37 protein-coding genes, 1 tRNA gene, 2 rRNA genes and 1 pseudogene (1 of these 41 cut by a window edge) are annotated in these 41,391 nt (G+C 59.0%); 27 read left to right on the top strand and 14 right to left on the bottom strand.

All coding sequences use genetic code 11. The annotated features are described in order from the left end of the window. Nucleotides 1–441 precede the first annotated feature (441 nt). The 3 genes from BSF79_RS04795 (at nucleotide 442) to BSF79_RS04785 (ending at nucleotide 4,221) form a co-directional block, all read left to right on the top strand. Nucleotides 442–3,867 (top strand): 23S ribosomal RNA (locus BSF79_RS04795). Nucleotides 3,868–3,959: 92 nt separating this feature from the next. Then, nucleotides 3,960–4,074 (top strand): 5S ribosomal RNA (gene rrf, locus BSF79_RS04790). A gap of 70 nt (nucleotides 4,075–4,144) precedes the next feature. Then, nucleotides 4,145–4,221: transfer RNA gene (locus BSF79_RS04785), tRNA-Met, on the top strand. Here BSF79_RS04785 and BSF79_RS04780 read toward each other — a convergent pair. The 4 genes from BSF79_RS04780 to BSF79_RS04765 form a co-directional block, all read right to left on the bottom strand. Further along, a complete protein-coding gene (locus tag BSF79_RS04780; RefSeq protein WP_245776318.1) occupies nucleotides 4,178–5,827 on the bottom strand; it encodes a recombinase family protein in 1,650 nt (549 codons plus the stop codon). The two genes, BSF79_RS04785 and BSF79_RS04780, sit on opposite strands and share 44 nt — an antisense overlap. A 48-nt stretch (nucleotides 5,828–5,875) precedes the next feature. After that, nucleotides 5,876–6,088: a hypothetical protein gene (locus BSF79_RS04775; RefSeq protein ID WP_090268684.1), complete on the bottom strand. Its 213-nt coding sequence runs from the start codon at nucleotides 6,086–6,088 to the stop codon at nucleotides 5,876–5,878. A gap of 198 nt (nucleotides 6,089–6,286) precedes the next feature. Next, nucleotides 6,287–6,733 carry a hypothetical protein gene (locus BSF79_RS04770; protein WP_090268683.1) on the bottom strand — a complete coding sequence of 149 codons (447 nt, stop codon included), beginning with the start codon at nucleotides 6,731–6,733 and terminating at the stop codon, nucleotides 6,287–6,289. After that, complete coding sequence (locus tag BSF79_RS04765; RefSeq protein WP_090268682.1) at nucleotides 6,730–7,296, bottom strand: type II toxin-antitoxin system PemK/MazF family toxin; 567 nt, start codon at nucleotides 7,294–7,296, stop codon at nucleotides 6,730–6,732. Before BSF79_RS04765 ends, BSF79_RS04770 begins: the two co-directional genes overlap by 4 nt. Nucleotides 7,297–7,776: 480 nt before the next feature. On the opposite strand from BSF79_RS04765, the gene BSF79_RS04760 reads away from it, so the two are divergent. The 7 genes from BSF79_RS04760 (at nucleotide 7,777) to BSF79_RS04730 (ending at nucleotide 15,722) form a co-directional block, all read left to right on the top strand. After that, nucleotides 7,777–8,109: a hypothetical protein gene (locus BSF79_RS04760; protein WP_139246379.1), complete on the top strand. Its 333-nt coding sequence runs from the start codon at nucleotides 7,777–7,779 to the stop codon at nucleotides 8,107–8,109. A 282-nt stretch (nucleotides 8,110–8,391) separates the two neighbouring features. Continuing rightward, complete coding sequence (locus BSF79_RS04755; RefSeq protein ID WP_245776317.1) at nucleotides 8,392–10,410, top strand: efflux RND transporter periplasmic adaptor subunit; 2,019 nt, start codon at nucleotides 8,392–8,394, stop codon at nucleotides 10,408–10,410. Continuing rightward, nucleotides 10,407–13,586 carry an efflux RND transporter permease subunit gene (locus BSF79_RS04750; protein WP_090268679.1) on the top strand — a complete coding sequence of 1,060 codons (3,180 nt, stop codon included), beginning with the start codon at nucleotides 10,407–10,409 and terminating at the stop codon, nucleotides 13,584–13,586. Before BSF79_RS04755 ends, BSF79_RS04750 begins: the two co-directional genes overlap by 4 nt. Before the next feature lie 76 nt (nucleotides 13,587–13,662). Beyond that, a complete protein-coding gene (locus tag BSF79_RS04745) occupies nucleotides 13,663–13,950 on the top strand; it encodes a copper-binding protein (RefSeq protein ID WP_245776314.1) in 288 nt (95 codons plus the stop codon). A gap of 65 nt (nucleotides 13,951–14,015) precedes the next feature. Then, entirely contained in the window at nucleotides 14,016–14,441 is a 426-nt protein-coding gene (locus tag BSF79_RS04740) for a c-type cytochrome (protein WP_090268677.1), read from the top strand. 21 nt (nucleotides 14,442–14,462) lie between these two features. Next, complete coding sequence (locus BSF79_RS04735; protein WP_245776313.1) at nucleotides 14,463–14,822, top strand: copper resistance CopC family protein; 360 nt, start codon at nucleotides 14,463–14,465, stop codon at nucleotides 14,820–14,822. A gap of 6 nt (nucleotides 14,823–14,828) precedes the next feature. Continuing rightward, entirely contained in the window at nucleotides 14,829–15,722 is an 894-nt protein-coding gene (locus tag BSF79_RS04730) for a CopD family protein (RefSeq protein ID WP_090268675.1), read from the top strand. A 42-nt stretch (nucleotides 15,723–15,764) separates the two neighbouring features. On the opposite strand, the pseudogene BSF79_RS19430 reads toward BSF79_RS04730, so the two are convergent. From BSF79_RS19430 to BSF79_RS04720, 3 genes and pseudogenes are all read right to left on the bottom strand, one after another. After that, nucleotides 15,765–15,887 (bottom strand): annotated as a pseudogene (locus BSF79_RS19430) (glutaredoxin); the annotation flags it as partial. A gap of 250 nt (nucleotides 15,888–16,137) precedes the next feature. Further along, nucleotides 16,138–16,317: a hypothetical protein gene (locus BSF79_RS04725; protein WP_090268674.1), complete on the bottom strand. Its 180-nt coding sequence runs from the start codon at nucleotides 16,315–16,317 to the stop codon at nucleotides 16,138–16,140. Continuing rightward, nucleotides 16,314–17,918: an FAD-dependent monooxygenase gene (locus tag BSF79_RS04720; protein WP_090268673.1), complete on the bottom strand. Its 1,605-nt coding sequence runs from the start codon at nucleotides 17,916–17,918 to the stop codon at nucleotides 16,314–16,316. Before BSF79_RS04720 ends, BSF79_RS04725 begins: the two co-directional genes overlap by 4 nt. A 91-nt stretch (nucleotides 17,919–18,009) precedes the next feature. On the opposite strand from BSF79_RS04720, the gene BSF79_RS04715 reads away from it, so the two are divergent. The 8 genes from BSF79_RS04715 to BSF79_RS04675 all read left to right on the top strand — a co-directional run bounded on the left by BSF79_RS04715 (nucleotide 18,010) and on the right by BSF79_RS04675 (nucleotide 24,957). Then, nucleotides 18,010–18,699, top strand: a complete 690-nt coding sequence (locus tag BSF79_RS04715; protein ID WP_090268672.1) for a helix-turn-helix transcriptional regulator — start codon at nucleotides 18,010–18,012, stop codon at nucleotides 18,697–18,699. A gap of 359 nt (nucleotides 18,700–19,058) precedes the next feature. Beyond that, nucleotides 19,059–19,985: a 23S rRNA (adenine(1618)-N(6))-methyltransferase RlmF gene (gene rlmF, locus BSF79_RS04710; RefSeq protein ID WP_090268671.1), complete on the top strand. Its 927-nt coding sequence runs from the start codon at nucleotides 19,059–19,061 to the stop codon at nucleotides 19,983–19,985. A gap of 665 nt (nucleotides 19,986–20,650) precedes the next feature. Next, nucleotides 20,651–20,869 (top strand): plasmid recombination protein, encoded by a 219-nt coding sequence (locus tag BSF79_RS04700; protein WP_090268669.1) that lies wholly within the window; start codon nucleotides 20,651–20,653, stop codon nucleotides 20,867–20,869. Nucleotides 20,870–21,094: 225 nt separating this feature from the next. After that, nucleotides 21,095–21,595, top strand: a complete 501-nt coding sequence (locus BSF79_RS04695) for a type III secretion system chaperone family protein (RefSeq protein ID WP_090268668.1) — start codon at nucleotides 21,095–21,097, stop codon at nucleotides 21,593–21,595. A gap of 44 nt (nucleotides 21,596–21,639) precedes the next feature. Further along, nucleotides 21,640–22,455 carry a pyrroline-5-carboxylate reductase gene (proC, locus tag BSF79_RS04690; RefSeq protein WP_090268667.1) on the top strand — a complete coding sequence of 272 codons (816 nt, stop codon included), beginning with the start codon at nucleotides 21,640–21,642 and terminating at the stop codon, nucleotides 22,453–22,455. Further along, the gene (locus tag BSF79_RS04685; protein WP_090268666.1) at nucleotides 22,448–22,786 is read left to right on the top strand and encodes a tRNA-binding protein; all 339 of its coding nucleotides are present in this window, start codon (nucleotides 22,448–22,450) and stop codon (nucleotides 22,784–22,786) included. The genes proC and BSF79_RS04685 overlap by 8 nt, the downstream gene beginning before the upstream one ends. Then, the gene (locus tag BSF79_RS04680) at nucleotides 22,786–23,751 is read left to right on the top strand and encodes a 2-hydroxyacid dehydrogenase (RefSeq protein ID WP_090268665.1); all 966 of its coding nucleotides are present in this window, start codon (nucleotides 22,786–22,788) and stop codon (nucleotides 23,749–23,751) included. Before BSF79_RS04685 ends, BSF79_RS04680 begins: the two co-directional genes overlap by 1 nt. 84 nt (nucleotides 23,752–23,835) lie before the next feature. Further along, complete coding sequence (locus tag BSF79_RS04675; RefSeq protein ID WP_090268664.1) at nucleotides 23,836–24,957, top strand: beta-ketoacyl-ACP synthase III; 1,122 nt, start codon at nucleotides 23,836–23,838, stop codon at nucleotides 24,955–24,957. A 108-nt stretch (nucleotides 24,958–25,065) separates the two neighbouring features. Here BSF79_RS04675 and BSF79_RS04670 read toward each other — a convergent pair whose 3' ends face one another. After that, nucleotides 25,066–25,656 carry a thymidine kinase gene (locus BSF79_RS04670; RefSeq protein WP_090268663.1) on the bottom strand — a complete coding sequence of 197 codons (591 nt, stop codon included), beginning with the start codon at nucleotides 25,654–25,656 and terminating at the stop codon, nucleotides 25,066–25,068. A 228-nt stretch (nucleotides 25,657–25,884) separates the two neighbouring features. Between BSF79_RS04670 and BSF79_RS04665 the strand changes: the two genes are divergently transcribed. Both BSF79_RS04665 and BSF79_RS04660 read left to right on the top strand, forming a co-directional pair. Further along, complete coding sequence (locus tag BSF79_RS04665; protein WP_090268662.1) at nucleotides 25,885–26,340, top strand: hypothetical protein; 456 nt, start codon at nucleotides 25,885–25,887, stop codon at nucleotides 26,338–26,340. A gap of 4 nt (nucleotides 26,341–26,344) precedes the next feature. After that, on the top strand, nucleotides 26,345–27,238 hold the full coding sequence (locus BSF79_RS04660) for a helix-turn-helix transcriptional regulator (protein ID WP_139246378.1): 894 nt from the start codon (nucleotides 26,345–26,347) through the stop codon (nucleotides 27,236–27,238). A 393-nt stretch (nucleotides 27,239–27,631) separates the two neighbouring features. On the opposite strand, the gene carB is transcribed toward BSF79_RS04660, so the two are convergent. Next, nucleotides 27,632–30,961 (bottom strand): carbamoyl-phosphate synthase large subunit, encoded by a 3,330-nt coding sequence (carB, locus tag BSF79_RS04655; protein ID WP_090268660.1) that lies wholly within the window; start codon nucleotides 30,959–30,961, stop codon nucleotides 27,632–27,634. A 442-nt stretch (nucleotides 30,962–31,403) separates the two neighbouring features. Here carB and aspS point away from each other — a divergent pair, with 442 nt between their 5' ends. The 4 genes from aspS to BSF79_RS04635 all read left to right on the top strand — a co-directional run bounded on the left by aspS (nucleotide 31,404) and on the right by BSF79_RS04635 (nucleotide 36,857). Then, nucleotides 31,404–33,254, top strand: coding sequence for an aspartate--tRNA ligase (gene aspS, locus BSF79_RS04650; RefSeq protein ID WP_090268659.1), 1,851 nt, complete (start codon nucleotides 31,404–31,406; stop codon nucleotides 33,252–33,254). Nucleotides 33,255–33,436: 182 nt separating this feature from the next. Next, entirely contained in the window at nucleotides 33,437–34,837 is a 1,401-nt protein-coding gene (locus BSF79_RS04645) for a DUF1800 domain-containing protein (protein WP_090268658.1), read from the top strand. Nucleotides 34,838–34,849: 12 nt separating this feature from the next. After that, entirely contained in the window at nucleotides 34,850–36,046 is a 1,197-nt protein-coding gene (locus tag BSF79_RS04640) for a DUF1501 domain-containing protein (RefSeq protein WP_090268657.1), read from the top strand. A 91-nt stretch (nucleotides 36,047–36,137) separates the two neighbouring features. Then, nucleotides 36,138–36,857 (top strand): GNAT family N-acetyltransferase, encoded by a 720-nt coding sequence (locus BSF79_RS04635; protein ID WP_090268656.1) that lies wholly within the window; start codon nucleotides 36,138–36,140, stop codon nucleotides 36,855–36,857. Here BSF79_RS04635 and BSF79_RS04630 read toward each other — a convergent pair. After that, a complete protein-coding gene (locus BSF79_RS04630) occupies nucleotides 36,834–37,574 on the bottom strand; it encodes a response regulator (RefSeq protein WP_090268655.1) in 741 nt (246 codons plus the stop codon). The two genes, BSF79_RS04635 and BSF79_RS04630, sit on opposite strands and share 24 nt — an antisense overlap. 156 nt (nucleotides 37,575–37,730) lie before the next feature. Here BSF79_RS04630 and mce point away from each other — a divergent pair, with 156 nt between their 5' ends. Both mce and BSF79_RS04620 read left to right on the top strand, forming a co-directional pair. Further along, nucleotides 37,731–38,135, top strand: a complete 405-nt coding sequence (gene mce / locus BSF79_RS04625; RefSeq protein WP_090268654.1) for a methylmalonyl-CoA epimerase — start codon at nucleotides 37,731–37,733, stop codon at nucleotides 38,133–38,135. Further along, nucleotides 38,135–38,410, top strand: a complete 276-nt coding sequence (locus BSF79_RS04620; protein ID WP_090268653.1) for a DUF1467 family protein — start codon at nucleotides 38,135–38,137, stop codon at nucleotides 38,408–38,410. The genes mce and BSF79_RS04620 overlap by 1 nt, the downstream gene beginning before the upstream one ends. On the opposite strand, the gene BSF79_RS04615 is transcribed toward BSF79_RS04620, so the two are convergent. From BSF79_RS04615 to BSF79_RS04605, 3 genes are read right to left on the bottom strand one after another with little or no spacing between them, the layout of a single operon-like run. Continuing rightward, nucleotides 38,361–39,098 carry an EI24 domain-containing protein gene (locus BSF79_RS04615; protein WP_245776312.1) on the bottom strand — a complete coding sequence of 246 codons (738 nt, stop codon included), beginning with the start codon at nucleotides 39,096–39,098 and terminating at the stop codon, nucleotides 38,361–38,363. The genes BSF79_RS04620 and BSF79_RS04615 overlap by 50 nt on opposite strands. Continuing rightward, nucleotides 39,083–39,661, bottom strand: coding sequence for a nitroreductase family protein (locus tag BSF79_RS04610; protein WP_090268652.1), 579 nt, complete (start codon nucleotides 39,659–39,661; stop codon nucleotides 39,083–39,085). The genes BSF79_RS04615 and BSF79_RS04610 overlap by 16 nt, the downstream gene beginning before the upstream one ends. 52 nt (nucleotides 39,662–39,713) lie before the next feature. Continuing rightward, nucleotides 39,714–40,829 carry a class II histone deacetylase gene (locus BSF79_RS04605; RefSeq protein WP_090268733.1) on the bottom strand — a complete coding sequence of 372 codons (1,116 nt, stop codon included), beginning with the start codon at nucleotides 40,827–40,829 and terminating at the stop codon, nucleotides 39,714–39,716. A gap of 120 nt (nucleotides 40,830–40,949) precedes the next feature. On the opposite strand from BSF79_RS04605, the gene BSF79_RS04600 reads away from it, so the two are divergent. Then, entirely contained in the window at nucleotides 40,950–41,210 is a 261-nt protein-coding gene (locus BSF79_RS04600; RefSeq protein ID WP_090268651.1) for a DUF167 domain-containing protein, read from the top strand. A 24-nt stretch (nucleotides 41,211–41,234) separates the two neighbouring features. On the opposite strand, the gene BSF79_RS04595 is transcribed toward BSF79_RS04600, so the two are convergent. Next, on the bottom strand, nucleotides 41,235–41,391 hold the 3' portion of the coding sequence (locus BSF79_RS04595; RefSeq protein WP_090268650.1) for a hypothetical protein. The gene runs 101 nt beyond the window's last position; 157 of the gene's 258 nt are visible here — the last part of the coding sequence; its start codon lies beyond the right edge, outside the window — the gene reads right to left on this strand; it ends in the stop codon at nucleotides 41,235–41,237.

Here is a 41,391-nt window from a genome sequence, read left to right as displayed (position 1 = left end):
AGGAGTTCGATCCTCCTAGGCTCCACCAAACTTCCGCATAAGAACACATCTTCAAGCAGTCATGTGACTGTTTGAACGTCTGTTCTGCAGACGTGGTCGATACTTTCCTTGAAAGTTCGACTTATTGACATCGTATAGAGAGATACAATCAACACTGTTTGGTGTTCCCGAGTAAGGGAAACACCTCAGTTTGGTGCCGAGCCTTCGGGTGAGGCAAGCTTGTGACCGCGTCTGTTTCCTCGGACGCCCATGAGTATGCCGGACTGAAACGAACAGAGTTGTCCAAGTCAAGTACACTAACCAGGTTCAATTCGCACGGATTGAACCAAGAAGTTCGATCGCTAGACGATCGAGCGGGATAGTATGCTTTTGATCCGGGATAGAGTGCCGACCTTACCAGAGCGGCACGCGCTTGGCGCAAGCCTTGCTCTTTCTGGATCAAATCAAGCGCGAGAAGGGCGTTTGGTGGATGCCTTGGCAGTAAGAGGCGATGAAAGACGTGATACTCTGCGATAAGCCATGGGGAGCTGAGAATAAGCTTTGATCCATGGATTTCTGAATGGGGCAACCCACCTGATATTCTGTTATTGTTACCCGCAAGGGTGATCAATAATGGGGTAAAACAGGTACTTATAGACTGAATACATAGGTTTATAAGAGCAAACCCGGGGAACTGAAACATCTAAGTACCCGGAGGAAAGGAAATCAATTGATACTCCCCTAGTAGCGGCGAGCGAACGGGGACCAGCCGAGCCTTGAGAGTGACCAGAATGCGTTGGAAAACGCGACCATAGTGGGTGACAGTCCCGTATGGGTAGCTCGATAGGACGTATTAAGTAGGGCGGAACACGTGAAATTCTGTCTGAAGATCGGAGGACCACCTTCGAAGGCTAAGTACTCCTTACTGACCGATAGCGAACCAGTACCGTGAGGGAAAGGTGAAAAGCACCCCGACGAGGGGAGTGAAACAGTACCTGAAACCGAACGCCTACAATCAGTCGGAGCTTGACTGGACTCTAATGACAATCGTGATTGTCTGTTGTACGCCCCCTAGGGAAACCTAGGAGAGTGGAATGGACGGAACATTTGCAGTGCTATTTCTGTTGGCTGGTCTGACAGATATGAGCGTGAACTATTGTGGAGATGGATGCCTTGCTGAGCGTGATGTTCAGAAGAGGTTCTCGATCTCTGCTGGCGATGTTCAGTTCCAGGACAACAGTATCGCAAGTGAGGTTTACGCCCGCTACGAGCTTGCTCGCAGCTATGGGCCGTTCCAACCCACTTTCGGTGTGTCCGTAACCGACGAAGGCTCTGCCTGGGTCGGGTTCGGAGCAACATACACGGGTAAATTTGCGCGGGATCGCGGCTATGTACAGCTGCACCTGATGCCGGGGCTTTATGCCCGTGGCAGTGGCCCTGATCTGGGCTTTCCGATCGAGTTTCGATCGGGGGCAGAGATCGGCTATGAAGCGCGAAACGGGATACGTGTCGGGATATCCTACGACCATCGGTCGAATGCGGATATCAAGAGCGTGAACCCCGGTCTTGAAACCATTCAACTGCGCGTCAGCGTGCCGTTGAATTAGGTTGTCATTAGTGTCCAGTCTTGTGACGGCGTACCTTTTGTATAATGGGTCATCGACTTGGTCTCACGAGCAAGCTTAAGCCGATAGGTGTAGGCGTAGCGAAAGCGAGTCTTAATAGGGCGAATGAGTTCGTGGGATCAGACCCGAAACCGAGTGATCTAGGCATGGCCAGGTTGAAGGTTAGGTAACACTAACTGGAGGACCGAACCCACATCCGTTGAAAAGGATCGGGATGAGCTGTGCCTAGGGGTGAAAGGCCAATCAAACTCGGAGATAGCTGGTTCTCTGCGAAATCTATTTAGGTAGAGCGTCATCCGAATACCCCGGGGGGTAGAGCACTGGATGGGTAATGGGGCCTTACCGGCTTACTGATCCTAACCAAACTCCGAATACCCGGGAGTACTAGATGGCAGACACACGGCGAATGCTAACGTCCGTCGTGAAGAGGGAAACAACCCTGACCTACAGCTAAGGCCCCCAATTCATGGCTAAGTGGGAAAGCAGGTGGGACGACCAAAACAACCAGGAGGTTGGCTTAGAAGCAGCCATCCTTTAAAGATAGCGTAACAGCTCACTGGTCTAAATAAGTTGTCCTGCGGCGAAGATGTAACGGGGCTCAAGCCATGAGCCGAAGCTTAGGATGCCGTAAGGCATGGTAGCAGAGCGTAGTGTGACATAGTATCTATCCTCTTTAGCCTTCTTCGGAAGGTCATGGAGGACATGATGCTTTCTGTGAAGCCGGCCTGTGAGGGATCCGGTGGAGAGATCACTAGTGAGAATGATGACATGAGTAGCGACAAACAGGGTGAGAGACCCTGTCGCCGAAAGTCCAAGGGTTCCTGCTTAAAGCTAATCTGAGCAGGGTAAGCCGACCCCTAAGGCGAGGCCGAAAGGCGTAGTCGATGGGAACCAGGTTAATATTCCTGGGCCAGTAAGAAGTGACGGATCTCGAAGGTAGTTCATCCTTATCGGATTGAATGGGCTGCTTAGAGGTTCCTGGAAATAGCTCTTACATAAGATCGTACCCTAAACCGACACAGGTGGACTGGTAGAGAATACCAAGGCGCTTGAGAGAACTATGTTGAAGGAACTCGGCAAAATACCTCCGTAAGTTCGCGAGAAGGAGGCCCGGTTTCTAGGCAACTAGAGGCTGGGGGCACAAACCAGGGGGTGGCGACTGTTTACTAAAAACACAGGGCTCTGCGAAGTCGCAAGACGACGTATAGGGTCTGACGCCTGCCCGGTGCCGGAAGGTTAAAAGGAGAGGTGAGAGCTTTGAATTGAAGCCCCGGTAAACGGCGGCCGTAACTATAACGGTCCTAAGGTAGCGAAATTCCTTGTCGGGTAAGTTCCGACCTGCACGAATGGCGTAACGACTTCCCCGCTGTCTCCAACATAGACTCAGCGAAATTGAATTGCCTGTCAAGATGCAGGCTTCCCGCGGTTAGACGGAAAGACCCCGTGCACCTTTACTACAGCTTCACACTGGCATCAGGCCAAGCATGTGCAGGATAGGTGGTAGACTTTGAAGCAGGGACGCTAGTCCTTGTGGAGTCATCCTTGAGATACCACCCTTGCTTTGCTTGATGTCTAACCGCGGTCCGTTATCCGGATCCGGGACCCTGTGTGGCGGGTAGTTTGACTGGGGCGGTCGCCTCCTAAAGAGTAACGGAGGCGCGCGAAGGTTGGCTCAGACCGGTCGGAAATCGGTCGTTGAGTGCAATGGCAGAAGCCAGCCTGACTGCGAGACTGACAAGTCGAGCAGAGACGAAAGTCGGTCATAGTGATCCGGTGGTCCCAAGTGGGAGGGCCATCGCTCAACGGATAAAAGGTACGCCGGGGATAACAGGCTGATACTGCCCAAGAGTCCATATCGACGGCAGTGTTTGGCACCTCGATGTCGGCTCATCTCATCCTGGGGCTGGAGCAGGTCCCAAGGGTACGGCTGTTCGCCGTTTAAAGAGGTACGTGAGCTGGGTTTAGAACGTCGTGAGACAGTTCGGTCCCTATCTGCCGTGGGTGTAGGATACTTGAGAGGAGTTGCCCCTAGTACGAGAGGACCGGGGTGAACGATCCACTGGTGTACCAGTTGTTCCGCCAGGAGCAGTGCTGGGTAGCTATGATCGGACAGGATAACCGCTGAAGGCATCTAAGCGGGAAGCCCCCCTCAAAACAAGGTATCCCTGAGGGCCGAGGTAGACCACCTCGTCGATAGGCCGGAGATGTAAGTGCAGTAATGCATTCAGTTGACCGGTACTAATTGCCCGATAGGCTTGATTTGATCCAGTAACAGCAAGACTGATACTGAATTGATCAGAAGCATACATCACATAAATAAATGTACACGACTTGGACAACGTGGTTCTTTCTCGGTTTGGTGGTCATAGCGCGAGCAAAACACCCGATCCCATCCCGAACTCGGCCGTTAAGTGCCGTCGCGCCAATGGTACTGCGTCTTAAGACGTGGGAGAGTAGGTCACCGCCAAACCTAGTAAGAACCACAAAACGTATCTCTCTACGATGCGCCCCATACCAAAAAATAAGGGGCACCAAATTGGCGCGGGATGGAGCAGCCCGGTAGCTCGTCAGGCTCATAACCTGAAGGTCGTAGGTTCAAATCCTACTCCCGCAACCAACTTCAGCGAACTTTCGCTAATATCCAAGCCCGCCTCTCCGGCGGACTTTTTTGTGTTCAGCATCTCCAATAGCTTACCCCGCAACTCAAGCGCGTGATGCTTCGCCTCCGCGTCCCAGGTCACCACAACAGTATCAATGATTTGGTGGAGTTCTTCGCAGGCACGTCCAGAGACGCCCTCGTCCGATAGGGTGCCCACCAGATCATCAATATGCGCGCGGTAAAGGGCAGGGAGGTCCTGAGGCAAGAAGATGGGCTCGGGGGCTGCGGCGTCTCGTTTGGCCCGTGCTTGGGTCAGTTCAGCATCCACCTTGTTGAGCTGCGCGATGATAGGGGCAGAATAGTCCCCATCCTCAACCGCCTTCATCAGGTTTGCGTGCCGGGTCTCCAGCTGACGCACAGCCTGGCTATGGAGCCGGAGCAAATCATCGCGTTCTTTCTCTTCACCTTTCTTGCGCGCCAGAAACTTCTCCCGAAACTCTGCATAGGCCTGATCCTGCATCAAACCGACCTTTAGCCCAGACAGGATCGAGAGCGCGGCGTCTTCTTCTTTCAATCCGCGCATCCCGGTGCAGATGGCGTCGCCTTTCTCTTTGGCGTTGGCGCAGTAGTATCGCCGCGTCTTGCCGCTGCCTGCCACGGTGAGGTTGCCGCCACACTGACCGCAGGACAACAGGCCTGACAGCAGGTACTTACGCCGACGCATCCCTTGAGCCACGGAGAGGCCGTTGGGGTCGCTTGCGTTTTGTTTGGTGCGTAGCCGTTGTTGGGCTGTCTGGCGCGCCTTTGCCGCCTCCCAGACGGATTGCTCGACAATCCGGAGATCCGGGGCCTCGAACGTGATCCAATCTTCGGGCGGGTTCAGCCGCGAGACACGTTTGCCGGTCTCGGGGTGTTTGGAATAGCGCAGCCGATTCCACACGCGCCGTCCAATGTAGAGTTCGTTGTTCAGGATGCCGGTACCGCGTTCACGATTGCCGTTGATGGTGGTCTGACGCCAGTGGCCGGAACTGTTGCCCTTGCCGCGCGGGGCAGGGATCCCGTCGGCATTGAGATCGGTCGCGATCTGGATCGGCGATTTCCCGGTGGCGTATTCCGTGAATATCCGTTCCACCACCAGCGCTTCATCGGCGTTGATGTCCTGCTCGCCCTTGATAACATCTCCCGCCGTCGTGCGGCGCGCGCAATAGCCATAGGACAGGCCGCCTGCGCTTTTGCCGGCCTCGATTTTACCGATCAGGCCCCGCCGGGTTCTGTAGGAGAGTTCTTCGAGAAAGATCTGGGCGAATGTGCCCAGGATACCAATGTCAAAAATGCCCAGTTTGCCACGATGCAACTGGTGCAGCTCACAGTCAGCGTGGCGGGCTTCTTTGTAAAACGCCATCAAAAACTCAAGGTCCCGCGCCAAGCGGTCGAGATGTTCAAACAGGACGATATCGAACTGCCCGGCTTTTACGGCGGCGAGTAGTGCTTCATAGCCTGGCCGACCCTTGGTGGCCCCGCTGAGGGCGGTATCTTGAAACACCTGGGTTACGGTCCATCCCTCACGCTCTGCGTGCTTGCGGCATTCGCGTTCCTGATCCTCGGCAGACTTTGGGTTCTGCATATCTGTGGAGAAGCGGGCGTAAATCGCAACGCGGGGCGTATCGGTCATTTATGGTCTCCTTGTGCCGTGAGGCTGCCGCATGATCTCGTGAAAGACAAATCCAATTTGACCGAAACGGAAACTGCGCTGCCATAATCCGGACAAAATCACCGCTATCATAAAGATCACTGCGTTCGGTGTTTCTTCCTTCGTTCCGCCCTCCAGGGTGGCCCGCTTGGCGGCGACTTCGGCAATCAGGTCGATCAGATTTGTGAGGGTCATTCGCTTCTCCTTCGGTTGTGGACACACAAGAACCAACAACACGACGAGAACGGTGGCCTGCTACGGTTGGTCGTTTACGCCCGCACAGAGAGGATCTGTGCGGGCATCTCTGTTTGGACGGCGCGCCGACATCTGTAGCAGCAGAAGGTTCGCCAGCGCGCCTGACGCGGGGTGTCTAAGCCCGCGTGTCTCTGTAAATCAAAGGCTCTGACGCAACGCGCCCAGAGCCTCCTGCGCGTGCATCAGGTCATGCACGGCTTGCAAGGTCTCGTAGAGCTCGAAGAACATGATCATCGCGCGGCCCAGCTCATCCGCGCGCTCGGTCGTTTGCGTCTCTTGCCAGCAGGCAGGCGCTGAAACGTTGCACTCATCATAGTCGCGGTGCTGGTGCACGGTCGTGCCCTTGTCGATCTCCCGGGTGAGGAAATCCATCTGCACGTCCAGTTCCTCCAGGATCTCTGGTTTGAAGATCTGGCGGGCCTCAATCAGCTTGATCAGCCGCTCAAAGCCGACCCGCTCCAGCGGTTGAATGTTGTGCAACACGTCCATCCGGATCGCAGTGATGCAGTCGCGGGATTTGGCGAAGGCTGCCGCGGCGATGGCTTCGATATTGTCATATGTGATGGGCAGAAGTTGATGGGTCATACGAGACCTCCTTTGCGTTTGGGGGTGTTGGCTGCGCGAGATGCGCGGTTCCGCTCCAGGAAACCGCGCTCTTCGCGTTGCCAGCGCGCCTGTTCCTCCCGACGCTCCCGCCGGGCCTCGGCCTTGATGTCTGCCTCGGCCTGCAGACGGGCCCGGACGTCATTCATGCGGTCCACCAGTGGCGCATCAAGGCGGCCAATCAGGGTGCCGCGCTCCTCGCCGCCCTCAAACCCGGGGTGGTTGATGCTGACGATGACACGGCGCGAGCAGACAAACCGGGACGGACGATCCAGCCCCGCCGCGTGGCAGGAGGCGGTGTGCCCGACGCGGACCTCGTATCCTGTGTTGGCTTTGGTGCGAGCCGAGGTGCCGTAGGCGAGTTCGACAAACTTGATGCCGTTCAGCTCGAAGACATCAAGCACCAGGCAGGGACGCCGCTTGGGCTGCTCTGCCGGACCTTCGGCGTCCTCGTTGGTCGGAAAGGCAAACAGAACAACGTCACCGCGCTCGACGAGGTCTTTCCAGTCGAAGTCCGGCACGAAGGTTTGGGGGGAGTAATACATCTGGGGTCTCCATTGATGTGATTGAAAATCGACACCAGCTTTGGAAACCTGAAAGGCCTCCCGTTTTGCTGCGCGTCACAAAAAACGCGCAGCAAAACGGGAGGCTAAAAAACAGGGAGAGCGGCGAGAGGGAAACCCTCTCGTCAAAATTTGGCACGCGACGGGGAGGTGGGCGGGAAGCGGTAGTTCGCTGCGGTCGGATCCAAGGTATGCTTCGCCAGTGAATACTGTGTCGCTTTTCGTTTGACAATATATCCGAGCGGGAGCGTGCGCTGAGAAATTAAATGAATTTTCGCCAAACACGAAACCCAACTGGTGAGCATTTCTTTCAAACCGGCTGCTTTGCTTCGCAAAAATATCTTGATCACAAACTTCTGACTTGAAGCCAGAGCATTTCAAATAGATGACTATGGCATGAGTGGTGTTTTGCATAAGTGCGGTCTTGGGGCCGGGTGGCATGGGGCGAGGGTATTGCTCTTCGTGTCTGTGCTGCTGATGAACGCAATCCTGCCAAGCCTGGTTGCGGCAGCGCAGAATACGACAGCCCCGCATCAGATGACGTCAGAACAGATGGATCATGCAACTATGGGGCATGCGGTTTCGGTGCCCTCGCAAGGCTCCCTGCCGGACCATGAAGACCATGGCACTTCCTTGCACTGCATGTCTTCTGTGTGCTGCTATCATGAGGCGTCGGTGCTTTTCGCGCTTGTAGCTTCCGATGCCTATCTGACCAACAGGCAGGCCATGGATCGTGGCAGCCATCTGCCCTCATTCCTGCGCTCGACCAAAGATCGCCCCCCTCAACAGATTTGATTGATTTCGGGTGCGTGTCCTCAGTTTGGGGGCCGCACATCTGTAATTTATCAAAGGCGGTTTCCTTAGCAGGGCCGCGGTCGAGGTGTGACCATGCGTGGACGGTATTCAGCCCTGAGTGTTCTTGCGCTCGCTGCTGGTTTGGCAGGTGGTGTATTTCTTGAACGGCTTTACTTGAACCCTTCTGAAACGGCGGGGGCCGTGGACGGCGAAATTCTCTATTGGGTTGCTCCGATGGATTCGAATTTCAGGCAACCGGGACCGGGAAAATCGCCAATGGGGATGGATCTGATCCCGGTCATGGCAGGTCAGGAGCCGTCTGGTGATCCTGCCGAGGTCATTTTGTCCAACGCCGAGATCAATGCGATCGGCGTGCGCACTGCAGTTGCGCAGTCAACCGAGATCGCCCGCAATATCCAGACGGTGGGGTTCGTACGTTACGATGACCATCTGACCAGCCATGTTCACACCCGTGTTGATGGCTGGATCGAAAAGCTGAATGTGCGCGCTTTGGGGGATCCGGTGCACAAGGGCGATGTGCTGTTCGAGATGTTCTCGCAAATCATCGGTTCCTCTTCCGGCGATCTGATCCGGGCCATTCAGGACGGGGATCGCCGCATTGTCGACGCGGCCCGCGGGAAACTGCGCAGCCTTGGCATGTCTGATGAGCAGATTGCACGGGTCGAAGCCAGCAAAGAGATTGCGCGCAACATCGAAGTGCGTGCCCCGCAAGACGGCGTCGTCGTGTCGATTGAGGCGGCTGAGGGGATGTTTTTGCAACCCGGCGTCCGGGCGGTTTCAGTGACCGATACGAACGCTGTGTGGTTGATCGTCGATGTCTTCGAACGGGATATCGCGCGTCTGACCGACGATATGCAGGCCGTCGCCCAGTTTGAACACCTCAGCGGCCGGAGCTTTGAGGGCAAGATCGACTATATCTATCCCGAGCTTGACGCAAAGACGCGCACGCTGCCTGTGCGCCTGCGGTTTGATAACTCGGACGGGCTGCTGCGCCCCAATATGTTCGGGAATGTCACGTTGACGCCACGCCAGTCGCAGATGGCGCTGACCGTCCCAACCGAGGCGATCATTCGCACAGGGTCGGCAGAGCGCGTTATTCTGAAAACCGGCGAAGGCACGTTCAAGCCGCGTCTGATCACCACCGGCCTGCGCGACAATTTTAACGAGGGCGGCAGGACCGAAGTTATTCAAGGCCTCGCCCCCGGAGAAGAAGTCGTCGCGTCTGCGCAATTCCTGATCGACAGCGAAAGCGCGCTGAGTGCGGGATTGATGCGCATGGCCCCGACTGACGCGGAACCTGCGCGCGGTACAGGCAAGTTGATCGCACTTGATGCTGATACGCGGCTGGCGACAATCCGGCACAGCGCGCTTGAGGCGCTGGACTGGCCTGCCATGACCTCGCGGTTTGCGGTGCGGTCGGACGTTATGCTTGATCAGCTGGCCATCGGTCAGGAGGTCGCGTTTCAGGCGGCCCGTGGTGCCGATGGATTGCTGAGCTTGACCGCGCTTGGCAGCGATGATGGCATTGCCGCGACCGGCAAGGGCCGTGTTCTGGGGGTCACGGGGGATGGCAAGCTGACGATGGCCCATGACCCGATACCGGCCTTGGGTTGGCCTGCGATGCAGATGGACATGAAGGTTGCGGGGATCGACGCCGCCGAAGTGCCGCTTGACCAAGCTGTCGAATTTGATCTGTCCAAGGACGAAAATGGGGTGTTCACCATCGTCGGGCTGCGCGTTGAAGGCATGACCGAAACGATGCAGATGTCCGCCCCCGCAGAACCGGAGGCCAAAGCCGAACCGGCAGTAGAGCCGATTGTGGTTTCCGGCACGGTGGATGCCTTTGACCCGACCAAAAGCATGGCAACGATCACCCATGGCCCCATGATCCAGATCGGAATGCCGGGCATGACCATGGATTTTGCCGTGGACCCGACACTTGATGCCGATACGCTTGTAATGGGCCAAGAGATGACCCTGACCTTTGCCCGCCCCGATGGCATGACCATGATCCTCTCTGCCGCCGAAAAGGTGACCCCACCGACCGAGGTGATGGGAACGATCAACTCGGTCGATCCGACCAGCGGGATGGCAAACATTACGCACGGTCCGATGATGGATATTGGTATGCCCGGCATGACGATGGACTTTGCCGTTGATCCGTCTGTCGATATGGCAACCGTGCCGATGGGTCAGGACATCAACCTGCTTCTCAAGCGCAATCCCGATTTTTCGATGACGCTGGTGGGCTTTGCCAAAGCGTCAGAGGCCACACAATGATTGCGGCTCTCATCCGGGCGTCCATCGCGAACCGAGTGATCGTCATCGCCTTGGCGCTGATGATGACGGTGGCGGGGATTTGGGCGATCCGCTCAACGCCGGTCGATGCGATCCCTGATCTGTCCGATGTGCAGGTGATCGTGCGCACCTCTTATGCCGGTCAGGCCCCGCAGGTGGTCGAGGACCAGATCACCTATCCCATCACGACCGCGATGCTGGCGGTGCCGGGGGCCAGCGACGTGCGCGGGTTTTCCTTCTTTGGCGACAGCTATGTCTATGTCGTGTTCGAAGACGGCACCGATCTGTATTGGGCACGTACGCGGGTGCTGGAATATCTGGGCCAGATCACCGCCAACCTGCCCGAAGGTGTCGCACCCCAGCTTGGGCCGGATGCCACCGGTGTGGGCTGGATTTACCAATACGCCCTGATCGACCGCAGCGGCGGGCATGATCTGGCAGAGTTACGAACCCTTCAGGACTGGTTTTTGAAATACGAATTGCAGACCGTCGATGGCGTGTCCGAGGTGGCCACCATCGGCGGCATGGTCAAGCAATATCAGGTCGTCGTCGACCCAAACAAGCTGCGCGCCTACGACATACCACTGGCAAAGGTGCGCGATGCCATTCAGGGCGCAAACCGCGAAACCGGCGGCAGCGTGATTGAGATGGGAGAGGCCGAATTCATGGTCCGCTCCACCGGCTATGTGGACGAATTGGCCGACATCGCCAAAGCACCGTTGATGGTAAACGACCGCGGTGCCGCACTGACGTTGGGCGATGTTGCCGACATCCGGCTTGGGCCGGAAATGCGCCGTGGCGTGGGTGAATTTGAAGGCGAAGGCGACGCCGTCGGCGGTGTGGTGATCCTGCGGTGGGGCGGCAACGCGCTGACCACAATCAAGGCTGTTGAAGCACGGATAGAAAGCTTGCGCGACAGCCTGCCCGAGGGCGTCGAGATTGTGACAACCTATAACCGCGCAGGCGTGATCGAGCGCGCGATTGAAAACCTGCAACACAAGCTGACCGAGGAATTCATCGTCGTAGTACTGGTCTGTGCCGCGTTCCTGCTGCATCTGCGGTCGTCACTGGTGATCCTGCTGTCACTGCCGTTGGGCATCTTTGCGGCGTTTATCATCATGAAGCTGCAAGGCGTGAACGCCAATATCATGTCGTTGGGCGGTATCGCCATTGCCATCGGTGCCATGGTCGATGCGGCCATCGTAATGATTGAGGCAATGCACCGGAGGCTTGAGACCGAGAAGCTGACCAACAAGAATCGTTGGCGCATCGTAACCGAATGTTGCGAGGAAGTGGGCCCGGCGCTGTTTTTCTCGCTCGCCATCATCGCGGTCAGTTTCCTGCCCGTTTTCGTGCTGGAAAGTCAGGAAGGCCGGTTGTTCAAACCGCTTGCCTTCACCAAAACCTATGCCATGGCCGCCGCTGCGATCCTGTCGATCACGCTGGTGCCGGTGCTGATGGGGTATTTCGTGCGGGGGCGTATCATCCCTGAGCGCAAGAACCCGTTGAACCGCTTGGTGATCTGGATTTACCGCCCCTTTCTGGATGCCGCCGTTGCATGGCCGTGGGCCACAACGCTTTTGGCAGGGCTTCTGGTGGCGTCGATGTGGTGGCCGTTGCAGCGCATCGGGACCGAATTCATGCCCGAACTGAACGAGGGTGATTTCCTCTATATGCCGTCGCTTTACCCCGGTGTGTCCATCGGCAAGGCCCGCGAGGTACTGCAACAAACCGACCGTCTGATTGCCACAGTGCCCGAGGTGCAGACCGTTCATGGCAAGCTGGGCCGCGCTGACACGGCGACCGATCCGGCCCCGCTGACCATGATTGAGACAACAATCCAGCTGAAACCCAAAGCGGACTGGCGTGCAGGCATGACGATGGACAAGATCCGCGCCGAGCTGGACCGCGTCGTGCAGATCCCCGGCGTGACCAACGTGTGGATCCAGCCAATCAAGAACCGGATCGACATGCTGGCCACGGGCATCAAGACCCCGGTGGGTGTCAAGATTTCCGGTGCAGACCTGGGCGTGATCGAAAAGATCGGCATCGAGGTTGAACGCATCGCGTCGCAGATCGACGGCACCACCTCGGCCTATGCAGAGCGCCCCATCGGCGGGCGGTTTATCGAGATCAACCCCAACCGGGATGCGGCCGCGCGCTATATGATGAGCGTGCGTGACATTCAGGACGTGGTCCAGACCGCGATCGGGGGCATGCAGGTTTCGGAATCTGTCGAAGGGTTGGAACGCTTTCCGATTAACCTGCGCTATCCGCAAAACTGGCGCGACAGCCCTGAACGGTTGCGCGATCTGCCTGTGGTGACGCCCTCGGGCGCGCATGTCCCCTTGGGCGCATTGGCCGACATCAGCGTGGTTGACGGCCCCGGCATGATCCGCTCCGAAAACGCGCGGCGCACGGGGTTTGTGTTCATCGACATCGCGGGCCGTGATCTGGGCGGCTATGTCGAAGAGGCCCGCGCTGCTGTGGCCGCCGGTGTCAGCTTGCCAGCAGGCTATTCGATCAACTGGTCGGGCCAGTATGAATATATCCAGCGCATGCAGGAAAGGCTGAAGCTGGTGGCCCCGGCAACTTTGCTGATCATCACGCTGATGCTGTTCATGGCCTTCAACCGCGTGATCGAGGTCGGCATCATTCTGGCGGCTTTGCCCGTCGCACTGGCGGGCGGCGTGTGGTTTTTGTGGTATCTAAGCTTTGATATCTCGGTCGCTGTTTTGGTGGGGTTTATCGCCCTGGCCGGTGTCGCAGTTGAAACCGCAATCGTCATGCTGCTGTACCTGAACCTGTCTTGGGAGAAACGCCGCAAGCGCGCCGCTGCCGAAGCCCGCAAGATGACCCCACTCGACGTCGAAGAGGTCGTTTTCGAGGGGGCACTGCTGCGCGTGCGGCCCAAGGTGATGACCGTTGCCACGATCTTTGCTGGGTTGATTCCGATCATGTACGGCACCGGCACCGGGTCCGAAATCATGCAGCGCATTGCCGCCCCGATGCTGGGCGGCATGGCAACCGCCACCGTGCTTACGCTTTTTGTCATTCCGTCGATCTTCGTGATCTGGAAGCGGCTGTCCCTGAAACGGGTCAACCGCAGCTTGTTGCAGCCGACCGATGTGTCGGCAGCAACCCAACCGGCCGAATAAACCCAACCTGAAAGGACGGCTTATGAAAATTCTATCTCTCTCAATATGCTTGCTCACACTCGCCGCGCCAATGGCGATGGCGCAAACAAACCATTCCACGATGGACCATTCCAACATGGTGATGAGCGATGAAAAAATGGAAGGCGCGGTTCACACCAAAGCCGTGGTCAATTCCATCGGGGACGGCACCGTAAATGTAAGCCACGAACCTATTCCCGAAATCGGCTGGCCTGCAATGACGATGGACATGCCTCTGACCGCCGACGCCGTTGTCGACGGGGTCGCGGAAGGCGATGAAATCGTTCTGATGCTGATCAAAGGCGACGATGGCATGTATGTCGTCAGCGCCATGATGCCGGAATAAAAACGCCCCGCTGGCCGGAAGATCCGCTTCGGCCAGCGACCCTTTGATAAAACCAGGAGTTCAACATGCGCGTAACGCTCGCCCTGATTATTACGGCCGTCGTCGCCCTTGGGGCTGCGTGGTTGCTGTGGCCCGCACCGTCCGAGTCCGTGACTGATACCACACCGGGGGCACCGATCGTAGCGGTCAGCCTACCGTCGTCATTCACCGACCAAGAACAAATGGGCCAAACCGCATTCGCCGCCAATTGCGCGGCTTGCCACGGTGAAAACGGTTCGGGACGTACCGAAATGGGCCCGCCGCTTATTCACAAGATCTATGAGCCAAGCCATCATGCCGACATATCCTTTGAACGGGCGGTCGAATACGGTGTTCAATCGCATCATTGGACTTTCGGCAACATGGCCACCGTTGACGGGCTGACAAAAGCAGACATCGGCGGCATCATCGCCTATGTTCGCGCCGTGCAACGTGCCAATGGCATCAACTGACGCCCAAGAAGGAATACCATGATGACATACGTCACACGATTTGCAGCGGCTCTTATTGCCTCTCTGACGCTGGCCGCTGGACCGGCTGCCGCGCACTCCAAGGAGGAGGCGACCGTGCCAGCGGATGGTGCCGTTCTGGCGACATCGCCTGAAACGATCACGATGAATTTCGATATGCCCTTGCGCGTGACCCTCATCTCCTTGCGGGATGATGTAGGCGCAGATCACGCGTTGATACGGACCGACAACATGCAGCCGGTTAGCGATTTCAGCGCAACCCCGCCGACGCTTGCGGCTGGAAAATACACCGTTGAATGGCGCGGTCTGGCGGAAGACGGGCATCCGATGCAGGGTCAGTTCAGCTTTTACATTACCGAGTAGTCAGGGGTGCTGGACGCCTTAGCCAAGGCAGATGCGTTGACTTGGATCGCGATTGTGGTCAAGGCGCTGGTCTATGCCATGTCGCTGTCGGCGGCTGGCGGTATCCTGTCTGCCGTGGCACTGCGATCTTTGCCCAGGGGCGAACGCGCGTGGTTGATCCGCTTGGCGGTGATCTGTGCCGTGGCGGCGGCCTTGCTGTCGCTTGCGCGGCTGCCGCTGAGGGCCAGCTTCCTGATGGGAGGCACGTGGCAGGGAGCGTTTGACCCGATGATCTTGCCTATGGTCGCGCAAAGCCCGTTGGGCATGAGCATCGCGGTCAGACTGGTTGGCTTGGCGCTGGTGCCTGCAATCCTGATCCCAGGACGTATCGGGCCCGCCCTCGCGACGACGGGTGCCCTGATCATCGCCATGTCCTTCACCTTTCGCGGTCATGCGCTGGCTGACCCGCGGGTGATCCTCGGTTTGCTGCTGGCGGTCCATCTTGTCGCGATTGCCTTTTGGATCGGTGCATTTGCTCCGCTCTATCGCCTTGCTGGACAGGATGGCCTGGCGGCGGGCAAAGTTGCGCATGATTTCGGGCAGCTTGCCCTTTGGGGTGTCGGTGCCTTGGCTGTGTCGGGCAGTATCACGCTTTGGCTGCTGACCAAGGACCTGATTGCCGCCCTTGGGACCGCCTATGGCCAGATGTTCGCGCTAAAACTGGCCGCTTTCACCGCCCTGATTGGCTTGGCTGCCTTCAACAAATTGCGCCTGACGCCCGCCCTTTTGCGGCAGGATCCGGATGCGGCGCAAAGGCTGCGCCGGTCCATCGTGCTTGAGGTTGCCTTGGTGGCGCTGATCCTGCTGACCACCGCGACGCTGACAACCATCAGCGCGCCTTTGATGGTTGAAGTCCGGTAGCACATCAACGCCCCGAAAGGTTTTGGAGCTATGGGCGATAAGTCAGATCGTTCTTGCCAGCATCCAGATCGCCATGCCGATGATCATCAGGTTTTCTGTCAACGAGACGAACCCCAAAGGCACCTTGCTGCCACCCCCAACGCAGGCACCTTTCGATTCGCGTTTACCACATATTTTCCCCAAGACCGGAAATCCTTCACCATTGCAGACGTTCTTCCGAACCGCGTATAATGACCGCTCCCAGCCCTTTCACGACATTCAATTGAGTGCCCGGCGTACTAGGTAGATCATGCAGCAAGGGCGGATAGCAGACCTTCGCTGCGCGTGGCATGAATGTCCGGTCAGGAACTGAACAGTGTGTCACTTCGGCGCGTGGTTTCGCGAAGCCGACACCAGAACATATTCAAGTACATGATCATTCGGGACCGACGCATGCCGCCTGGGCGATGAGATCACAGATACGGTCCGCGTCGCCGAGTTCATGCGCCAACAAGAGGGCGATTTTGGCCAGGAACAGATCCCGCTTGTCGTCTGTCAGAGAGTCCAGTGCCGTGGCCAGAGCGTCATAGACGCGCTCGATGTCGATCGGTGTCATGCCAAGTCTCCGCAGTTTCGGGCAAGGGTCGCCATGACTTGCGTCGCCGTCGTCTTGGTCCAGCGGGCTGCGACATGCATGTCGGGGCGAATGAGGTAGGCGCCATCTGCACCAAGCTGCAGGGCCACATCGGCCGCCGATCCCGTGGGGATCACGATAATCGTCATTTCGTCGTGCGAGACGGCCTCGGCCATGGCCGTGTTGCAGGTGACGAGCGTGAAGCCGCTGCCAAGTAGATCGGTCAGATATCCGTCATGGACGCGCACTTCCGGTAACACCGCGCCGGGTACGGGGCCACCGTCAAACCCCACATCATCCGCATCGGTGATCGGGCTGTCGGCATAGGTATAAGGCGTCATCTGCCGCGGGTTGGCAAGCTGTCCGGCAAAGGGATGGCTCAGCGCGAGGCTCAGCGCTGCGTCTCTCATAAGCTGCCAGCCGGGCGTCGGCGGCGTCATGAAGCGCGCCGATTTCGAGGCATTGGCAAAGACATCCAGCGTCGCACCGCGGCGCTCCGGTGAATAGCTATAGAGCAATGCGTCTTGCGCTCGGCCATCCAGCACCCGCGCGAGTTTCCATGCGATGTTCTGCGCATCCGCCAAACCGTTGTTCAACCCGCGCACCCCGAAGATCGGCACGATATGGGCGCTGTCCCCGATGAAAAAGACCCGCCCATCGCGGTAGTCGTCCAGCGCCAGCGTATTGGCGGAGTAAATGCTCCACCACTCAAGATCCCATGCGCCATCATAGCCCAAATCGTCCAGAACCGCCTGCACCGAAGCGCGCACGCTGCTCTCAGTGATGGCCGCTTCTGCATCTTCACCATCGCGCAGCTGATAATCGATCCGCCAGATGTCGTCGGGCTGCTTGTGAACCAGTACCGTCCCACCCCGTCGGCAATCCGGATCGAAAAGCGCCCGGCGGATCGTCGGGTAATCATGCGCCATCTGCACATCGGCGATGACATAGCGGCCTTCATAGTTCTCGCCCTTCAGCCGCAGCCCGCGCATCTTGCGGATATCGCTGCGCGCGCCATCAGCGGCCAGAACCCAGTCGGCGGTCATCTCGTAGGCGCTCTGTGGATCGCGGACCGTCAGGCGCACGCCGTGGTCCCGATCTTCGATGCCCTCGACGGCGCTTTGCCAACGAATCTCGATCAGCGGTTCCCGCGCGATGGCGTCCCAGAGGAATTGCTCGATGTACTGTTGCTGGATGTTGTACATCGGGCGGTATTTCTCGTCCGGCCCATCCGGCATGTCGAATTCAAGGATCTGCTGTCCCCGGTAAAAGCTGCGTCCCGTCGTCCAGCCGAGCGCCTTGTCAAGAAAAGGCGCCACGACGCCGAGTCGTTCGAGAATGTAAAAGCTCGATCGTGAGACACAGATCGCGCGGCTGCCGTCGTTGAATGTCGATTTTGCATCGAGGAGCACCGATGCGATCCCCTCTCGTGCCAGCGCCAAGGCTGCCGTCATGCCCACCGGTCCCGCGCCGACGATGGCCACGCGCACGCGCTCCCCAAGACGCTCGCGGCTTTCCGGAGCTTTGAATTGCGGATAGTCGAAATACAGCGATTGCGTCTCTGCGCGGCCGTGCGGTCTCATTTGGGTGTCCTCCCTCGAATGAGACGGGAGATAGCAGGTCGGCCGCGACTCTGTCTGTCCCCTGCCTAGGGGGACATGCTACTGTCTGCGCATGTCACCGGATGCACTCAAGATCGATGCCTGCCTTGCTGCCCTGGGGGCAGAGACCTTTCCGCGGGCCTACGTCGATTTTGTAGAGACCCTGGGCATCGACCAGATCATGGTTTTTGCCATCGAAGACGCGGGGGCGCGGTGTCTGCTGTCGTTCCATTACGCCAATGCAGCCCTCGCCGGGCAACTGGCCTCGGCATATCTCGACGGGTGTTTTCTCCGCGATCCACTTCTGCCCGATCTGCGAGAGGCTTCGCCAAACTGCATCGAAGTGCGCACATTGGAAGAGATTACCGAAGCAATGGACCATGACTACCGTGAGAGGTTCTTCGATGCGCCGGGGTTGACGGCAAAGTCCACGGTACTGGCCGTGGGTGAACGGCTTCGGCTGTTCGTCAGCCTCTATTGCGCCGACCCACGCAGTCCCGATGCCGGGCTCTCCCGCCTTGCCGGACGGCTGGCCCTGATGCATTTCGAGCGCGCGGAGGGCACCGGTATCCCCGCCGCCCTTGCCATTCTCAGCCGACGCGAGCAGGCCGTCTGCGTTGGTATCCTCTCGGGGCAAAAGGCCGAAGTGATCGCCGCGGACCTCGGCGTCGCGCCCTCCAGCGTGGTGACCTACCGCAAGAGGGCCTACGCAAAGCTCGGTATCGCATCACGTGCGGGCCTCTTCGCGATCTGTTCTGGATAACCGCTCCAAAGGCCCCTCAATCAGTGAACCAAACATAGCAGTATAAAACCCATCATAGTGTTGAACTGAGCACGAATGGCTGGTCTGGGGAAGCTGCAGCGCAGCGTCTAACGAACTGGGAAACGGCGGCTTTGGGCCGTGATTGACGGCCGCACCTATTGGATCAGCGAAATGCTGCGCGTTAGAGAAAGTCAACTTCGAGACCAAAATGATAGATGCTGCACACGCAATGAATGGTCGGGCCGTCGCATCAGCGGAGGATCTGCCCCGCTCCTCATTTTACTATTTGTGCATGAGGGCCTAAAAGCAACAAATCGTCTGGCGAGTGACGTCCATCAACCTAAAATGAAGGCGTTCCCATGGCCACCAAAACGAAGCTGCACCCCCGCAATCAACACTCAGAAGGCTACGATTTCGGGCGTTTGGTGGCGCAGACACCTGAGCTTGAGGCCTTCACGATCCGTAGCCCAGTCGGTCAGACGACGATTGACTTTCAAGACGTGAGGGCCGTCCGTATGCTTAATCGGGCGTTGCTAAAAACGCATTACGATATTGAGTTTTGGGATATTCCCGCCGGTTATTTGTGCCCACCAATTCCCGGCCGCGTCGACTACATCCACTATCTCGCGGACTTGCTTGCTGGCAGCAATAACCAAGAAGTACCGCGAGGGCGTCATATCAAGGCGTTGGACATCGGCACTGGTGCGAGCTTGGTGTACCCGCTTACGGGCCAGAGCGAATACGGCTGGCACTTCACTGGCGTCGATATCGACATGGGCGCGATCAAATCGGCACGGCAAATTTGTGAATTCAACAAGTTGGCAATTACCCTTAGGCGACAAAGCAAACCTGAGAATATCTTTCGCGGTGTGATCCAGCCCAACGATGCTTTTCACGTAACCATGTGCAATCCACCTTTCCATGGGTCTATCGAAAAAGCGAATAAGGGTACCCAACGTAAGTGGGCGAACCTTGGCAAAGGGCGTTCAACAAAACTCAACTTTGGTGGTCAAAATACTGAACTTTGGTGTCCTGGTGGTGAGATAAAGTTTATCGCTCGCATGGTTGGACAGAGTATGGAGTTCGCCGACCAGTGCCTGTGGTTTACCTCGTTGGTGTCGAAAAAAGATAACCTCCAGCCCCTCATCCGAATTCTAGGAAAAGCTAGGGTTGCTGATTATAAAGTCGTTGAAATGGCACAGGGACAAAAAACTAGTCGATTTATTGCCTGGACTTACATGAAGAAAAACCAGCGCCCCTCGTTTGCGAAGAATGCTCGGACATAGGGGCCTTTTGTCGAAGTTCTGTAGTGCAGACAATGTCTGCTTAGGTGAAGCTGCATCGCAGCGAACTCGAACACTGCGGACGGCGGCTTTGGGCCGTTCAGGCCCATTGCACCAATCCGAAACATCGACTTTGCAAAGGTCGCAAACTGCGCATAGCTGCCCTCGGTGCGCGGCGCAGCGAGTGTCAGCAATCCGCCCCCAACCAACCGGCGCTTGATGAGCCTATGGCGCTCCGTCTCTGAAGCGACTTCTTTCACCTGCAACCTTCGACGCGTCCAAATTTTGGTCCCGAAAACCGCATAACCATTTTTTCGTCTCCACCCCCAAGGAGATCAAAAAATAGATGGTTCACATTTTGAAACCCGCTATCCGGTTGTTCTGCGTTTTGAGGGTATCGGGCCTGAACACCTCGCAGGCTATGAGAAACACCGCAAGCGGGTCGGCGGTGACATCGGCCACATTCTTGAACATCCGCCAGCGCCAAATCGTTTGCTGATTGGATCTGAGGACTGGGCTGCCAATGCTTTGGCAGAGATCGCAGCTATTAAGGCGCAGAACTTTGCGGCAGAACTGGAAGCCCTGGAGCAGCGCAAGCGAAAAAAGGCATCCAGAAACGCTTGGCAGAAGGACCACATAACCCCTGGCGGCCAACGCGGCACGGGCCGATGCGCGAGGTGATCTTGACGGTCAACAAGGCGTGGTTCGAGGCCGACCCCGCGGCTGTGTTCGGCGAAGGCGTCGAGCACAATCAACGGATCGAAGATTTTGAACGGCTGTCCATCGCTTGGCTGAAGGATGTTTTGTCGATGGATGTCATCCACGCCCGCGCTGACCTTGATGAAGAGGCTTACCACCCGTTCCCGCAGAATCGCTTGGAACCTTAGAGGCGCGCAGTTTTTGCTGCTACATTTTGCACCATGATCAGGTATGAATTCTCATTTCATCCACAAGTTATTGCGGTTATCCCCAAAATTTAGCTTTACAGACGGAGCTGTGCGCAGCACCATATCTAGTAAGGACGAGGGAAACAGCCCCCGCCCGTAGAGCAGGCATCTAGCGCTTGGGGCGCTGCCAAGCCCCCTTCGCTACGGCATAAAAGAGGTGGTACCATGGCATTGTCCGAGCAGTTCTTGCAGGAAGACCTTCACCCCATCGACATCGTTGAATATATCGCCGAGCATCACGACTGGGAGTTCGACAGGGTCGCAGACGACCAGATTGCAATGGCAGTTGAAGCGCAATGGCGCACCTATTCGATCACGCTGGCATGGTCGGCGTATGATGAGACTTTGCGGCTGATCTGCACCTTTGAGATGGAGCCGCCTGAAGAGCGGTTGCCCGCTTTGTATGAAACGCTGAACGCGGTGAATGATCAGTGCTGGGCCGGGGCGTTCACCTATTGGGCCGAGCAGAAAATGATGGTGTATCGCTATGGTCTGGTACTGGCGGGTGGCCAGGTGGCCAGCCCCGAGCAGATTGACACGATGATCAATGCCGCCGTGATGAGCGCCGAGCGGTACTATCCGGCGCTGCAACTGGTGGTCTGGGGCAACCGGACGCCGAAAGATGCGATTCAGGTCGCCATTGCAGAGGCCTACGGGCGCGCGTAACACTTCCCCCCGAACCACGGACGACAGGCGAGGGGGGATTTCCCATGGATATGAACGATGTGGCCAAGGCCGGGCTGGTATTGCTGGGCTGTGGCAAGATGGGGTCAGCCATGCTGGAGGGCTGGTTGGCGCAGGGTTTGCCTGCAACGTCGGTTTGGGTGTTGGACCCGCATCCGACTGACTGGTTGACGTCGACGGGGGTGCACATCAACGCCGCACTGCCCGCTGCCCCGGCCATCGTTCTGGTGGCCGTCAAACCGCAAATGATGGGCGAGGCCTTGCCAGTGCTGGCGGCGATGGGCAATGGCGCGACGGTGTTCGTGTCGGTCGCGGCAGGCACGCCGATTGCACATTTCGAAGCCGTGTTGGGCGCGGATACGCCGATCATTCGGGCGATGCCCAACACCCCCGCCGCCATTGGGTGCGGGATCACTGCGATTGTCGGCAATGAACATACATCCGCCGCGGCGATGGATCTGGCCGAGGCGCTGTTGCGTGCGGTCGGACAAGTGGTTCGGCTGGACAGCGAGGACCAGATCGACGCAGTCACGGGTGTGTCGGGGTCCGGTCCCGCCTATGTCTTTCATTTGATCGAAACCTTGGCGGCGGCGGGCGAGGCGCAGGGTTTGCCTGCGGCGTTGTCGATGCAATTGGCCAAGGCTACTGTGGCTGGCGCAGGCGCGCTGGCAGAAGCTGCGAGCGAAAGCCCGAGCCAGTTGCGGATCAATGTGACCAGCCCCAACGGCACGACGCAGGCAGCGCTTGAGGTCTTGATGGATGAAGCGCGGGGCTTTCCCGATCTGCTGCCCCGCGCGGTGGCGGCGGCGACGAACCGATCGAAGGAATTGGCACGTGGATAATATCAATTTTGACGACTTCCTGAAGGTCGACGTCCGGGTTGGGCGCGTAATCAAGGCCGAGGCCTATCCCGAGGCGCGGGTGCCTGCGATCAAGCTGTGGATCGATTTCGGGGATGAGATCGGCGAGAAGAAGACCTCGGCTCAGATCACGGCGCATTACACGCCCGAGGCGCTGATTGGCAAAGAGGTGATGGCCGTGGTGAATTTCCCGCCGCGCCAGATTGGCAAATTCATGTCCGAGGTTCTGGTGCTGGGCGTGCCGGACCCTAAGGGAGGCGTTGTTCTGTTGTCGCCAGACCAGGATGTGCCTGTCGGCGGGAGGATGCACTGATGGCGCGCACGGGGCCGCCGCGGGTACTGATCAGTCGCCCGTTGCCAGAACGGGTTATCGCGCGTGCGCAGGACCTGTTCGAGCTTGAGGTGCGCGAGAGCAATGCGCCGATGACGGGGGCCGAAATGCGCTCGGCTCTAGCGCTGTATGATGGGGTGATGCCGACGCTGGGCGACATGTTCAGTGCGGCGATTTTTGCCGAGTTCGGGCGGCCGCGATGTCGGATATTGGCGAATTTCGGCGTCGGATACAATCATATCGACGTGGAGTCGGCCAAGGCGCACGGGGTGCAGGTCAGCAACACACCCGGCGCGGTGACCGATGCGACCGCCGACACGGCAATGGCGCTGATCCTGATGAGCGCGCGGCGCGCGGCGGAGGGCGAACGGCTGGTGCGGTCGGGGGCATGGCAGGGTTGGAACCCGACGCAGATGCTGGGCCTGCATGTGACGGGCAAGACGGTGGGGATCGTCGGCATGGGCCGGATCGGCCAGGCGATTGCGAGGCGGTGCCATTTCGGGTTCGGGATGCAGGTGTTGTTCTACAACCGCTCGCCCAAGCAGGTGGATTTTCCCGCACAGCAGGTTTCGTTGACCGAGCTGACGGGACAGGCGGATATTGTGGTGGTGGCGGTGCCCGGTGGCGCCGAGACGTATCACCTAATCGGCGCCGAGGTTTTTGCAGCAATGCAGAGCCATGCGCATTTCATCAATATTGCCCGCGGTGACGTGGTGGATGAAGCGGCGTTGATTGCGGCGCTGCAAGGCGGAGAGATCGGCGGCGCGGGGCTGGATGTATACGAGCATGAGCCGCAGGTACCAGAGGCGCTGCGCAAGCTGGAGCACGTGGTGCTGTTGCCGCATCTTGGCACGGCAGCGCTGGAGGTGCGCGAGGCGATGGGGATGATGGTTCTGGACAACCTCGAGGCGTTTTTCGACGGAAAACCGCTGCCCAATCCGGTTTGAACGGACACCCTGACCTTTGGGTGGGGTTGACCTGAGGGCCCCCTTTGGATGATCTGGGGTACGAAATTTTTCAGGGGGGATATCATGTATCAACCAGTCATCAGCGGGACAGGTGTGTTCACCCCGTCCGAAGTTATCACCAATGACGAACTGGTCGTGGCGTTCAACGCCTATGCCGACCGGATGAATGCCGAAAATGCCCAAGCGATTGCGGCGGGCGAGATGACGGCGATGGAGCATTCCTCGTCCGATTTTATCTTCAAAGCTTCGGGTATCGAGCAGCGTTATGTGCTTGAAAAAGAGGGCATTCTGGACTCGACCCGGATGTATCCGCGGTTTCGGCAGCGCAGCGACGACGAACCGGGGCTGATGACTGAGATAGCGCTGAAAGCCTGCGCTACGGCGCTGGAGCAGGCCGGGCGCACAGGGACGGACGTGGATCTGGTGATCTGCGCGGCCTCGAACATGGAGCGTGCCTATCCGGCGGTGGCGATCGAGATCCAGCAGGGGCTGGGTGCGGGGGGCTTTGGATTTGATATGAATGTGGCCTGTTCTTCGGCCACTTTTGGCATTCAGGCGGCGGCGGATATGGTGCGGGCGGGCTCGGTCCGCTGTGCGATCGTGGTCAACCCTGAGATAACGTCGGGTCATCTGGAATGGCGTGACCGCGATTGCCATTTCATCTTCGGCGATGTGGCAACAGCCACGGTGATCGAGCGGGCCGAGGATGCCAAGGGCGATCATTTCGTGATCCGCTCGACCCGTTGCGCCACGCAGTTTTCCAACAACATTCGCAACAACAACGGATTCTTGCGCCGCAACCGACCCGACGGCATGGCCGACCGGCGCGATATGCAGTTCATGCAGAACGGCCGCAAGGTGTTCAAGGAAGTGGTGCCGATGGTGTCTGCCCATATCCTGAACCATCTGGAGCAGGAGGGCGTGGCGCCCGAGCAATTGCGCCGGATGTGGCTGCATCAGGCCAACAAGGCGATGAACGATTTCATCGGCAAGAAGGTACTGGGGCGCGAACCGACGCGGGATGAGCAGCCAAATATTTTGCAAGACTACGCCAATACTTCGTCCGCCGGGTCGATCATCGCCTTTTCCAAGCATTCGGCCGATATGCAGCCGGGTGATATTGGGCTGATCTGTTCCTTTGGCGCAGGGTATTCCGTGGGCTCGGTTGTGGTGGAGCGCGCGTAATCGTTTTGCGTGTGAGTGTTTCGGGCAAGTCCACGCGCCACGTGCGGCAGGGATTTCATCGTGCCTGAAATACACTCCAAGGGTGGAGCCGCAGAAAACCTTGCTGTTTTAGCTGGCAGCACTGTCGCCGGTGGCTTCGCGCCAGTGGCGGCGGCACAGCGATACATAGGTTTCATTGCCGCCGATCTGCACCTGCGCGCCTTCGCGCAGGGCGTGGCCGTCGGCATCCATCCGCACCACCATCGTCGCCTTCTTGCCGCAGTGGCAGATTGTCCGGACCTCGCGCATTTCGTCGGCGATGGCTAGCAGGGCCGCCGAGCCGGGAAATAGCTGCGCCCGGAAATCGACGCGCAGACCGTAGCACATCACGGGAATGCCCAGATCATCAACCACGCGGGCCAGTTGCCAGACCTGATCGTTTTCCAGAAACTGCGCCTCGTCGATAAAGATACAGGCCAGCGGCCCTTGTTCCAGCCGCGTGGCGATTTTGGAAAACAGATCATCGCCCGGCGCGAAGGTATCTGCCTCGCTGCCGATCCCGATGCGCGATGCCACCCGACCTTCGCCAGCGCGGCGGTCGAATTGCGCGGTCAGCAGATAGGTCTCCATCCCGCGCTCACGATAATTATGTGAGGCTTGCAGTAGCAGGGTCGATTTGCCCGCGTTCATGGTAGAGTAATTAAAGTAAAGCTTGGCCATATTTGCGATTTACCGTTGCCAGAGGGGGATTTGCAAGACGACATGACCGGTTTCGGGCATTGCTGCTATGTTTCGCTCCGGGCAGGAAATTGCCTTGAAAGGTGCCGCAACGTCCGCTGCGCGAAAGCTGTCGGAATGGTTTATAAATGACAATTGTGTTCCAACAGGTTATGGAAATTTGAAGCGCAATTCTCCTCGCATCACGGGCGAGGTTATGGGGAGTAGTTGATGGCGGGCATTGCTGGCTATTTGAAAAAGCATACAGAGGCATTGGTCAAGGATGTCGGGATTGAGGCAGCCTGTCGTCTGACGGGAAAATCCAAGGCCACTCTGGGGCGGTATTATTCTGATAGCCCGGAACATGCAGACAGGTTCATTCCGGTTGATGCGGTGGCAATGCTTGAGGAGGCGGCTTCTTATCCGCATGTGACCAGCGCCCTGGCTGACATGAAAGGCATTGCGCTGTCCTATGACGAGAGGCGGCCCAATTCCGAAAAGGGTGGGGTGAACTCTGATGTCATCGCTTTGAGCCAGCGGTTTGCGATGTTGATGGCAGAATACAACCAGTCGATCGAGGATGGCATAATCACCATCAACGAGGCCAAGCGGTTGTTGAAAGAAACGCTGGCGCTGCAGCATGTGCTGATCGAGATGAAACTACACCTTGAAGAAGAATCCGGGTGATCTGATGCTCCCTCCCCAAAAGGATCAAAGGCGGACTCTCTTGGGGGCGGAATGCTATACGCCGAAGCTTTTGCAAGAGTTTCTGGCGGACATTGAGGATTGCACGCGGTCGGTTCAGGTTTGGGATCGGTTGGTTGTTCTGGGGCGGCAGTTGGATCTGCCTTCGATCGATTTCATCACTGCCAGCAGTTATTCCGATTGGAAGAAAACGCTATTTGTCCGGACCTCCTATGATTCATCGTGGCTGAATGAAGCCAACCGTGACCCTGAGGTCAGCAAGTGGTCCTATTTCCGCAGCCATGCGATGCACCATCTGACGCCGATCCTGATTGGGTTGGAATTTGTCGAGGAATACATGCATCTGCCCGCGCGCCGCGTTGAGGTGTTACGCTTGGCGGCGCAGCATGGGATACGGTCGGGGTTTTCGGTGCCATTGCGTGTGCATGCACCGCCGCAGGCCGGGTTGATCACCTTTTCCGGCAATCACGCGCGCAAAGAGATGCTGGCCATCGTCAAAGCCCATGGCTGGACGCTGAATGTCGCCGCCTTGGCGGCACATCAGCGTTACATGACCCATTTCGCGGCCGAGTTTTTCGAGCGCAACAAGATCACCAACAAACAGCGCGCATTGCTGGAAAAGGTCGGGCTAGGGTTGCAGGACAAGCAGATCGCGGTGGATCTGGGTGTTTCAGTGTCCGCCCTGCGGCAACGAATGCATAAGCTGATGCTCAAGACCGGGCTGAGCAATCGGGCCGAGGTCGCGGCGCTCGCGATGAGCACGGGGCTGCTACCTGACCCTCAGCACGGGATCGACCCGGACGCGGCCAATCTTCTGGTACAGATGGGGGTTTCGGGCGACGCTACCGATATCCCGCCTTCAGTCTACATTGAGCCGTAAATAATAAGAGGCCCTCCAGTAGGAGGGCCTCAGACTGCTAAAATGACTTATGAAAAGAATACCCTCGCCGAATGGGACAAGGCGGGGCCGATTTCCATCATCACCGCTAAGGAAGAATAATACCTGCCCATTCCATGGGGATTGGTCCGAACCGGCGACCTTCCTTATACGCTAAAGGATAGGGCGATTCGTCCTGCTGTGTCGTTGGGGAAGTGGTCTGAATAGGCGTTAACGACCTGTTAATAATTGCAGGCGACACCGATTAACCTGTATTTTCTTACAGGGCGTGCCGGAATTTGCATAATATTCAGCTATTTATGTGCGGTGAACTGGCGAAGTCGGTCTCCGCCAGTTGGCGCAGTGCCCTCCTTTTCAACAGGAGGGCACCATTTGTTAGCCCTGAAGAGCCATCACCGTGACATCGCCCTCTTCGCGGGCCTTCATCGCCAGAGCAGCGGCATGGGCCCCTGCTGCGGTCGTGAAATAAGGGATTTTATCATACAACGCGACCGAGCGAATTTCGCGGCTGTCATCGACGGCTTGTGCGCCTTCGGTGGTATTCATCACCAGCGCGATCTGGCCGTCTTTCAGCAGGTCCACAATGTTCGGGCGACCCTCATAGACTTTGTTCACCACTTCGCATGCCGCGCCGTTTTCCTTCAGCCAACTGGCGGTGCCGCGGGTGGCGACGATGCCAAAGCCGAGGGCGATCAGGATCGTGGCGGCTTCGATGATCTGCGGGGTTTTGTCGGCATCCTTGATCGAGATGAAGACTTTGCCCTCGCGCGGCAGATCGGTGCCCGCACCCAGCTGTGCCTTGAGGAAGGCCAGCGGGAAGGACACGTCCCAGCCCATGACCTCGCCGGTGGAGCGCATTTCCGGCCCCAGAATGGTATCGACGCCGGGGAAGCGGGCGAAGGGCAGCACGGCCTCTTTCACGCTGAACCAGGGCATATTCGGATCGGCCAAGGTCAACGGGTCGGCCATCGGCAGCGTGCCAGGCTTGGCATCCTTGGGGTATTCGCCGCGTAACGGGAAGTTCGACATCGGTTCCCCCGCCATCAGGCGCGCAGCGATTGACGCAATCGCGCTGTCGGTGGCTTTGGCAACGAATGGGACGGTGCGCGACGCACGCGGGTTCACCTCGATCAGGTAAACCTCGCCATCCTTCACGGCGAATTGCACGTTCATCAGGCCAACGACCCCAAGCGCCAGCGCCAGTGCGACAGTCTGTTCCTTGACGGTGTCGATGATGTCTTGCGGCAGCGAATAGGGCGGCAGCGAACAGGCGCTATCGCCCGAGTGCACGCCAGCCTCTTCGATATGCTGCATCAGGCCCGCGACATGCACGGTTGTACCATCGCAGAGCGCATCAACATCCATTTCCACCGCGCCCGACAGGTAGCTGTCGAGCAGCACCGGGCTGTCGCCCGAAACCACAACCGCCTCTTTGATATAGCGTTCAAGCTGGGCCATATCCCGGACGATTTCCATCGCGCGGCCACCCAGAACATAGGAGGGGCGGATCACCAGCGGAAAGCCGATATCTTCGGCAATCGCCAGCGCCTGTGCGTCGGTCGAGGCGATGCCGTTGTGCGGCTGTTTCAACCCAAGGCGCTGAACCAGCTGCTGGAACCGCTCGCGGTCTTCGGCCAGATCAATCGCGTCGGGCGTGGTGCCAAGGATCGGAATGCCCTCTTCAAACAGCGCATTTGCCAGCTTCAGTGGGGTCTGGCCGCCGAATTGCACGATTACACCGTGCAGGGTGCCGTTATCCTGTTCCACGCGCAGAATTTCCATCACGTGTTCAAAGGTCAACGGTTCGAAATACAGCCGGTCCGAGGTGTCGTAATCGGTGGACACGGTTTCGGGGTTGCAGTTGATCATGATGGTTTCATAGCCGACATCCGACAGCGCAAAGCAGGCGTGACAGCAGCAATAGTCGAACTCGATCCCCTGACCGATGCGGTTGGGGCCGCCGCCAAGGATGACAACCTTTTTGCGGTCGCTCGGACGCGCCTCGCACTCGACCTCGCCCATCACCGGGGCTTCATAGGTGGAATACATATAGGGGGTCTGTGCCTCAAACTCGGCGGCGCAGGTGTCGATGCGCTTGAACACAGCCTTGACCCCAAGGTTTTGGCGTGCGCGGCGCACGTTCGCCTCGGTGCGGCCGGTCAGGTTCGCCAGCCGGGCATCGGTGAAGCCCATCATTTTCAGGTGGCGCAGGCCGGTTTCGGTGACTGGCAAACCCTCCTTGCGGATCTCGTCTTCGGCCTCGACGATTTCGCGGATGCGGGCCAGGAACCATGGATCAAACATAGTGACGGCGTGAATGTCATCATCGGTCAGGCCGTGGCGCATGGCTTGTGCGATTGTGCGCATCCGATCAGGGGTTTGACGGCTGATGGCCTTGATCACGGCGGATTTTTCCGGGGCGCCTTCAATCTCGACCTCGTCAAAGCCGGTCAGACCTGATTCCATCGAGGCCAGCGCCTTTTGCAGCGACTCGTGGATCGTGCGCCCAATCGCCATCGCCTCGCCCACCGATTTCATCGCGGTCGACAGAACCGGTTCGGAACCCGCGAACTTTTCGAAGGCGAATTTGGGGATTTTGGTGACGACATAGTCGATGGTCGGCTCAAAACTTGCCGGGGTCACCTTGGTGATGTCATTGTCCAGCTCGTCCAGCGTATAGCCGATGGCAAGTTTTGCGGCAATCTTGGCGATGGGAAAGCCGGTCGCCTTCGAGGCCAGCGCCGAAGAGCGCGATACGCGGGGGTTCATTTCGATCACAACCATGCGGCCATCGGCGGGATTGATCGCCCACTGCACGTTCGACCCGCCGGTCTCGACCCCAATCTCGCGCAGAACGGCGATGCTGCCGTTGCGCATGATTTGATATTCCTTGTCGGTCAGAGTCAGCGCCGGCGCGACAGTGATGCTGTCTCCGGTGTGAACGCCCATCGGGTCGACGTTTTCGATCGAGCAGACGATGATGGCGTTGTCAGCCTTGTCGCGCACAACCTCCATCTCGAATTCCTTCCAGCCGAGTAGGGATTCATCGACCAGGATCTGGCTCATCGGCGAGGCTTCGAGGCCGGAGCGGCAGAAATGCTCATAGTCATCGCGGTTGTAAGCCACACCACCGCCGGTGCCGCCAAGCGTGAAGGCCGGTCGGATGATGGCGGGCAGGCCGATATCTTCGAGCGCATTCAGTGCCTCGGCGACGCCAGCCTTGATGTCGAACTTTCCGTTGGGCAGCTTGGGTGAGGTAACGATGGTGGCCTTGGGGTTTTCCAGCCCGATCCGATCCATCGCTTCGCGGAACAGCTTGCGGTCTTCGGCCATTTCGATGGCCTCGCGGTTGGCGCCGATCAGCTCGACCCCGAATTTGTCGAGCACGCCCATGTCGGCCAGCGCCAGCGAGGTGTTCAGCCCGGTCTGACCGCCCATTGTGGGCAGCAACGCATCGGGGCGCTCTTTCTCGATAATCTTGGCGACGACCTCCGGGGTGATCGGTTCGATAAAAGTGGCGTCCGCTAGCCCCGGATCGGTCATGATCGTCGCCGGGTTCGAGTTGACGAGGATCACGCGGTAACCTTCCTCGCGCAGAGCCTTGCAGGCCTGCGCTCCAGAATAATCGAACTCGCAAGCTTGCCCGATCACAATAGGGCCCGCTCCGATGATCATGATGGAGGAGATATCGGTTCTTTTGGGCATCGGGGACCTCATTTTTTTCTGCGGGCAGCAACAGGCAAGAGGGCGACTCCACCCTTGCGCAAATTGTCGTGGGTTATAGACAACGCGGCCCCGTGCGCAAGCCCTCCTTGGCTTTGTGATCGGTCAAACATCAAATGCCTGCACAAGCTGCAAATCTGGGGGCCTCCGGCGGGAGTATTACGGTCAGAAAGAAGCATTGGGCAGCACAATTTCAGAGCGGTCGTTCCCAGAGGCGCTGTTAACCTTAATGCGGGCCTACCAGCTTGGCGGTGCTGAGTCTGGTTTCTTTCTGATGAAAATACTCAATGTGCTATGGGCGCGTTGCGCGCAACATTGAAATTCGGGCGCAGAGAGGCGGTTTTGCGGCCTGACCTTGACTTTCGTGCCCCGGCAAGGTGTATCGGCGCGAACGTCTTATTCTGCCCTTTGAAGGGAGCATCTCATGCACGCATATCGCAGCCATACCTGCGCCGATCTGAACAAGAACCATGTGGGGCAGACTGTGCGTTTGTCTGGTTGGGTCCACCGGGTGCGCGACCACGGCGGCATTCTGTTCATCGATCTGCGCGACCATTATGGTGTCACGCAGGTGCTGTGCGATCCGGATAGCGCGGCCTTTGCTGATGTGGAAAAGCTGCGCAGCGAATGGTGCGTTCGGATTGATGGCGAGGTGAAAGCGCGTGCGGACGACCTGATAAACCCCAAGCTTCCGACGGGCGAGGTCGAGGTGTTCGTGCGCGAGATCGAAGTGCTGGGCGCGGCGAAAGAGCTGCCGCTGATGGTGTTCGGTGATCAGGAATACCCCGAGGAAACCCGGTTGCGCTATCGCTATCTGGATCTGCGCCGCGAGGCGATGCAAGAGAACATGAAGTTGCGGTCCGATGTTGTCGCTTCGATGCGGCGGCGGATGTGGGACAAGGGGTTCCGCGAGTATCAGACGCCGATCATCACGGCCTCCAGCCCCGAGGGCGCGCGCGACTTTCTGGTGCCCTCGCGTTTGCATCCGGGCAAGTTCTATGCGCTGCCGCAGGCGCCGCAGCAGTTCAAACAGCTGATCATGGTGTCGGGGTATGATAAGTATTTCCAGATCGCGCCGTGCTTCCGCGACGAAGACCCGCGCGCCGACCGCAGCCCGACCGATTTCTATCAGCTTGACCTTGAGATGTCGTTTGTCACCCAGCAGGACGTGTTCGACACGATCCAGCCGGTGATTGGCGGGATTTTCGAAGAGTTCGGCAAGGGCCGCGAGGTCGATCAGACCTGGGAGCAGATTTCCTATAAGGATGCGGCGCTGTGGTACGGCACCGACAAGCCCGACCTGCGTAACCCGATCAAGATGCAGGTTGTGTCCGAGCATTTTGCGGGGTCCGGCTTTGCGATCTTCGCCAAGTTGCTGGAGCAAGAGGGCACCGAGATCCGCGCCATTCCGGCGCCAACGGGCGGTAGCCGCAAATTCTGTGACCGGATGAATGCGTTCGCACAGAAAGAGGGCCTGCCGGGGATGGGCTATATCTTCTGGCGCGAAAAAACGGCGGATTCCGTTGCGCAAGAGCTGGGTATTCCGGTCAAGGAAGCGCAGCAGAAGCTGAAATCCGGCGAAGTCGAAGGCGGCATGGAAGCGGCTGGCCCGCTGGCCAAAAATATCGGGCCAGAGCGGACCGAGGCGATTCGCCAGCAGCTGGGCCTTGGGCTTGGCGATGCAGCGTTCTTCCTGGGCGGCAAACCCAAGGCGTTTGAATCCGTTGCGGGCCGCGCCCGCACCGTGATCGGCGAAGAGCTGGGCCTGACGGATAAGGATCGGTTTGCCTTTGCTTGGATCGTGGATTTCCCGATCTACGAGCGCGACGAGGAAACCGGCAAGATCGATTTCGAACATAACCCCTTCTCGATGCCGCAGGGCGGGATGGAGGCGCTGATGGGCGATCCGATGGAGGTGCGCGGGTTCCAGTATGATCTGGCGTGCAACGGCTATGAATTGGTCAGCGGTGCGATCCGGAACCACAAGCCCGAGATCATGTTCAAGGCATTCGAGATCGCAGGCTATCCGGCCTCGGAAGTGGAAAAGCGCTTTGGCGGCATGGTGAACGCATTCCAATATGGCGCACCGCCACACGGTGGCTGTGCCGCCGGAATCGACCGGATCGTCATGTTGCTGGCCGATCAGGCCAACATTCGCGAGGTGATCATGTTCCCGATGAATCAACGTGCCGAAGACCTGATGATGGATGCCCCCAGCGCGCCTGCCAGCGAGCAGTTGATGGAGCTGCATTTGCGGGTGATCCCGCAGGACTGAAGCCTGCTTGCACCATAGCGAAATATTAAGGGTGGCCTTCCGGGCCGCCCTTTTTTGATGCGCTCATGACCGGTTCGGCGATAAAGCGCGTATCCACGCCGATGTGATGGTGGCGGCAGATGAAACCTCGCTGAGATTGCGATAATCTGGCGATGCATCGTTCCATACATCAGGAGGCCGGAATGGGATTCGATCCACATCTCGCGGAAATCCGGTTCGGGTCTGGGCTGTCACCGGCGATTGAACCGGCACAATCCGTTGCGCATATGCTTGATCTGCTTCAGGGCCCTGACAAGGCTGCAGAGCGTTTCCCCATCGAACCGTTTTCAGAATTCCGCGCCCGGATGATGCGAGCGCAGGACTATATGAAGCTCCGGCGCGAGATGCGAGGATCGCCCGAGGCCAAGCAGGTGAAAAAGGCGCTTCAAGTGGAAAAGAAGGTTGCCCGGCAGGCGCAAAAGCGCTGGCTGGCAATGCAGTTGATGCGGCGCAGCTGGACCGAGGATGCGCTGCGGGAGCGGCTGATGGGGTTTTGGGCGGATCACTTCACGGCGCAGGGTAAGGCGGGCGTGCTGAAACGCGGTGGTGCGCCGTATGTCGAGGAAAGCATCCGCCCACACCTGACCGGGAGTTTTGCCGATCTTCTGATTGCTGTGACAACCAGCCCGGTGATGCTGCACTATCTGGATCAGGAATTCTCGGTCGGGCCGAACAGCGAAAAGGCGGAACGGCGTGGGTCCAAGGCTGGGCTGAATGAAAATCTGGCGCGTGAGGTGTTGGAGCTGCATACGCTGGGCGTGGATGGCCCCTATGATCAGACGGATGTGCGGCAATTGGCCGAGCTGTTTACCGGGCTGACATTTTCGGCGCGAAATGGAACGGTGTTTCGCAAGGATTTCACAGAGCCGGGGGCGGAAACCGTGATGGGGGTCAGCTATGGCGGGGACAAGCCGCGGCTGGCAGACGTGCATGCGGCGCTGCGCGATCTGGCGCACCATCCGGCCACCGCGCGGCATATTGCGGGCAAGTTGGCGGTGCATTTTCTGTCTGACGCGCCCGACCCGGCGCTGGTCGATCAGTTGGAAGCGCGGTTCCGAGAGACCGACGGCGATCTATTGCAGGTCTACACAGCGCTTCTGGAACATCCGTCAGCGTGGCAGCCTGCGTTGCAGAACGTGAAATTGCCGTTCGAATTCATGGCCAGCGCGCTGCGCGCCTTGGCTGTGCCACCCGAGATGATAGGGGCAATTTCTGACCCCGATCAACAGGAAAAATGGCTGACGCAGATGTTCGTGGCCCCGCTGCGGGTGATGGGGCAACCTTGGGAATCGCCGCTTGGCCCGGATGGTTGGCCCGAAGAAGACAGTGCGTGGATGACGCCTCAGGGGTTGGCGGCGCGGATAAGCTGGGCGCTGATAGCGCCGGGGAAACTGTTGCCCGAGCTGCCGGACCCGCGCAGTTTTGTGACTGTTGCACTGGGTCCTGACGCGCCAGATGCGGTGCAATTCGCAGCCAAGGCGGCCGAAAGCCGCCACGAAGGGATTGCGTTGATCCTCAGCGCACCCGCATTTCAACGCAAATAGAGAGGCTGACCCATGGCACCATCCCCCCTGTCTCGCCGCAGCTTTCTGACCCGCTCAATCGCGTTGGGGTGCTCGGCCGCCGCCAGCCCACTGCTGACGCCGCTAAGCTTTGCCTCGGCGCCATGGGATAACCGGCTGGTGGTGATCATCCTGCGCGGCGCAATGGACGGGTTGGATGTGGTACAGCCCTACGGGGATCCGGCCTTGGCGGCGCTGCGGCCCAATCTGGGCTTTGGCGAGGCGGCAGGCGCGCCGGATCTTGATGGGTTCTTTTCACTGCATCCCGCGCTGTCAGACCTTATGCCGCTGTGGCGCGCGCAGGAGCTGGGTTTCATTCATGCAGTTTCGACGCCTTACCGCGATAAGCGCAGCCATTTTGACGGGCAGGATCTGCTGGAGGCTGGTACCACAGGCATCGGGATGGCCGCCGGGCGGGATGGTTGGCTGAACCGGATGTTGCAAACCGTACCGGGAATCGAGGCCGAGACCGCTTTTTCGATCGGGCACGAGAACATGCTGTTGCTGAAGGGGGCCGCCCCAGTTGCGAACTGGTCGCCGGATGTGGATCTGTCGCTAAGCCCGCAAGGGCAGCGGTTGGCAGAGATGGTTATGCATGACGATCCACTGTTTCGCGATGCACTGGCCGAGGCGATCCTGCTGACAGGCGGGGAGGGGGCAGACATGATGATGGGGCAGACAGGCAAAACCCGCCCCGCAGGCACGCGGCTGATTGCTGAATTTGCGGCGCAGCGACTGCGTGCGCAGACCCGGATCGCGGCCTTTTCGATTGGTGGCTGGGATACGCACAAGGGGCAGGCGACAAGCCTGCCACGCGCTTTGGGCGGATTGTCAGAAGCGATCCTGACGCTGCGCAAAAAGCTGGGGCCGGTCTGGAACAAAACAGCGGTGGTCGCGATGACAGAATTTGGCCGCACCGTGCGCGAAAATGGTACCCGAGGTACGGATCACGGAACCGGCGGTGCGATGCTGTTGGCCGGCGGAGCGATCCGCGGTGGCAAGGTGTATGGCGACTGGCCGGGCCTGAGCGAAACGCAGCTGTATGAGCGGCGCGATCTGATGCCACAGCGGGATGTGCGGGCGTACGCTGGTTGGGTGATGCGTGGGCTGTTCGGGTTGGACAAGGCCGTGCTGGAAAACGCGGTGTTCCCGGGGATGCAATTAGAGACCGCGCCGGGCTTTCTGCTGTGAGTTAGCGGAATCGTTAGGTTTTGGGCGAATGCCTCTTTCGGAAGGGGGCGAATTGCGGCTAGCGTTGACCGAACACGACGGAGGAGAGCCGATGCCCGGATCAAGACCCCTCGGGCCGCTTTTGCCCGATTGGCGCGAACCACCCCGACCAGATGGTCAGGTGCTTGAAGGGCGCTATGCCCGGTTGGAAAAGCTGGATGCCGAGCGCCATGCAGGGGTGCTGTTCGGGGCGTTCGAGAGGCGGGATGAGGTTTGGGATTACCTGCCCTACGGTCCGTTCAGTTCAGCCTCGCAATATCATCGCTGGGTGCGTGAGGTGGCGGGCGGCGACGACCCGCTGTTCTATGCCATCCGCGATCTGGATACCGGGCAGTATGGCGGTGTCGCCAGCTTTCTGCGGATCGCGCCGCAGATGGGCACGATCGAGCTGGGGCATATCAATCTGTCGCCACAGATGCAGGGCAGTCGCGCCGCGACCGAGGCGTTCTGGCTGATGATGCGGTGGGCGTTCGACGCGGGGTATCGCCGGTTCGAATGGAAATGCCATGCACTGAACATGCCGTCGCGCCGTGCGGCGCAGCGGTTGGGGCTGAGCTATGAGGGCGTATTCCGCCAGCATATGATCGTCAAAGGGCGCAACCGCGACAGTGCTTGGTTTGCAGCAACGGATACCGATTGGCCAGCCTTGTCCGAGGCGTTTTCCGTCTGGCTATCGCCCGCGAATTTTGATGCGGATGGGCGCCAGAGAGAGCGACTGACCGACCTGACGCAGCTGGTGCGAGTCTCGTCAGATCCAGCGCTGGGTGGTTGATCCGATCGCGATACTGTCGGTCAACCGCTCTTGCAGCAACCCCGAAATGCGCGCCACGTCCGAACGCGACCCGCGCCCCTGCATCCGCGAAATGCTCAGCGCTTCGCTGGCGGCGACCAAAGGCATGTCCGCAGCGCTGCGGGCAATGCCAGTCAGGAATTGTACGACATAATCCAGCGGGCGGTCTTCGGTGCCGTCACCCAGAAGGTCGGCCACATGCGCCAGATCGTCCTTATAGGCCATCGGATCGGGGCGTATGGTTTCCGAATTGATACTGCGCGGCCCCATCGGTTGCCGGTCACTGGGAAGGCAGGACAGGATCAGTTCTTGAAATGCGGACAGGCTGTGCACGGGTTTGGGCAGAAACCCATCTGCGCCCGCCTGGCTGCAGCTGTCCCCGGCCAAATCGTCGCCGCTGCTGCCCAGAATGACACTGATCCGCGGCACAGAACGGTCCAGCGTGCGGATCAAAGACAGCCCGTCACCATCTGGCAGGCCCAGATCGACGATGATCACCGAGGGTCGATAGACCTGCAAATGCCGTTCGGCCGAGCGCAGGCTGTCGGCGCGGCGGATCCGTGCGCCGCTGCGCTGGCACAACAATCGCATCGCGTCGCTGGCAAAGCGGCTGTCTTCTACTACAAGCACAGTCAGGCCCAGCAAAGGCCGTGTCGGCGTCGGGAACCGGGCGGCCTGAAAAAGATCTGCGTCGTCCATTCTGACATCCTCTCGTTGATCTCACGACTCAGCATGACCCAATATTGGCTAATGCTCCGTTAACGCGCCGCGTTCCGGTGCGGCGGCCTGAGCGCTTGCGCAAATCCCGCTGTCGCCGCATAAGGACAGCACCTGTTGACCAAAAGGAGAGCCGTGATGATTGGCCGCCTGAACCATGTTGCCATTGCCGTCCCTGATCTGGAGGCCGCATCTGAACAATATCGCACTGCACTGGGGGCCAAGGTTGGCGCACCGCAGGACGAGCCCGATCACGGAGTGACGGTTGTGTTCATCGAGCTGCCGAACACCAAGATCGAACTGCTTTATCCGCTGGGCGACAACAGCCCGATCACCGCTTTTCTGGAAAAGAACCCCTCGGGCGGGATGCATCACGTTTGCTATGAGGTCGACGATATCATCGCCGCGCGCGATCATCTGAAATCAACAGGGGCGCGGGTTCTGGGCTCGGGAGAGCCCAAGATCGGCGCGCATGGCAAGCCGGTGTTGTTCCTGCACCCCAAAGATTTCAACGGGTGTCTGGTGGAACTGGAGCAGGTCTGATGAGCATCACCTCAGCACTGGTTCTGTTTGCGGTGATCTGGTTTCTGACGTTCTTGATTGCCATCCCGGTCAGGTTGAAGACGCAGGGCGATGTGGGCGACGTGGTGCCGGGCACGCACGCTGGTGCTCCGCATGAACATCAGCTGAAGAAAAAGGCGATCATCACCACGATCGTTACCGTGATATTGTGGGTGATTATCGCGGGGATCATCATGTCCGGGTGGATCACCGTGCGCGATATTGATTTGTTCCACCGGATGGGTCCCGGCTCGTAATCATGTGAAAGATGTGGGTGAACGTGGCGGCTCCGAGGATCGGAATGGCCAGGTTCACCAGCGGCAACGATAGCGGCATCGCCATCAGGACCCCCGCAATCCAGATCGTGAGCGCATGTTTGCGGCGCAACTCGCGCGCCCCGTCGCGGCCGACCCGGCGCATGGCGGCGAGGGTGAAATATTCCCGCCCCAGCAAGAAGCCGTTCAGCCCCCAAAAGATGAACAGCGCCGCAGGGGCAAACAGCGCATAGAGCAGCAGCGCCACCAGGTTTGCCCCGATCAGGACGCCAAGGAAGTTCACGGTATCGCGGGCTGCCTCCCAGAATGGGACGGGGACGGCGGGGGGCAGGTGCGGATAATGCCGATCCTCGACCGCTTGGGCCACGTCATCAAGAAACATCGAGGTGATGGCCGAGGCGACCGGCACCATCAGGAACACCGACAGCGCCAGCATCACGAAAAAGCTGGACCACGACAGCAGGTCCTTTAGCCATGTCACCTCGCCCACCAGCGGGATTGTGGCGGTATCTCCGACGGCCCAGTTCAGAAAACCAAGGAAACCCGCAAAGGTCGCGACCAGAAGTGCGAAGGTCAGGCCGATGCCGATGAGCAGCACCCGGCGGAACCGCCGATCGCCAATTTGCGCCAGCGTTTTCAGAAAGGCGCTGAGGACTATGTCGAAAGCCATGTGGTGATCCTGTCGAGGTCGGGGCGTGGTCGCTCAGGTGGGACCGAGGTTTCGGTGCCGATATGGATGAAGCCCGCGATGCGTTCGTCCTCCGCCAGATGCAGGCCCTGCTGCATGAAGTCGCGGTCATGGCTGGGCCAGCCGCTAAGCCAGTTTGCCCCCCAGCCCGAGGCCAGCGCGGCATTCAGCAGCGCAAGGCAGACCGCGCCAGCAGAATAGGTCAGTTCCAGCGCGGGGACTTTTTCATTCGGGCGCATGATTTCCACCACGGCCACGGCCAGATTGCCGTTGGCGAACTGATCCACGCCTTTGGCTGCACGGTCAGCGTCCAGCCCCAGCGCGGCCGCGCGGGAGGTGGCAAGACCCGCCAGGCGGGTCAGGGCCGGTTTTTCCAGCACGACAAAGCGCCAGGGTTCCAGTTTCCCATGATCCGGGCTGCGGGCAGCGGCGGTCAGGATCGGCATCAATGCGTCGCGATCAGGCACCGGAAGGCCAAGCGTTTTGGCAGGGCGCGAGCGGCGGTTCAGCAGAAAGTCGAGTGCTGCGGGGTTTTTCTGAGGCATTGAGGCATTGGTCCTTGGGTCGGGTGTTATGTCGGAACTGCGGCGCCGCAGGTCAAGCCCGCGAGCCCAGCAATTCCTCGGCCATCTCGGCGATCAATGTGCTGAAAAAGCTGTTCATCCGGGCGTTGGGTTGGCGTATGGCCACGGTTTCGGCCATCGGATCGGCGGCAGCGGTCGCGCTGCCGGACAGCTCTTCAAGGACGGCATGGCCACAGAAGGGCACGTAAGCCTCGGAGTAGCCCCCCTCGTGCACCATCACCAGCTTGCCATCGCACAGATCCGCCGCGGCTTGTTTCACCTGACGGGTCATCAGACGGAAGGTTTCAGCGGTGCACAGCATGCGCGCCAGCGGATCATAGATGCCCGCGTCAAAGCCGCAGGCGATGATAATCACGTCAGGTTTGAACCGCTCCAGAGCTGGCACAACGATGGTGTCCATCGCTTCAAGATATCCATCATGGCCAACGCCGGGTGGCAGCGGGATATTCATGTTATACCCCAGCCCCGCACCGGTGCCGCGATCGGTGATATCACCGGTATCAAGCGGATAGTTGTATTCCTGATGCAGGCTGATGGTCAGCACGTCGTCGCGATCATAGAACACCGCCTCGGTGCCATTGCCGTGATGCACATCCCAGTCGATCACGGCGATCCGGCCCGCCAGCCCCTCGGCCTTGGCGGCCTCGATTGCGATGCCGATGTTGTTGAGCAGGCAGAACCCGTTGGGCCAGTCCGGCAGGCAGTGGTGCCCCGGCGGGCGCGACAGGGCATAGGCATTGTCCAGCTCGCCGCGCAGCACGGCCAGAAGGGCGGCCTTGGCCAGGCCGGCCGACAGGGCGGCAACCTCGAACCCACCAGTAATGAAGGGGGTCCGCAAGCCAAGCTCGCCGCCGCCCGCATCGGAAAGGGTTTTGAACTCTTGCAGAAAATCCTCGGGATGGATGCGCGCCAGATCGGCCCAGCTGGCCTCTGGGGCGTGGCGCATCTCCAGCTCGCGGCTGAGGCCGGTGACGTCCATCAGGTTCTTCAGCCGACGTTTGGTTTCGGGGCTTTCGGGTAAACCGCCCGCCGCCAGTGGTTGGACCAGCCCGCCCAGCGGTAGGGTCAGCGCGTAATTGCCGCCTGCGTGCCAGAAACATCGTTCGTCCCAGAAAAAGCCCGTGCGCATCATAGTCTCCTGCGTTTTGTCCGGGTACTATTTCGAGCCAATGGACGGATGTCCATGCAGCGCCGACAGAGAGTGATGCCTCCGGCGGGGATATTTGGGAAATGTGAATAAGGAGCGGGCATGGCAGAGGAGGAACTGCGCCATTTGGCGGTGCCGGGGGCCGAGATTGCGGTGCGGGTGACACCCAAAGCCGCCCGCAATCGGGTGGTTCTGGCGGATGGGGTTTTACGGGTCTATGTCACGACTGTTCCGGAAGGGGGCAAGGCGAATGCAGCGGTGCAAAAGCTGTTGGCCAAGGCGCTGGGTGTGGCCAAGACGCGGTTGGTTCTGGTGCGCGGGCAGACGGCGCGCGACAAGGTGTTCCGGCTGGAGCGGGACTGATTTGTTGGGGCCGGTGTGCGCCGATCAGGCCTTGGGCGTGGTCGAACCATCAGCAGGCGTTAGGGAATAGATGCCTTCGGGCAGGTTCAGCGCGGCGGCCATATCGCGCACCTGAGCCATGGAAAAGGTGATTTTCTGAAGCTGATCAGTGCGCGGGTCATATTGTTCGACTGTGACACAT

Source organism: Thalassovita taeanensis (genome assembly GCF_900110775.1).
Classification (GTDB): Bacteria; Pseudomonadota; Alphaproteobacteria; order Rhodobacterales; family Rhodobacteraceae; genus Litorimicrobium; species Litorimicrobium taeanense.
The sequence above is the reverse complement of the archived record's forward strand: the minus strand, read 5'-3'. Positions and strand labels throughout refer to the sequence as shown.

Coding starts and splice junctions, on each gene's coding strand:
- BSF79_RS04780 (WP_245776318.1), bottom strand. CDS start 5,827: ATGCAGAACCCAAAGTCTGCCGAGGATCAGGAACGCGAATGCCGCAAG.
- BSF79_RS04775 (WP_090268684.1), bottom strand. CDS start 6,088: ATGACCCTCACAAATCTGATCGACCTGATTGCCGAAGTCGCCGCCAAG.
- BSF79_RS04770 (WP_090268683.1), bottom strand. CDS start 6,733: ATGACCCATCAACTTCTGCCCATCACATATGACAATATCGAAGCCATC.
- BSF79_RS04765 (WP_090268682.1), bottom strand. CDS start 7,296: ATGTATTACTCCCCCCAAACCTTCGTGCCGGACTTCGACTGGAAAGAC.
- BSF79_RS04755 (WP_245776317.1), top strand. CDS start 8,392: ATGGATCTGATCCCGGTCATGGCAGGTCAGGAGCCGTCTGGTGATCCT.
- BSF79_RS04750 (WP_090268679.1), top strand. CDS start 10,407: ATGATTGCGGCTCTCATCCGGGCGTCCATCGCGAACCGAGTGATCGTC.
- BSF79_RS04745 (WP_245776314.1), top strand. CDS start 13,663: ATGGCGCAAACAAACCATTCCACGATGGACCATTCCAACATGGTGATG.
- BSF79_RS04740 (WP_090268677.1), top strand. CDS start 14,016: ATGCGCGTAACGCTCGCCCTGATTATTACGGCCGTCGTCGCCCTTGGG.
- BSF79_RS04735 (WP_245776313.1), top strand. CDS start 14,463: ATGACATACGTCACACGATTTGCAGCGGCTCTTATTGCCTCTCTGACG.
- BSF79_RS04725 (WP_090268674.1), bottom strand. CDS start 16,317: ATGACACCGATCGACATCGAGCGCGTCTATGACGCTCTGGCCACGGCA.
- BSF79_RS04720 (WP_090268673.1), bottom strand. CDS start 17,918: ATGAGACCGCACGGCCGCGCAGAGACGCAATCGCTGTATTTCGACTAT.
- BSF79_RS04715 (WP_090268672.1), top strand. CDS start 18,010: ATGTCACCGGATGCACTCAAGATCGATGCCTGCCTTGCTGCCCTGGGG.
- rlmF (WP_090268671.1), top strand. CDS start 19,059: ATGGCCACCAAAACGAAGCTGCACCCCCGCAATCAACACTCAGAAGGC.
- BSF79_RS04700 (WP_090268669.1), top strand. CDS start 20,651: ATGCGCGAGGTGATCTTGACGGTCAACAAGGCGTGGTTCGAGGCCGAC.
- BSF79_RS04695 (WP_090268668.1), top strand. CDS start 21,095: ATGGCATTGTCCGAGCAGTTCTTGCAGGAAGACCTTCACCCCATCGAC.
- proC (WP_090268667.1), top strand. CDS start 21,640: ATGGATATGAACGATGTGGCCAAGGCCGGGCTGGTATTGCTGGGCTGT.
- BSF79_RS04680 (WP_090268665.1), top strand. CDS start 22,786: ATGGCGCGCACGGGGCCGCCGCGGGTACTGATCAGTCGCCCGTTGCCA.
- BSF79_RS04675 (WP_090268664.1), top strand. CDS start 23,836: ATGTATCAACCAGTCATCAGCGGGACAGGTGTGTTCACCCCGTCCGAA.
- BSF79_RS04670 (WP_090268663.1), bottom strand. CDS start 25,656: ATGGCCAAGCTTTACTTTAATTACTCTACCATGAACGCGGGCAAATCG.
- BSF79_RS04665 (WP_090268662.1), top strand. CDS start 25,885: ATGGCGGGCATTGCTGGCTATTTGAAAAAGCATACAGAGGCATTGGTC.
- BSF79_RS04660 (WP_139246378.1), top strand. CDS start 26,345: ATGCTCCCTCCCCAAAAGGATCAAAGGCGGACTCTCTTGGGGGCGGAA.
- carB (WP_090268660.1), bottom strand. CDS start 30,961: ATGCCCAAAAGAACCGATATCTCCTCCATCATGATCATCGGAGCGGGC.
- aspS (WP_090268659.1), top strand. CDS start 31,404: ATGCACGCATATCGCAGCCATACCTGCGCCGATCTGAACAAGAACCAT.
- BSF79_RS04645 (WP_090268658.1), top strand. CDS start 33,437: ATGGGATTCGATCCACATCTCGCGGAAATCCGGTTCGGGTCTGGGCTG.
- BSF79_RS04640 (WP_090268657.1), top strand. CDS start 34,850: ATGGCACCATCCCCCCTGTCTCGCCGCAGCTTTCTGACCCGCTCAATC.
- BSF79_RS04635 (WP_090268656.1), top strand. CDS start 36,138: ATGCCCGGATCAAGACCCCTCGGGCCGCTTTTGCCCGATTGGCGCGAA.
- BSF79_RS04630 (WP_090268655.1), bottom strand. CDS start 37,574: ATGGACGACGCAGATCTTTTTCAGGCCGCCCGGTTCCCGACGCCGACA.
- mce (WP_090268654.1), top strand. CDS start 37,731: ATGATTGGCCGCCTGAACCATGTTGCCATTGCCGTCCCTGATCTGGAG.
- BSF79_RS04620 (WP_090268653.1), top strand. CDS start 38,135: ATGAGCATCACCTCAGCACTGGTTCTGTTTGCGGTGATCTGGTTTCTG.
- BSF79_RS04615 (WP_245776312.1), bottom strand. CDS start 39,098: ATGGCTTTCGACATAGTCCTCAGCGCCTTTCTGAAAACGCTGGCGCAA.
- BSF79_RS04610 (WP_090268652.1), bottom strand. CDS start 39,661: ATGCCTCAGAAAAACCCCGCAGCACTCGACTTTCTGCTGAACCGCCGC.
- BSF79_RS04605 (WP_090268733.1), bottom strand. CDS start 40,829: ATGCGCACGGGCTTTTTCTGGGACGAACGATGTTTCTGGCACGCAGGC.
- BSF79_RS04600 (WP_090268651.1), top strand. CDS start 40,950: ATGGCAGAGGAGGAACTGCGCCATTTGGCGGTGCCGGGGGCCGAGATT.